Origin of the sequence: Pseudomonas sp. NPDC086251, assembly GCF_044746405.1 — a bacterium.
GTDB lineage: Bacteria > Pseudomonadota > Gammaproteobacteria > Pseudomonadales > Pseudomonadaceae > Aquipseudomonas.
Genome location: NZ_JBIVBY010000002.1, coordinates 245,019 through 291,027, shown reverse-complemented (window position 1 = coordinate 291,027; position 46,009 = coordinate 245,019). Strand labels below are relative to the sequence as shown.

The following is a 46,009-nucleotide window of genomic DNA, read 5'->3' as shown; positions in this document are numbered from 1 at the left end:
GGCTGTCCAGTTCGTTGCAGGCGATCTTGCGCAGAATCCGCCGCATGATCTTGCCCGAACGGGTTTTCGGCAAGGCCGGCGCCCACTGCATCAAGGGCGCTAACACCGCTCTGGACGCTCTGTACCACTTCAACAACCCAGGCGACATGGTCCGTCCATACGTTTCGGCTGGTTTCTCCGATCAAAGCATCGGCCAGAACGGCTCGAGCGGTCGTAACCGTTCCACCTTCGCCAACGTTGGCGGCGGTGCCAAGCTGTACTTCACCGAGAACTTCTACGCCCGTGCTGGCGTTGAAGCTCAATACAACATCGACCAGGGCGACACCGAGTGGGCTCCAAGCGTCGGTATCGGTGTGAACTTCGGTGGCGGCTCCAAGCCTGCTGCTGCTCCAGCACCAGCGCCAGCTGAAGTCTGCTCCGACAGCGACAACGATGGCGTTTGCGACAACGTTGACAAGTGCCCGGACACCCCAGCCAACGTAACTGTTGACGCTGATGGCTGCCCAGCAGTTGCTGAAGTTGTTCGTGTTGAGCTGGACGTGAAGTTCGACTTCGACAAGTCGGTAGTCAAGCCTAACAGCTACGGCGACATCAAGAACCTGGCTGACTTCATGAAGCAGTACCCATCCACCAGCACTACTGTTGAAGGTCACACTGACTCCGTCGGTCCTGACGCTTACAACCAGAAACTGTCCGAGCGTCGTGCAAACGCCGTTAAGCAAGTTCTGACCAACCAGTACGGTGTTGAATCGTCCCGCGTTCAGTCTGTTGGCTACGGCGAATCCCGCCCAGTTGCTGACAACAAAACTGAAGCTGGTCGCGCTGTAAACCGTCGCGTAGAAGCGCAGGTTGAAGCTCAAGCTAAGTAATTAGCTTACAGCTCTGAAAAGCCCGGCTTAGGCCGGGCTTTTCTTTGTCTGCGATTTAGTGAAGAAGGGCTGAATCAATTGAATTCAGGCTGACTGATCGGCCGTCATCGCGGGCAAGCCGCGCTCCCACAGGGATGATGTTGCACGGGCTGCCACGGCACCGATCACCAGGATCGCCGGGCTCTTCAACTCAAAGGCGCAGGCATCTTCCTCCATGGCCGTCAGGTCACTGCGGCATTCCCGTTGGTGCGGCAGGGACGCGTTTTCAATCATCGCCACCGGCGTATCCGCCGCCATCCCGCCCGCCAGCAGTTGCTCGCGGATCTCGCTCAGCTTCGCCACCCCCATGTAGATCACCAGCGTCGTGCCGCCCTGGGCCAAGGCCTGCCAGTTCAGGCTGCTGCCATCCTGAGTGTGGGCGGTGACCAGCGTCACACCGCGTGCAACGCCTCTCAACGTCAACGGAATATCGCACTGCGTCGCGCCAGCAAGCCCGGCGGTGATGCCATTGACCAGCTCAACGTCGACCCCGCGTTCGCGCAACCACTGCGCTTCTTCACCGCCGCGACCAAAAATGCACGGGTCGCCACCCTTGAGGCGGACCACGCATTTGCCGTGGCGTGCATAACGCAGCATCAGGCGATGGATGAAGGCTTGCGGCGTGGAGCGACAGCCACCGCGTTTGCCGACGGCAATAATCCGCGCGTCGGGGCAATGTTCCAGCACGGCGTCATTGACCAGATCATCGATCAACACCACATCCGCTTCCCTCAATGCCCGAACGGCCTTGAGCGTCAGCAACTCCGGATCACCAGGACCCGCACCCACCAGCCAGACTTTTGCGCTCATAGTGATTTCCTTCAATCGAAGAACATTCAGCCGTGAAATGCCAGAAACAACAGCACCAGATTGACCACCAACGACACCAGCGCCAATGTCCGCCAGACTTTCAGCGGCTCACGCTCCAGCAGTGGCCGAGGCCGCACGCTCAAACTGCGCCGTTCGCCCTGTTCCAATAGCAACAACCACTCTTCCGCCGTTTCAAAGCGCTGGCCCGGATCAGCCGCAACGGCGCGCTCCAGGCTTTGGGCGATCCACTCCGGCAAGTCGGGCCGGTAGCGACTGGCGCTGACCTGCACGCCAAAGCGTGGACGCTGGAACGCTTCGATTTCGCCGTAGGGAAAATGCCCGGTGAGCAGGAAATACAAGGTCACGCCCACCGCATACAGGTCCTGTTGCGGCGTCGGCAGGTCGCCGCGAAAGGCTTCCGGCGCGATATAACTGGGTGTTCCGGGCAGGGCCGAGGGCTGGTCTTCGGACAGGCCAGGGCAGTAGGCGAGACCGAAATCCAGCAGGCGTAACTCGCCATCGTCCCCCAGCAGCACATTCTCCGGTTTGATATCGCGATGGAGAATCTGCCGACGATGCAGCATGCCGACCGCCCGCAACAGGCGTTCGGCCAGGTCCAGCCATTGGGCCAGCGGCAGCGATCCGACCTGCTCATGCAGTTGCGCCAGGGTTGATCCGGCGTATTCCCGCATCACGTAGTACAAATGCTGACGCTGACTGGCGGCATGCACTTCAGGAAAATGCCGCCCGGCCACGCGCTTGAGAAACCATTCTTCCGACAGCAACGCCTGCCCAGCCAGGTGATCGTCGCGCAACGCGGCGGGCAGGGTTTTCAGCAGCCAGGGCTGTTGCTGCGCATCGCGTACCCGATAAAGCACTGACTGCTGACTCTGGCCGAGAACCCCTTCGACCTGCCAACCCTCGAAGGCCTGGCCCGGTTTCAAAGCCGGAGGCAGCGGCCATTGCTGCAAGTGAATCAAGGCATCGCCGATGCTCGTTTCACCGAGGGCATCGACCCGCACCAGCAAGGCGCTGGCGTTGTCCTGACTGCCGGCCAGGTGCGCGGCAGTGACCAGCGTCTGCGCAGCGCTGTGCAGATCCGGCTGATCACGCAGGATCGCCGCAATCGCCGTATCACCCAACACCGCCCAGATACCGTCGCTGAGCAGTACGAAACTCTCGTTGAGCCGAAGCTCGCCATCCAGAAAATCCAGCACCAGATGCTGATCCAGCCCTAAAGCGCGTTTGAGCACGTGCTGCATGCCCGGCTGGTCCCAGACGTGATCTTCGCTAACCCGCTGCAACGTCTCGGCGTGCCAGCGATAGACCCGGCAATCGCCGACATGCGCCAGAGTAAAACGCCTGCCGCGCATGACCAAGGCGCTGACGGTGGTCAGCAGCGGTTGCCCGCCGCCATTGGCCTGTAACCAGCGATTCTGCGCCAGCAGCAGGCGATCCAGTGCCTGCGCGACACCCCAGGTCTCCGGCGTGGCGTAGTAATCCAGCGCCAGGGCCTGCAAGGTCGAGCGAGCCGCCAGCCCGCCGTCGGCGCATTGGCTGACACCGTCGGCAATGGCAAACAGGTAGCCCTTGCTCGCTGCCAGCGCCGGGGCCGGGGTGACCAGGCGCAGAGCGTCCTGGTTTTCCTCGCGAGGGCCGATGGCGCTGGCTTCGGCGAAGCTCAGTTGCAGGCTCATGGCTGCCTCAGACCCGCGCAGCGGTCACGGCTGCCGAGCCCCAAGTGGTTCTCCAGCGACGTTTCACACCGTGCAGACCGAACCAAGCGAGGACGCCGAGGCTGGCGAACAACCACAACGCCAGCTGATAACTGCCAGTGCTTTGCTTGATCGCACCCATGCCGGCCGCGAGGGCGAAGCCACCGATGCCGCCGGCCATGCCGATCAGGCCGGTCATCACGCCGATTTCCCGACGAAAACGCTGCGGGACCAACTGGAACACTGCGCCGTTACCCGCGCCCAAACCGAGCATGGTGCAGACGAAAAGGGCCAATGCCGCGTAGGAACTCGGCAGATTGAAACCCACTGCGGCGATGCAGATCGCCGCCACCGTGTACATCCCCAGCAGGGTGCGAATGCCACCAAAACGGTCGGCCAGCGCGCCACCCAGCGGACGCATCAGGCTGCCGCCGAACACGCAGGCAGCGGTGTAATAGCCGGCAGTCACCGGGCTCAGGCCATATTGGTCATTGAAGTAGCCTGGCAGGGCGCTGGCGAGGCCGATGAAGCCGCCGAAGGTCACGCTGTAGAAAAACATGAACCACCAGCTGTCGCGGTCACCCAGCGCCTTGAAGTAGTCGGACACGGACTTGGCTTTCGGCCGTTCCGGGGCGTTTTTAGCCAACCAGGCGAACACGATCAGGGTCAGGATCAGCGGGATCAGGGCGAAGCCGAACACGTTGCTCCAGCCGAAAGCAGCCGCCAGGACCGGTGCGATCAGCGCCGCGAGCACGGTGCCCGAGTTGCCGGCCCCGGCGATGCCCATCGCTTTGCCTTGGTGCTGCGGCGGATACCACTGCGACGCCAGGGGCAGGGCGACGGCGAACGACGCGCCCGCCATGCCCAGGAACAGGCCCAGCAGCAGCGCTTGTTCATAGCTGTGGATGCCGAGCTTCCAGGCGCCGAACAGCGCACAGATGACGATCACCTGGCCAATCAGCCCGGCGGTTTTCGGCGACAGGCGGTCAGCCAACAGGCCCATCACGAAACGCAGCACGGCGCCGGCCAGAATCGGCGTGGCCACCACCAGGCCGCGCTGCTGGGTGGTCAGGTGCAGGTCGGCGGCAATCTGTACCGCCAGTGGGCCGAGCAGGTACCAGACCATGAAGCTCAGGTCGAAATAGAGGAAGGCCGCGAACAGTGTCGGGGTATGGCCGGATTTCCAGAAGCTTGAATTCATCGCGCACCTCAACTGATAGGAGTCTCGAACGGGAGTCATGCAGGTGGGGCGCCGAAGGGCCGCACCACCGGCCCCAGGCAATGGGGCCAAAACAAAAAAACGCCGCCACCTGATTCGCCAAGGGCAAATGAGGTGAGCGACGTCTTTGTCGTAGGTGGGGCAACCGCCGTTGGTTACCTGTACCGATTACATAGCCAAATCTGTGCCAACAGCCGAAACCGAGTCGCTGCCATTCGCGAGCAAGCCCGCTCCCACAAGGGAATTGAGTCGTACACAGATCAAATGTGGGAGCGGGCTTGCTCGCTAAGGCGATAGAACATTCACCGCAGAAATTCAGCCCAGCAACTCACTCATGGCAATAATCTGCTCCGCCACCTGAATCAGCTTCTGCTGGCGGCTCATGGCTTGGCGGCGCATGAGGGTGTAGGCCTCTTCCTCGTTGCAGTCCTTCATTTTCATCAGCAACCCTTTAGCCAGCTCGATGCGCTTGCGCTCGGCCAGTTGCTGGTCGCGGGCGTGCAATTGAGCGCGCAGGGCCTGGTCGCTTTCAAAACGCGCCATGGCCACGTCGAGAATCGGCTGCAAGCGTTGTGCGTGAATGCCTTCGACGATGTAGGCACTGACGCCGGACTTGATCGCCTGGCGCATCACATCGGGGTCATGCTCATCGGTAAACATCACGATGGGCCGCGGTTGATCGCGCGACACCAGCACCACTTGCTCCATCACATCACGGCTCGGTGACTCGGTATCGATCAGGATCACGTCCGGGCGCACCGTTTCGACGCGTGCGGGCAGGTCGATGGTCAGTCCGGATTCATCAATGACCTCGAACCCGGCTTCGGTCAGGGCGGCTTTCAGGCGTCCGACTTTTTTCGCCGTGTCGTTGATCAGCAGGATACGCAACATATTCGGTCTCCTGTCAGCGGCGGGCGAGAAGGGGCGAGCTGTCGCTCATGGCATGCAGCTTGAAACTGCGGGCGTAGCCGGCCGGGTCGGAACCGTCCCAGCGTTTGCCGTCGATCAGCTGGCTGCTGCGCATTTCCTTGCCCAAGGCAGCCACACCGACGGCGCTGGCGGCCTCTCGGTATAAGTCTAGTTGCTGCACCTGACGGGCTACCGCGAGGTAGTCCGGGTCGTCGCGCAGCAAACCCCAGCGGCGGAACTGGGTCATGAACCACATGCCATCGGACAAGTAAGGCAAGTTGACCTCGCCCTCACCATGGAAGCGCAACGCGTGCGGGTCTTGCCAGCGATTGCCCAGACCGTCGGCATAGTCGCCGAGCAAGCGCGGTTCAATGCAATCGAGTGGTGCATCGAGGTAGTGCGGCGCGCTCAGCAGTTGCGCGGTGCTGCGGCGATTCTCCGGGCTTTGTTCGATGAAACGGCTGGCCTGCAGAATCGCCATCACCAGCGCCCGGGCGGTGTTGGGGTATTGCTCGACGAAGGCGCGGGTGCAGCCGAGGACTTTTTCCGGGTGATCGGGCCAGATGGTCTGGGTCGTCGCCAGGGTGAACCCGAGGTTCTGTTTCACCGCGCTGGCGGACCACGGCTCACCGACGCAGAAGCCGTCGATGCGCCCCGCCTGCAGGTGCGCGACCATTTGCGGCGGCGGCACCACCACGCTGTCGACATCCTGTAATGGATGAATACCCTGACTCGCGAGCCAGTAATACAGCCACATGGCGTGGGTGCCGGTCGGAAATGTCTGGGCGAAGGTGAGTTTTGGGCGAGTTTGGTGCACGTGCCGATCCAGTGCCTCAGGACTGGTCACGCCCAGGGCCTGCAAGCCATGGGAAAGGTTGATGCTCTGACCGTTCTGGTTCAGGCCCATGAGCACGGCCATGTCGGTGGGCGCGACGCCACCGATGCCCAAATGCACGGCGTAGATCAAACCGTAGAGGCTGTGGGCGGCGTCGAGCTCGCCGCTGACCAGTTTGTCCCGCAGATTCGCCCACGACGACTGGCGCTTCAGGTTCAGCGTCAGGCCGTAGGGCTGGGCGAAACCTTGCGTCGCCGCGACCACCACCGAGGCGCAGTCGCTCAGGGCCATGAAGCCGAGGTTGATTTCGGTCTTTTCCGGGGCATCGCTGCCGTTGACCCAGGCCAATGGGCCGGCTGATGGTTCATTCATCGCGTCTTCACCTTGCAAAAAAAGGCGTCGTCCCAGGTCCCTGCGCGAGCAAAGCCGGGTGACGACGCCATTGTCCTTCCACTCATCCCGCCGTTGGCACGAGTGCTGATGCCGTTTGCCGGTGCAAGGCATATGCCAGCCCGGGTTTCATCAGCTTTCCATCAAGATTGAAAGGGCCACGCCTTTCATCCTGACGACCGTTACCACACGAGTCGCCACAGGAGGTAAGCGTGCAGATCGATCGACTTTTCGCGACACCCGTGCCTGACGTACGCCGGGACGAGCAGGTGATGTTCGTGCGGGCCGCCGAGCAGGCGCTATGCCTGACATTTGCCAGTGGCGCGTTGTGCTGCTGTCTGCCAGCAGGCTGGCAAGGGCTGTTGGCGGTGCGCGGCGAGTTTGAAATGACCGGCGGCGCCGGTGCGCAGATTCTGCCGATGCCCGAAGCGTCCCTGGTGAAACTGCAAGTGTTTATCGACCTGGGCGGCGCATTGATCGGCCAAGGCCCACGCCCGACGTCCTGGGCGGCACTGGGTGTGTGTTACGAGACCCTCGATTCCGACAAGAAGCTGGAGCGTTGGTACATCGAACAGGCCTTGCGTGGCGGCGTGTCGTACCGGGCCTTTGCCAGTGTATTGCGGCACAACGAGAACTATTGGCTGGTGCGGTTTCTGCTGGAGCAGGGCGCGAGCAGCGAAAAGCTGACCTGGCTGGCGCAACGCTATGGCGTGTCGGTGTCGCACTTTCGGCGATTGTGCCGACAGGCGCTGGGCGGTGCGACCAAGCCAGCATTGCGCGACTGGCGCACGGCCCAGGCACTGCTGAGCATGAGCCTGGAAGATCGTTCCTTGACCGATGTGGCGCTGGCGTTCGGCTACGCCTCTTCATCGCACTTCTCCAAAGAAATTCGCGAGCGGGTGGGTTTCGCACCCAGCAGGCTGGCGGATATCACGCACCTTTCAGGCAAGTAAGTCGATGATTTTTCGTTTCCTCCCTCTGCGCTTGGCACCCACGCTGCTCAGCGGTTTGCTGGTGCTCACGCCGCTCCCGACGCTGGCCCTGGCTGACAGTTATGTGGCGCGTGAACAGAGCCTGCGCACGTTTTTCGCTGAGTTGTCCGGGCCACTGGGTAAACCGGTGATTGTCAGCAAAGCGGCCGCCGCGAAGAAAATCTCGGGCGAGTTCGACTTGAGTTCGGCACAACGCACCTTCGAGCGAATTGCCGGACAAATGGGCCTGATCTGGTACAGCGATGGCCAGGCGATTTATTTGTACGATGCCGTAGAACTGAAAAGCTCGGTGGTGTCGCTACAGACCCTCACGGTGGCCAAGCTCCAGGCTTTCCTGCAGCGCTCCGGCTTGCACGACAGCCGCTATCCGTTGCGCCATGACGGCCTGCGCACGTTCCATGTTTCCGGGCCGCCGATGTATGTCGACCTGATTCTGCAAGCCGCGCAACTGATGGATAACCAGCGTTCGGAGCTATTGCTGGGCAAGCAGCAGATCGGCGTGATCCAGGTGCAAAACACCTTTGTCGGCGACCGAAAATACGAATTGCGTGACGACAAAGTGACCATTCCCGGCCTGGCCACGGTCATTGAGCAGTTGCTCAGGGGCGAGAAGGACGGGCTGGAGCCGACAGTCGCCAGGCCCTTTGCACCGAACCGTCCCGGCGTGATGCCGGAGTTTCCTCTGGAAGGCCTGGCCACCTCGCCGTCTGCTCAGGATCCGGCCGCGCCGCGAATCCTGGTGCGGGAAATGGCCGCCGGCAACATCCGCGTCGTCGCTTATCCCGACACCAACAGCTTGTTGGTCAAGGGGCTGCCGGAGCAGGTGCGCTTCATCGAGAACCTGGTGGCCGTCCTCGACCAGCCCAAGCGGCATGTCGAGTTGTCGCTGTGGATCATCGACCTGCACAAAGACGAACTCAATCAGCTGGGTATCAATTGGCAAGGTTCGGTCAAGGTCGGCGGGCAGTTCGCCGCCTCGCTGAATGCGGGTTCGGCGACCACCCTTGATGGCGTCTCGTTTGTCACTCAGGTCATGGCGCTGGAGCGCACCAACCGGGCGAACGTGGTCGCCAGGCCGGTGATCCTGACGCAGGAAAATGTGCCAGCAATCTTTGACAACAACCGAACGTTTTACGCCCCGCTGGTGGGCGAGCGCAGTGTCGATCTGCAACACGTGACCTACGGCACCCTGGTGAGCGTGCTGCCGCGTTTCGCCAGGGCCGACGAGATCGAAATGTCGCTCAACATCGAAGACGGCAACGAAGTCGAAAAAACCGGCGAAGGCGAGCACCCGAGCGCGTTGCCGACGGTCGGGCGGACGCGCATCAGCACCGTGGCGCGGGTGCCGCAGGGCAAGAGTCTGCTGGTCGGCGGCTTTACCCGCGATGACCACAGCGAGCAGATCGGCCGGATACCGGTACTGGGTTCGATTCCCTGGATTGGCCGACTGTTCAGCTACCGACAGAACCGTTCGGCGAACACCGTGCGCGTATTTTTGATCCAGCCCAAAGAGATCATCAGCGCGCTGGAACCTGCTGACATTGACCCGGGATCGCGCTTGATGACCCCCGAGCAGCATGAACGGGTGCGTCGTGCCTACTTACGTGCGGAACAACGCTGATGCTGCCGATTGGCGCCATGGGTGGGCGCGCCGCCCAGGCACGGCTGAATACGGAAAAGGCCGCCGCGCAACCGCAGCCGCAACCCGATGCGCAGATTGACCTCGACGAAAGCGGCACGGCCGCTACCGCGCAGCGGTTTGTGCAGATCAGTGACGAAATGTCGGCGGCATTGGCGCAATTTCGTGGTCGGCGACATTTTGAATTCAAGTCCGAGTCCCTGACCGATAACTTCGAAAAAGTCCTCGAAGACGACACCGTGCCCAAGGCCCGGCAAGTGCTGAGTCTGGCGCGGCTGGGGGACAAGCCGATCGCCTGGTTGCTGCAGATGGCGCGTAGCCTGTTTGCGGATGACAGTGACCTGGCATTGGTCCTGCGCGAACTGTTGCGTCGTAAAAAACTCGACGCCGGCACCCGTCAACGGCTTGAAACGCTGTTGCAAACAGTGGTCGCCCAAGGCTCGCCGAAACGCATGAAAGCCGGGATCAACGCCGCGCTGAAAGCCAGGTTGTTCGGCAAGACCATGGCCGTGCGGGCCGGCATATTGCGCGAAACCTACCGGGACTTTCTCGAATCCGATGACGGCCCCGTCAGTTGCTACGAGGACTGGGTGGCGTTGTTCGGTCCCACACAACGCATGACTGTGCTGGCCTTTATCGAAGCCGCGTTGCTGACCGATATCGATGCCCAGGACCCCAGTTGCTCACGGGCCGAATTTGGCCAGTTGCTGATCAAGTTGACCGACCTGAAACGGCTGCGTTCGGCGGATGGTTTGTTTATCGCCGGCATGCTCGGCGATGAACTGGTCTGCCGCCACAACCCCGAAGAAATCGATTGGCTGGTGTTTCTCTTCGGCCTGTTGCGCTACCCCGATGAGCTCGACCAATTGTTGCTCGGCGTGTTGGGCGAAAGCGTCCTGCTGAGCGCGCACCGCGAGCGCTCGGCGCTGCTGCACGTGGTGCGTCGGCTCAGCCTGCAATTGCCGTTCGAGCTGTTTCCCGATGATGCGGCGCCCTTGCGGCTGGCGCAGCAGTTCATCCATCTGGCGGACATCGCCTTCGCCCAGGAATGCATCGAGCGGCGACGTCCCGCCGCTGACGCCTGAGTTTCCAAGGACCCTGATTTCCCATGCTCAATCAATTTCTGCGCAACGTCAGTGCGCGCCCCGAGCTGCTAATCCTGTCGCTGATGGTGATGATCATCGCCATGCTGATCATTCCACTGCCAACCGCGCTGGTGGATTTTCTGATCGGCTTGAACATCGTTATTTCGCTGTTGATCTTCATGGGCTCGTTCTACATCGAACGTATCCTCAGCTATTCGACGTTCCCGGCCTTGTTGCTGTTGACCACGCTGTTTCGCCTCGCGTTGTCGATCAGCACCAGCCGGCTGATCCTCAGCCAGGCCGATGCCGGAGACATCATCGCGTCGTTCGGCGAGTTCGTGATCGGCGAAAGCCTGGTGGTGGGCTTCGTGATTTTTTCGATCGTCACGATTGTCCAGTTCATCGTGATCACCAAGGGCTCGGAGCGGGTTGCCGAGGTCGCGGCGCGCTTTTCCCTGGACGGCATGCCGGGCAAGCAGATGAGTATCGATGGTGACCTGAAAGCAGGTGCAATCGATGCCGAAGAGGCGCGTGAAAAGCGCAGCACCCTGGAACGCGAAAGCCAGTTGTATGGTTCTTTCGACGGCGCGATGAAGTTCATCAAGGGCGATGCGATTGCCGGCATCATCATCATTTTTGTCAACTTCATCGGTGGCATGGCCATCGGTGTCGGGCAGATGGGCATGGACATGTCCACGGCGTTGTCGACCTACACGTTGCTGACCATCGGTGATGGTCTGGTGGCACAGATTCCGGCGCTGCTGATCGCCATCGGTGCCGGTTTCATCGTTACCCGGGTCAACGGCGATGACAGCAACCTGGGCCGCAACATGCTTGCCCAGATGTTGGGCAACCCGTTCGTGTTGGGCGTGACCGCACTGCTGGCGGTCGGGGTTGGCCTGTTGCCGGGCTTTCCTCTGATGACCTTCCTGTCGATTGCCGCCGCCTTGGGCCTGGTGGTTTATTTTCGGCATCGCAAGGCCTCCAGAGCCGTCGGCCAGGCCGCTGAACCCCGCTCGGCGGCGTCAATGCCAGGCGAGGCGCCATCCGAGTTGGGCTTGCTGGAAGACGTGGACAACGTCGCCACACAAACCATCCCCTTGATGCTGCTAGTGCCCACCGCGCGCCTGGACGAATTGACGAGTGCCCGTTTGGCGGCCCGTTTTCGCAGCCAGTTTTTCGTTGATTACGGACTGCGCATACCCGAGCCGGAATTGCGTTCCAGCGATGCCTTGCCGGCCCATCAAGTGGCCGTGCTGATCAACGAAGTGCGCGCCGATCAGTTCGACATCCATTTCGATCACTGGCGTCTGCTCGACTATTCGCCAGAGCTGGAGCCCCTGGGTTTTGCACTGGTGCGCGGCACCGACAGCAATCGGCTGGGCGGTGTCTGGATCACGGCCGCCGACAAGGAACGGGTGCAGCAATTGGGTTACCAACTGCGCCCGGCCTATGACGAATGTTATCGCTGTCTGGTGACGTTGCTGGCGCGCAACATCACCGAGTTTTTCGGGGTGCAGGAAACCAAGCAACTGCTCGATGAGATGGAAAGTCACTACCCCGATTTGCTCAAAGAGGTCTACCGCCACGTCACCGTGCAGAAGATCGCCGAGGTGCTGCAACGGCTGATTGGCGAGCGGATTTCGGTGCGCAACATGAAGCTGATCCTGGAGTCGCTGGCGCATTGGGCGTCGCGTGAAAAGGACGTGATCGCCCTGGTCGAGCACGTGCGCGGCGCGATGGCCCGCTACATCAGCAACAAGTTTGCCCATGGCAATGACTTGCGCGTGCTGCTGCTGTCGCCGGAATTCGAAGACGTGGTGCGCAAGGGCATTCGGCAAACCTCCGGCGGCAGTTTCGTCAATCTGGAACCGGCTGAATCGGAAGAGCTGATCGACCGCCTCAGTGTCGGTCTGGAGAGCCTGCACATTCCGCACAAGGACATGGTGGTGCTGTGTTCGATCGATGTGCGGCGCTACATCAAAAAACTGATCGAGGGGCGTTTCCGCGAACTGGACGTGATGTCGTTCGGCGAAATCTCCGAAACCATCTCGGTCAATGTCATCAAGACGCTATAAGGAATCGCTGCACATGAGACAGGTGGATATTGCCGGGCTGCTGCGTGAAGCGCTGGTGCACAGCGGCTGCACAGGCAAGCAGTTGGGCCACTTCGACAGCCACAGCACCATTGAAATGCAGATGAAGGAGATGCCCAACATCAATGTGGGCACCGTCGACGCCGACGTGTGGATCTGGGCGCCGATAATGGAAATCGGGCCTGGGCAGTTGAACCATTGCGCTGTCGATCTGTTGCAGTTTTTGCTGCAGGGCTGTCCGTGGTCCCGCAGTGGGCAGTTGCACCTGTGCGAGGTTCAGGGGCAGCTCGAATTGCGGTTGTTGAGCAACGAACAAGCCTTGTGCGATGCCGAGCATTTTGCCCAGGCGCTGGACCACTTTGTGGCGGCGATTGAACAACTGTGCGGCATTCTGCGCCAATGAACGGGCGGCTGGAACGATGTGCCGCCCATCCTTTGCGATTGAGCGGCCCACTGCTCGAAGCGAATCTGTTCGACGTGGTGATCGGTGAGGTGTGCGAGGTCCGTCAGCACTGGCGCTCACCGCAGCTGGCGGCCAGGGCGCAAGTGATCGGGTTCAAGCCCGGGGTTGTGCTGCTCAGTTTGCTCGGGGAGGCCCGAGGGCTTTCCCGTGAGTCGATGATCGTGCCCACGGGCTCGGTGTTGCGACTGACCTGCAGTGACGCGTTGCTCGGCAGTGTGGTTGATCCGCACGGCAAAATCGTCGAACGACTGGTGCCTTCGACGGCCGTTCATGAGCAGGATTATCCGGTCGACGCCGACCCGCCGCCGTACCATCAGCGCCGGCCGGTGGCCGAGCCGTTGATGACCGGCGTGCGTGCCATCGATGGCTTGTTGACCTGTGGCATCGGTCAGCGCATCGGTATTTTTGCCGCTGCCGGCTCCGGCAAGACGTCGTTGATCAACATGCTGATCCAGCACACCGAGGCGGACGTATTCGTCATTGGCCTGATTGGCGAGCGGGGCCGTGAAGTGACTGAATTCATCGAGCATCTGCGGCAATCGGACAAGCGCTCGCGGTGCGTGGTGGTGTTCGCCACGTCGGATTTTTCATCGGTGGATCGCTGCAACTCCGCGTTGCAGGCCACGGCCATCGCCGAGTATTTCCGCGACCAGGGCAAGCGCGTGGTGCTGTTGCTCGACTCGCTGACCCGTTACGCGCGGGCGCGTCGCGACCTGGCCCTGGCCGCCGGTGAAGCGCCGGCCCGTCGCGGCTATCCGGCTTCGGTTTTTGATGCCTTGCCACGCTTGCTCGAACGACCGGGGGTGACCGCCACCGGCAGCATTACCGCCTGGTACACGGTGCTGCTGGAAAGCGACGATGAACCGGACCCGATCGCCGAGGAGATTCGCTCGATTCTCGACGGGCATATCTATCTCAGTCGCACCCTGGCCGCCAAAGGCCATTTCCCGGCGATCGATGTGCTGCGCAGCGCCAGCCGCGTGGCCGCGCAAGTGACCGAACCCAGCGCACAACAGTTGGCGTCTCAGACCCGCGAACTGATGGCCTGTCTTGAGCGCTTGCAGGTGTTCCTCGACCTGGGGGAATACACCCCGGGTTCCAACGCGGTCAACGATCACGCCATGCAGCGCCGCGATGCCCTGAGCGATTGGCTGCGCCAGCCCACGAGCGAATGCAGCGCGCCTGCCGAAACGCTGCGGAGGCTCGATGAACTCATTACCTGAAATGCGTCGCTTGCTGGGGTTCAGCGAGTTTCGCCAGCAACGTCACGAGCAAACGCTGCGGCGTACGCAGCAGCAGTTGCAACCGCTGATGGCCCAGCAGTCGAGCCTCGATGAACACGAGGCCTCGTTGCAAACCCTGCTGGCCAGTCATCGTGCGCAAGCGTGCCTGTTGGATCGCGGGCAACTCCTGACATTGCTGCGTCGGCAGGCCGTCATCCGCCGACAAATTCAAATGGTGCGCCTGGAGCGTGAGCGCGTAGCGCAGCAATGCGCTGAGCTGCATCAAACGCTTCACGAGCAGCGTGAGCAGTTGCGCTTCTTGCAGCGCAAGCATGGCAAGTACCAGCAGTCTTTTGAGCAGCTGTCGCGCACACACCGACTCGAAGCGGTGCGCCGAGAGGAACGGGAGATAGAAGACATGATGGGAGTGCGACGATGATTGAAGTTTCTGTGATTCCACGGCTGCCGGTTCAGCCGGTGGAGCCTGACTTTGATGTACCGATGGATGAGCTTGAAGAAAGCCTTGTACCGGTTGAAGAGGATCAGTTGCCGCAAGGTGTGCTCGATCTGCTTGCAATGCTGATGCTGCCTCATCGGCCAATGGCAGCGGCGGGGAGCAGGGAGCCGCAACTGTCGGCCGCCCCTGCAAAGGGTGAAGGCACCGACAGGCATTTGCCACGCCTGGATGCTCAGACGGTTGCGCTGAATCAGCGACCGGCTCTGTTGTTCAGTGCATTGCTGCAACGCCCGATCGTGCAGCCTATGGCAATTGCCGCCCCGGCGGTGATGCGAATCGCAAGTTCCGAGGTGTCGCTGCCGGTCATCGATCAGTCCTCGCGCTTGCCGGAAATAGCGTCGACCGAGCGACCGTCGATCCCGGTTGAGCCGATGTCGACCGATCAGCCATCGCCGTCCATCGAAGAGGCCATTCCTGTCAGCGATCTTGAGCTGCGCACCGGGCAATCCAGCGTTCAGGTCGCGCGTAATGCGCCACCGGTAGCGCTGCCTGTAGCGGCTCAAACCACAGCCCCGTTATCCACGCTTCTGCCGGAAGTGACGATGGAAGACGTCGCGGGTTCGTCCCGTGATTTCCTGCAGATCCCGTTCAACAAAGGCACCGTCAGCGGACAAGTGACGATTACCCGAACGCCCGGTGAGTCGGCGCAGAACCTGGTGCTCAGTCCAAGCTCCGTGCAGATCTTCGAGCAACTCGAGAGGCCTTTTGAGCTGGCGCGAGAACCTGGCTGGCAGCTCACCGACAGCGGTGATGAGCAACAGCAGCACGGGTCGCGTCAGGCGCCGGACGATGACGAGTCAGAGCAGCAGGAACACCTGGCATGACAGCGCTGAATGTGCGCCGCGTAAACACGCTGACGCAGGCCCGCACGCAGGTGGTTCAACGTTGGCGGCGGGCCGGTCATTGCGCGGGTCTGGGGCAGCCGGAGGGGCCGCAGGGCTATCTGCGTTTCTCGGCCAGCGGCGAGCGGGGGGACTGGCGGGGGCTGGTCCTGGCCCGTGACTGGCTGCATCGCTCGCTGCCGCAGTTGCAATCATTGCTGGCGGTTGAGTGCCCCCAGGCGAGTATCGCCGGGTTATTCCGAACGGTGCCGCGACCTTTGGACCTGACGGTGGACGAGCTGCATTACCGGGAACTGGCGGACGTCGAGTTGATCGATTCGGCGGTCATCAAGGCGCAGGCAATACCGTGGCTCGACACCGCACAAGGGCGGTTATGGGTGACGGATTTACCCCCGCAGCGCCTTTCGCAACAGGCGTCGGAATGGCAGTCATGGCTGGCCGATCTGCCGCAGCGTCTGCAACTCATTCTGGGCGTCAGCTACCTGAGGCACTCCCGTTGTGAACGGCTTGGGCGCGGCGACGTGTTGTTGATCAGTGAGTCGACTCGCCAGTGTTGGCTGGCCGATCGAAGCATTGGCGTGTTCACTTTTATCGAAGAGGGTTTACGTATGGAGTTGGCACCTGCCGATTCACCCGCGCAGGCTGAGACCGAACAGCCGGTCAGTGCCGACTTGAACCATTTGCCGGTTCGTCTGGAGTTCGTTCTGGCGACGCATGACATCACGCTCGGCGAATTGGCGGCCTTCGTTTCCGGTCAGGCCATACCGCTGGCCACGGATGCGGCACAGCGCATCGAAGTCCGCGCCAACGGCAAGACGGTGGCTCGCGGGGAGCTGGTCCAGCTGGATGAACAACTGGGCGTCGAGTTGCTTGAGGTCTGTCGGAACACGCTATCGGAACCCCGCGATGAATGACGTCTCGCTGATCGCGCTGCTGGCATTCGCGTCATTGCTGCCGTTTCTGGTGGCGGCCGGCACCTGCTACATCAAGTTTTCCATCGTGTTCATCATCGTGCGCAATGCGCTGGGGTTGCAGCAGGTTCCGTCGAACATGGCCCTCAATGCGATTGCGCTGATGCTGGCGATTTTCGTGATGACGCCGGTGATGAAACAGGGCTACGACTATTACAAAGTCGAGCAGGTGGCCTTCACCGACATCGAGTCGGTGGTGAATTTCGCCGAGAACGGCCTGGGCGGGTACAAGGCGTATCTGCGCAAGTACACCGACCCGGAATTGGCCCTGTTTTTCGAACGTGCGCAAGCGATCCAGAACGAAACCGACGCAGGCCCGTCCGCCGATGAAGAACTCGAGCCGTCACTGTTTTCGCTGTTACCCGCCTACGCGCTGAGTGAAATCAAGAGTGCGTTCAAGATCGGGTTCTATCTGTATCTGCCGTTCGTGATTGTCGACCTGGTGATCTCCAGCATCCTGCTGGCGCTGGGCATGATGATGATGAGCCCGGTGATCATTTCGGTGCCGATCAAACTGGTATTGTTTGTGGCGCTGGACGGTTGGGCGCTGCTGTCCACCGGGCTGGTCAAGCAATACCTGATCTTGCTGACATGAGGGCCGGTCAATGAATGATCTGGTGTATGCCGGGAACAAAACCCTGTACCTGATTCTGCTGATGGTGGCGTGGCCGATCATTGTCGCGACGGTGGTCGGCCTGGTGGTCGGGTTGGTTCAGACCGTGACCCAGTTGCAGGAGCAGACCCTGCCGTTCGGCTTCAAACTGTTGGCGGTCGCGGCCTGCCTGTTCCTGCTCTCCGGTTGGTACGGCGAAACCTTGCTTGATTTCAGCCGTGAAGTCATGCGCCTGGCGTTGAGTTAGATCGATGTCGGTGACGCTGTTTTTCGATCTGTACGCCTTGCTCGCCGCCGCGGCGGTGGGCGTCGCGCGCCTCGCGCCGATTTTTTTCATGCTGCCGTTCTTGAACAGCGGGGTGCTGACAGGTGCACCGCGTCAGGCCGTGATCGTGCTCGTGGCGCTGGGGTTCTGGGCGTATGTCGGGGTGCCGTTGCCGCGCCTCGACGGGTTGGCGTTTTTTGGGCTGTTGCTGCGTGAGGCCGGCATTGGCGTATTGCTAGGGTGCCTGCTGTGCTGGCCGTTCTGGGTACTGCATGCCATGGGCAATCTGATCGACAACCAGCGCGGTGCGATGCTCAGCAGCACGGTCGACCCGGCCAACGGTGTCGATACCTCGGAGCTGGCGAACTTTCTTCAGTTGTTTGCCGCAGCGGTCTACCTCGAAGGCGGCGGCATGCTGCTGATGCTGGAAACCGTCGGCCAGAGTTACCTGATCTGCGCGCCAGCGAACAGCTGCGAGCTGCACGTGCAACCGATATTCAGTCTGCTCGATGCCCTGGTGAGCAAAACCCTGGTGATCAGCGCGCCGGTGGTGGCCACGTTGTTGGTCAGCGAAGCGCTGCTGGGATTGCTCTCGCGGTACGCGCCGCAGATGAACGCGTTTTCGGTGTCGTTGACGATCAAGAGCCTGGTGGCGCTGGTGGTACTGATGCTGTATTTCGGCGTGCACCTGCCGGATGAAGTCCTGCGCATGGGCTCCAAGTCCCAGACGCTGGAGCACTACCTGAATGTCGACGGGGAGGGTGACGATGTCGTCCAGCGCCTCGAAGACTGAGAAGCCCACGGCCAAGCGTCTGCGCGATGCCTCACGCAAAGGGCAGACGTTCAAGGCCAAGGACCTGGTGATCACCTGCCTGACCCTGTGCGGCATCGCTTACATGGTCTTCAACAGCTCGCTGCTGGACCTCATGGAAGTCTACCGGCGCATCATCGCCAGTGACTTCGATGCCGACTTGCAAAAGTACTCGGCGATGCTGGTGCTGGTGGGACTCAAAGCGTTGTTGCCGCTGCTGTTGGTGTGTGTCTTGACCAGCGCGTTGCCGGCGATGCTGCAAAGCGGTTTCGCCATCGCCAGTGAAGCCTTGAAACTGAATCTCGGTGCGTTGAATCCGATCAACGGGTTCAAAAAACTGTTCAGCATGCGCACGGTCAAGGACACGGTCAAAGCGCTGCTTTACCTCGGCAGTTTCGCCATGGCGCTGTGGATCGTCTGGGTCACGCAAAAGCATTTGCTGTTTGGCCAGCTGTTCGTTCAGGCGCCGGATCTGTTCGCGATCTGGGGGCATTTGCTGTTGGTGCTGGTGGTGACTTTTCTGGGCTGCATCCTGCTGATCGTGGTGCTGGATGCGCTCTGCGAATACTGGCTGTTCATGAAAGACCAGATGATGGACAAGGACGCGGTCAAGCGCGAACACAAGGAGCAGGACGGCAACCCGGAAATCAAGGGCCGTCGTCGTGACTTGCACCGGGAACTGCTGTCGGAGCAGGTCAAGTCCGATGTGCGCAGCTCGCGGATGATCATCGCCAACCCGACCCACATTGCCATTGGTGTGTATTTCCGCCCGGAAATCACCGTGCTGCCGTTCATCTCGTTGATGGAAACCAACCAGCGCGCACTGGCGGTTCGAGCGTATGCCAAGGAGGTGGGTGTGCCGGTGATCAACGACATCGCACTGGCCCGGCGGATCTTCAAGACCCACCAGCGCTACAGCTTCCTCCAGGTGCAGGAGATCGAAGAAGTCCTGCGCCTGCTGATCTGGCTCGAACAAGTCGAACAAGCCTGCCCCCCCTATTCCTATTCCCTCCCAACGCTGGCATGAGCGCAATTTGGCAGCGTGCTCAGCAGCGCTTTGGCTCAATGCATTCGTCAGCAGTGCTGACGTTTTTTCAGGAGTGTGGCCGATGAGTCGCGACAAAAAACAAGATGAACAGGTAGCCCTTGACGTCGTGGATGCAGTGCTCGGCGGAGCGGCGTTGAAGGATGTGCAGGGCATCAGCGACGAGCAGATGAACAGCCTGTACGCCTTCGCTTACCAGTTCTATGAGCAGGGTCGACTGGACGATGCCGAGAAGTTCTTTCACTTCCTGTGCATCTACGATTTTTACAACAGCGATTACTGGATGGGACTGGCTGCGGTGCACCAGCTCAAGCAGCACCACCAGAAGGCAATCGACTTGTACGCCATCGCTTTCGCCCAGGGCAAGAACGACTATCGACCGATGTTTTACACCGGTCAATGTCAGTTGGCCCTGGGCAGGATCGGCAAGGCCAGGTTGTGTTTTGAATACGTGCTCGAGCGCGCTTCGCAAGACGATCTGCGCCTGCAAGCCCAGGTCTATCTCGACACATTGGGCCACATGGAAAAGCACTCTTCAGAGGATGAACAATGAGCGAAATCAGAAACGTATCAACCCCGGTGTTTCAGGGCAACCTGAGCCGTACCGAGGCGTTTGAAATCTATGGCAAGGCCGCGAGCCAGGCCGCTCGAACGGCAGAGTTTCAGAAGGCGGGCCAAGAGGCCCTCGCCGGTCTGATGTCGGTGAACTATGAATCCGGGGAACACAGCAAATCCGCCGGGAGCACGGGAAGGCCGCAGCTGCAGGCGCCAGTGGTGCGCAAGGACGGCAAAGAATTGGAAGGTGATCTGTTCACGCTGTTGATGGCGATGATCAGCGAGTTGCTGGGTACGGTCGAAGTCAACAAGCTGAAAAGTCGTCTGGCCATGCTGTTGAGCATGGCCGGCGCGAAACAACAGGGGCATGAAAAACTCGCGGCTGAATACGCGGCGGCCGTCGAGGCACTGGAAACGGCCGAGGGCGCGGTAGGCAGCAGCCAGGAACACCTCGATCAGTTGCAAGCGTGGGTCCGGCAGGTCCAGGGGCTACTGAGTGAAAGCGAAGCGCGCCTGGCAGAGTTGGACCCGGAGTCACCTGAATATGCGCGCGAACTGGCGCGGCGTGATCAGCTCAAAGTCGACCTGACAGGCCACACCCAGACGCTGCAAAAGGCCACCGATGCTCACCTGAAACTGATCGAGATCGCCAACACCTGCGCCAAAACCCTGGCCGTTGTCGCCGCGAAAGTCCAGGAGGCCGGCCTCGGCGGTTCCTCCATCAAGGACTCGAATGAGAAGGCCCTGAGCAGCAGCGCACAGGCACTGCTGAACCGGCTGAAGGTTATCGAGCTGTTGGGCGAGGCGGCGCAGAACAAGGAGGAACTCAGTCAGGAGTTGTTCCAGGAGCTGCAAGCCAAACTTCAGGCACACATGGAACTTGAGTCGGAAAAGTACCTGGAAGAGGTCCGTAAAGCCGAAGCGCTGCAGAAGACCATGGGCTGTATCGGCGCCATCGTCGGTGCGTTGTTGACCGTGGCGACCATCGTCGCTGGCGTGCTGACCGCTAACCCGGTGCTGATCGCGGTGGGCGTGATTGGCGCGGCAGTGATGATTGCCGATGCGGTGACCAAGGAGGTTACGGGGACCTCGTTCATGGCCGAGGCCATGAAACCGCTGACCACGGTGATGCAGGCCGCCATCAAGTTGTTCACCGAGATCTACGCCAAGGTGTTGACTACAATTTTGCGCGATTCGGAACTCGCAGAAGACATCGCGCGAATCGCCGGCATGATCGCGGGAATTGCCTCCACGCTTGCAGCTGTTGCGTTGGTCGCCATCGTCGGGGTTCAGGTGATCGGGCCAATCGTCGGTGCCATTGCCTCGAAACTGGCGTCGGTGGTGGCTCAAGCGGCGCCGGCTGCGGTGCAAGTGGCCAAGCAGATGGCTTCATCGGTCGGCAACTCGCTGACGCAACTGCTGACCCAGCTGCGCGGTTTCATTTCCAACGATGCCGTGTCCCTGGCCCGCTACGCCGCCAACCTCGAAATCGCCCAGGCGGTTACCGAGTTCAGCAACGTGGCCGTGCAGGGCGGGCTGCAGATCAAAAGCGGCGAGCATCAGGCCCAGGCTGCCGAGCACTTGGCCGACGTGCGGGTGCGCATGGCAATCAGCGAAGAGATCACTGGCTACCTGAGTCGCCTGGTCGAGGACTACGGCACGGCACTGCGGGACAGAACCCGGCAGATCGAACAGGTTTTTGCCGATATGCAGCGCAGTCATTCGGTGAGCCTGCAAATGGTTCGGCATGTTTGAATCCAAAGATAAAAGGAATTTTTGATGAGCTTTATTCTCCCATCGGTCGGGAAACCACCCGCGGCATTACCCCACGATCCGGTCAACGATGCCGGCCTGAGCGAAGTGATTGCCCAGGACCTGTTTTCAAAAGAACTCAAAGGCAAGCGCCTTTCGGATACGGCATTAGTCGACCAGATTGTGCACAAGCAAATACTCCAGAACGGTGACTCGCCAGCGTCTATTGCCATGGAGCTTGATGATGCGATTAACGCCAGACAGCTGGGTGAATCGGATTGGCAAGACTTCGTCGCGGCGTCGGTGCACGTCAACGATGAAGTGCGCAACGACCTGATCTTTGACCCGGGCGCGTGGGAAAAGCACGCCAACGTATTGGTCGCCGCGATCATCGCGCTGAACATCTCCCGCGTCGCCAATGCTCAACTGCGCGGGCATTTCAGTGTCATGGCCGCTGACGCTGCCAAGGCCCAGGGCGCCGCCATTGTCGAGTCGGGCAAGGCTGCACTGAACAGCGCCATCACTGCGGCCGTGGTGTCCGGTGCCATCGCCGGTTTTGCCATGGTCAAGACCTTTCAAGGTCAAGGGTTGAAGCACGCGGACATCAACCTGCACAAGCGCAACGCCCTCGATGCCAATAACATTGCCGGCGACCTCGGTCAGCATGGCAAGCGCGATGACTGGAACCCGGAAACGACCTACAAAATCAAGACGCTCGATGATTACGGCCGTGTAATTACAGTTGATTTCAAACCCAAGGGGGCAACCCTGACGCCTAAGGAGCAGGCCTGGTTCGACGGGGAAATCCGCAAGGCGCAGACGATGGAGAAGACCTCCGACTGGCTAAGCCTGGCGAACGCCAGAGGCATCGACAAGAAACTCGAAATCGGCCGTGCGCTTAACGCCATGTCGATGAGCATGAGTCAGGTGGTCTCCAACATGGTGCGCATGACCGAGCATGCGGCGCGGGAGAAAGAGGTCCTGCAGCAAAGTGCGCAGAACACCCAGAAGAGTTTGAGTGACGAAGTCGGCCAGAAAGACTCGGCCGAAGCCGCGCTGCTGCAAAAGCTGATGGACATGGTGATGCAGCTTTTCCAATCCCGTGCTGATGTGATTCGCGCGATAACGGCTTGAGTGGGGGAAACAACTTGGAAATTATCAAATTCACCGCGATGCCAGCTCAATCATTGGCAACGATCAAGGTTGTCACTGATGTTCCGTCGGCTGTTGAAACACCGCCCGAGGTACACACCGCTTTTTCAATGGCGCAGATACTCGATCGCTCGATGCAAACCCTGAATCGCGATCTCGCGAACCTGCTCAAGGTTCAGTTCAATGTGGCTGAGGCGACGGACCGACTGATAGCGGGCGGCTCGGCACAGGTATTCGCGGCGGAGTTAGCTGAGAAAACCGAAGCCAGAGCTACTAGGCATCTGATGTATGTTCACCGGATGAAGCAGTGTGCAGAGGTATTTCAGCATTGTGCGGATACGCTGCCAGTGGAACGGCAGCGCGAATTGGAGAAAGAAAAAAATCAGATTCTAGAGCGGTTGGTGCTGACGGATGTGCCACTAGAGATTGAGGAGGAATTCCATGCCGAGCTCAAGTCCTCGAATGATTTCTTCGACAAGTTGCTCGAACTGATCGACCTGATCAAGAACGGCTACCTGGATGGTTATGAACATATCCTCAAGGCGTACTCGGACTTTTTCGCCGATTTCAACAAAGACATAACAGCAATGTTGAAAGAGTGGATTGAAGGTGTCGACGACGGCAAAAATGTCGAGGTTGATGGCGGTGCGATCAGGTCTGCGTTGTTCAATTTGATCGCAAGATACTCGTATCCTAATCCGGCATCCATACTGTTTCCGAAACCGGGCGAGGGGGGAGCCAGCAAGGAAGAAGCCGAAAAGTGGCGAATCGCGCTGGGCTTGCCTGAAAGTTGCCTCAAAGAAAATCCCGACGGCACTTACTGCGTGGTCATCGACACCGGGCCGCTGACGATAATGGCCGAGAGCTTACCGGAAGGCGGAAAGGTGAAATGGGACACCGCGCGATTCCAGGCGTGGCAAACCGGTTTCAACGCCCAGGAGGAGCGCATGAAAAACATGCTGCAATCCCTCACGCAGAAGTACTCAAACGCCAATTCGTATCACGATAACTTCAACAAGACACTGTCTTCGCATCTTAATCAATATGCCGACATGCTTAAGGCTATGTTGAATTTTTGATGTTGATCGTGGGCGCAACACCAGTGGCTTGAACTGAAGTTGCGCCTGCGTTGTAGTGCGCTTGGGAGTTTAAGATGCAAAGTATGCAAGCCGCTGATCTTGAGGTTGAAGCTCAGGTTATTAAGGCTTTATCAGAATATTTCCCGGTAGGTCGACGGAAAATAGAAAGAGGGTCGCGTTTGGTCGAGGATTTATATGTTGACTCCATGAGTATAGTGGAAATTGTAATATTACTAAATGAAGAGTTTGATGTGGAGTTGCCTGCGGCCGAAGTGGCAGGATGGGAAACAGTAGATGATATCGTTTGTTCGGTTGAAATTAGTCAGTGTGCAGGTGACGATGTTGGCGAACGAACAGATTTATAGGCGCAAGGTTAAGATATGTGGCTTGAACAAGTGAATGTAAAGCTTTGCCGGGGGAGGCATTATGCGCGTTGCACCTGAGATTTTTAATGTTGCAGTTGGCGGAGCGTTGTTTGAAGGTGATAAAACTAACGTCAAGTCATTATTGGCTTCTAAAGTTGAAAGTGTCTCGAGTTCTTGTGTGAGTTCAAATATTCATAGAAGCTGGGAAGCGGAACATTTAGTTTCTGAAAGCGAGTTGAATAGGCTGGAGTCTGGAAAGGTTGGAAGAACCGATCTCAGGGTATACCCTAAAAGTCACGAATGTTATGACTTGGCGAAGCTTTCTGTCGCTCCAGATGTTAAGCCAAAACCGTCAGAGAAAGCCGCTAAAAAATATAATAATTTAACGGTGGGCTTGGTTGACAAGGTCAATGTTGAGTCACGATTGGAGTTGTACAGGACGTCTGCATCTCTTGGTGGAGTTCCGGGCTTTATAGATGCTTTTTTCAAAGGTGAGCCTGGTGGCAGAACTGAAGGGTATTTATGTCGCCCCGAACAATTTTGTACGACGTCGTTTGATCCGAAATTAGGCGGTTTTATTATTTCCCCTAATCAAAGCAATATACCTGAAAGGGGGAAAAGCTATACCGATAATGCTTCAACACTACTTGAACGCACTCGGGGGGGAGCCGGATTTGGATTGGTGGCGTACTGGGTACCACCCTGTACATATGAGAGGTATCCGACATTCCAAAGCTTATTTCCGAATACAGCGATACCTGAAAATGCCCCCGCAATAGAAAGCCCAGTCTTTGTGCCGAGTAATAGACAGGATCGATACGCCAGTCAAGAATCTAACGAGTTATACAAGAAAAGGTCAGGTGTTGATTTTCTCTCAGTGCCATTGAATCTTCGTAGTGAACATGCGCCATTGCTTAAAGAACTTAAAGAAAAGGCATTGGGCCATTTGCAGCAAGTTTATGGGTGTGACGGGTCAAAAGATAATGTAGAAATATATACGCATGGCCCATTCTATCTGAAAAATAGTTGTGGGTTTCATGTCCATATTAGAGTCAATGTTCCACAGCACGCTCTGGAAACGGATCTTCGTATTTTTCATGTCGATGATGTCATAAAACAGTTGGAAGGGACTGATGGAGGGGTTACTGATTTTTCTTCGATAGTGTCCGGTGGATATGTCGAGTTTGCAGTCGACGAGTTAAAGAAGAACAATGTATTTTTTAGAGAGGTTCCGAATGTATGGGCCACTCCTGCCTCCGAACAAGACAGTCGAAAGAGGTTTGCTGCAGCATCAGGGAATTTTGATAGAGATGACGGGCGAGTTAAAACTTCACCGAAGTCAGCAAAAAAATATGATGCAGAAGAAATTGCGCTGATTAGTTTGCAAGGTTTAAAAGAACGTGTGGAGAGATATGGTGACGGTAACGTTTTACCCGATTTTGTTCATGAGTTTCTGACTTCGCCTGAGAATAAAAAGGCGCAGGCTTTCATGCAGCACCCTGAACAGTTCGCGGCTACCACGTTTTCCGAGGAGACCGGCGGTATTTTTATAATGCCCAACTCCAAGCATGTCCCCGGGAAGTCAGAAGTGTTTTCTGATCCGAGCTCTATCAAGGAGGCGACGCGCAGCAGTGGTGGGTTTGCTTTGGTGGGTTACTGGGTTCCTCCGAAGGTATACGAAGGCGCTTTAGTGTTTGATAAGTTGTTTAATGTAAATGGGAGTGCTGATAGTGACGGCGTTGTTGATAGGGAAACAATTAATGAGTACAAAGCCAGGACTGAGCTAACCTATATTACTAATGCTGTAGATGTTGGAAAAGAACATTTGTCCATGCTTGAGGAGTTCAAGGCCGTCGCGATAAGTCATCTTCGCGATACTTACAATGTCGTTGAGGGTTTAGAAAAGGTGGATTTTTATCTACATAGTCCAGTCTATGGTAGTAAAACAGCGGGGTTGCATATTCATGTCAGGGTTAATCAGCTGCTCCCAGCTGGAGAGTCTGATACTAATGCTTTAAGGCTTGATGCGTTGACCTCAATTCTGAAGGACGAACATGTGCTAAATGCAGATGTGCCGATGAAGATTCTCGATGCGATTCCAAAAACCAATTCGGGTAAATACACGTTGTACAGCCCTGTTTGGGGTAAAAAGCAGTTTGATGGTATAGATGTTGATTTTGTGGCAAATCCGTGGAGGCGTCCTCAATAGTCGTGCAGGTATGACTGTATAATATTTGTGATCGTTCTTTGGTTGTGGCTCTTAATACAGTACAAAAACGCTGCCTTAGATTCGCGAAAATACGTCACCTATTTAAATCTTGTTTTTGGGGGGCGTATACCCCACTCGTGATAGGTAATGGTTAAGCAATAAATATTCAGTTCCTGCAATACCTGATAAAGATCGGGCGCGGCAGGAACTGATTTTTTATGGGGATTAGTTGGACCGTGCAATACGGTCTTCGGCCCTTGCTTTCAATTGTTTTGAGAGTTCAGCGTCTTTGATTTCAATGGTGAGTCGACTATCAATGAGGTCACCCTGGTTATCCACAATCAGCGCATTAAGTGAGTCGCTGTCAATGCCTTTCAAACAGTTATCCAAAAAAGCTTGAGTGTCGATTGAGAATTCCTCGTGCGGAATATTATTGATGCTTTCCATTTGGTAGATGGCGATTGCCGGAAGTAATGAGGTTTCTACGTAATTGGGTTCGTGATAGTCATGTACGTGGTTTTCTTCTTTTGGCGTGAGTGGCAGATCTTGCGAGCGCTGATTTCTCAAAAGCGTATTGAGGTCTGAGCTAAGACTCAAAACCTGGAGGTAAGTTATTTGGCTTTGTAAAATGTTTTCGAACTCTGTGGTGTCCTCTATTTTGCTTTGAGGGATTTCTTTTATTTCTTCATTTTTTTCGAAGGCATAGGATTTTTCTGTCACGGATTTGCCGGTATGAGCGAGTGTCAGAGTTGTTCCCATGACCGATGCATGTGTTTCGACGCTGTGAGCGAGTTTGACAGGGAAGTGATTTGTCGCACCTTCGGCATACAACGCTTTCGTCGTGGGGGTCATGGTTGCTCTGGAGATAAAGGATGTCTGGCGGGAGTCTTTGCCGGACTGTGCTTTAGAAGCACCTAGTTCATATTTTGAATATTCATGCTCCTTCGCATGGGGTTGGTCGATACTGCCTTCCTCATAGTTAACATTGATATATCCACCGGCAAGTACTTGGGAGGCCAGGGTCCATCGATGAAAATGTGGGCTGTCCTCTCCCCCTAACCCACTTCCTTTGACACTAAAAGTATGCAGTCGGAGATTCCACCCTTGATCCCCATCGGACATAAGGTACAGTTTTGTAAAAAGAGGAGATTTTGCGGAGCTCTGTCGACACTGCTCTAACAAATGACTGTCTGACTTTATATGCTTTAATATTGAAACAAGATCTTCTTTTGATATGCTGTCGATATCGCCGGTGAGTCCGGCTTTATTTTGATAGCCAATCTCCCTGTCCTGATCAAATGCAACATATCGAGTGCTTATTTGATTGTGAATGTTGGTATAGACTTCTTCGTCGCTCTTTTTTTCAGCCTCACTGGCGCGGAGTAAAGGGGGGGTAATGCTTTGTTGTGGAAAGGTGGATGCTTGGGGCTGAATGGATTGAGTAATATGCATTATGGGTTCGGATGGTTGTAAATGGAGCTTTTATAATATTGTCGAGGGTTTTCGAGTTCTTGTAAAAATCGCTTTTTTTGATTGCATTTATTAGTGCCATATTTTTGAGTTTAAGAACGGTAAAAAATGTAGTGGCTCCTTGGGGGCGAAGGTTTACGCCTAAATGTATTTTCTAAAGTTGGTGCATTTGGATTTGTCCTACAGCTTTAGACGTGATTTCGTCGGTCTACAAATCTCTTTGTCCTACGGATTAGTCCCGCCCAACTTCCTATAGTCCCCCTGCTTGTCATCTTTAAACCTGCCCATCACAGGTTTAACCGCGTTTCAGTACCTTTCTATAGAGACGTCTCAATATATGGACAGTGCAACTGATCAACCGCCGGTCAGGTCATTCGTTTTTGACCACTGGCTATTGCAAGGCGATGGAACGCTGATGCGAGACGGACAAGGAATTCACGTCCCCCCCAAAGAGTTACACGTGCTGCGCCTGCTGCTTGGTTCTGCCGGTACAGTGATCAGCAAGGACCATCTGCTGGACTGTGTCTGGCCGAATACCGATGCTGCCGAGGAGTCGTTGACCCGGTGTATTTACGCCTTGCGCAAGCTGCTCAAGGAAAACAAGAACTTCATTGCCACGGTATACGGTCAGGGCTACCGCTTTACCTGCCCGGCGGTTGCGCTTGACTTGCCTTGCCCGGAAACCGCGAGGGTGCCGTCGCTGGCTGTCCTGCCGTTTCGCGGTGTCGATGAGACGGATGCGCTGGATTTGCAGGATGCAATGATCCGGCAGTTGACCGCGGCGTTTGGCGAGGCTGTGCATATGATTCCGTCCAGTCTGATGGCGGCCTACGACCAGCCGATCGATGCCCGACACTTGGTCGAGCAATTGGCTCCGGACTATTACCTGAGCGGGCGGTGTATCCGTACCGGGGAACAGTGGTCGATCGAGTTGGTTCGGGGTCGTGATCACAGCCTGCTTCATGGGCAGATGCTTGGCGTTGCAAGTCTTGAGGCATCGCTCGGGGAGCTGGTTTACCTGGTGGCGCAGCGCCTTCCGGGTTTGCGTCCCGCTGGCGACTCTTGTTCTTCATACCCCGCCGTGGTGGCTTACCTCAATGGGGTGTGCAGCGTGCAGCGGCACACCCCCGATAGTTTGCGCGATGCATTCGTGCAATTTCGCCAGTGCCTGCAATTGTCTGCGGGGTATGCGCCGCCCTGGTGTGGCCTGGCGGATGCCTGGCTCGGGCAGGCGATGATCGGCCTGTGTTATCAGGGCCGCGCGATTGAAGAAGCACATTCGGCGATTTCCAAGGCCTTGTTGCTGGACCCTTGCAGCACCGCTGCGCTGACTCGCCTGGCCTTGCTCACCAGTCTGCGCGGCTGTGAGGACGCGGCGAAGGTGCTTTTTCGACGATGCTTGCTGGCGTCCGATCATGCTGACGTTCATTACTTCCATGCCTGGCACCACTGGTTCTGGCGGCGCAACGAGCAGGCGGCGCAAAGCATCGATAAGTGCCTGCGTCATGACCCGGGTTGTGTACGGGCGCAGGTCCTACGGGTGCGTATTGCGCTGTCGGGAAGTTCCGAAGACGCGGTGCTGATGGCCCGTCAAACCTTGCAGCAAGGAGCGTCGGGCAACCCGTTGCTGGTGATCTTGCACGCGGTGGTGTTGGCGTACTTCGATCAGCATGCCGCGGCCTGGTCTGCACTCGAACAGGCTGGGCTGGGCGAAAGTGCAATCGGCGAGCACGGTCTGGCGGCCTGGAATGTGCTCTTCGGTGTCAATCCGCTGATCGCCCGCAACCAGTATGCAATCTGGTTGCGGCTGGCACGGGCTCGATCCGTCGAGGCGGCGCCGTCGTCGCAGTGGTCTGGCCTGATGGGCGGGCCAGTGGTTGCGCCGCTGTGGCGATCATTGCAGCGTGCAACCGATGCCCGGCCTGCCACACCGACATGGAATCGGCCGATGCAGGAACTGCCGGCGCTTGAAAGCGGGCGGCTTCTGGCATGAAGCAGCGCAGAATCAAGTGGCTGTTAGTGCTGGCGTGTCTTGGCGCGGGACCGGCGCACGCCTATTGCTGGAGTCGGGCGGGGCAGCAACATGCCATTGAACCCGAACTCCTTCAGGCCATTGCCGAGGTGGAGTCAGGGCAGCGCTCGGGCGCCATGAACTACAACAAGGACGGCACTCGCGATATCGGGCTGATGCAGATCAACAGCAGTCATTTGTCCCGGTTAGGGGCGCAGGGCATCACCGAGCAGCGCCTGCTGGATGAGCCTTGCTTGTCGGTTCAAGTCGGTGCTTCGGTGCTGGCCGGGTTTGTTGCCCTCTATGGCTACAACTGGACCGCCGTCGGAGCCTACAACGCCGGGAATGCACCTGACCGGCAAGCGGCGCGCCTGCGTTACGCGCACAAGGTCTGGCAGCGTTACCAAGTGTTGAACCCCAATGCGCTCGCGCGACCGGAGGACGCGCTGCAAAAAATTTCGGTGCGTTAGGTAACGCCCTGGTGGCGTGTGTTTGCGGGACAGGATTGCAGATTCTGATCCCGCTCTGGCGAGATCGGCAGAATTCGATCAGGAACACTCAGGGCGATGTTTTTAGCATGGACGCTCATTTAATGCCTTGAGCGTGATCGGTGACTGTCATGTCCGCCCCCCTTCTACAGCCCTTCGTCTTGCGGATTTTCAACGGTCCGCTGCAAGGTTGCGAGTTCCCTCTGCGCGAGCCCAGAACGCTGTTCGTTGTGGCGCCCGTGGCTCTATTGGCAGGGGAGCTTGCAGTCAGCGTACCTGCGGATGCCATCTTCGTCCCGCTGGAGCACGGAGGGTGCAATTTCGAAGTGCTGGTGGAAGAGGGCGAGCAGGACGGGGTGACGATGCGACGGCTTGACGATCACGCGCAGACACACCATTGCGCACTTCAGCACCTTGAGCAGATCGGCGGCTTGCAGATTGCCGTGCGCCGTGACGATCAGCCTTGGGCGCCTGAACTTCTGGCGCCGCCACCGCTTCCTCTGACTAAAACAGCCGCTCACCCATGGGCCCGGCCGACCGTCGCCAAATGGGCTTGTGCAGGGCTGGCGTTTTTTCTGCTGGCTGTCGCGGTGGGCCTCTGGTCGGTGCCCGAGCCGACACCCGAAACCGATATTCGCGCCCTGATCACCGGTGCCAGCGCCGAAGCCGAGGTGGTGCAAGGGCGGGACGAAAGGGTCTACGTGTTTGTTTCTTCCGAGCGTGACGCGGGCTGGAGTCGCCAGGTGCTGATGCGTCACAACACGCAGTCCGGCAAGGTGTTGGTCAAGGACCAGGAACGCCGCCGACTGGAGCAAGTGCTGGTCGACCATGACCCGCTACTGGCCTGGCATTCCCTTGATCTCAAGAATCCAGCGGTGCCGCGTCTTCTGCTGAGCGCTCAACGCAACCTGCTCACGCCTCAGATGCAATCCAAACTGTTCGACGTCCTGCTCAAGGCTGCGCCCTATGCCCGAGACGTCACGGTGCACGTACAGGACGACAGCCTGCTGGCGGATCTTGCGCAAGAGGGGTTGCAACGTTTGTCACTGGGGTTCAGCCGCGACGAGCACGGCGACAGTGTGACGTTTGCCGTTCAAGGCAACTTGCAGGATTCCGAGTTGGCGGCGGTTCGCCAATACGTCGACGGGTTTTACCGGCAGTGGGGTGATCGCTACGTGAACTTCGCTGTCGAGCTCAAGGACGACGCGCTCAAGGGCAAGTCGTTTCAATCCGGCCCGCAGGGCTACATCAAGATGACTTCGTCGTCTTGGCATTTTCCCCCAAGTAACAGGGTAGGTAACTGATGTCTGGTATTGGTATTCCCATTGACTTCGCTGATGATTTTCTAGGACGCCAAGCAGCGGGGTTCGAACTCGGCGCGCAAAATCTGAAGATAGCGCTGGATAAGGCCCTTGATGAACTCAAAGATGATGCGTCGGATCCGTCCAAGCTGGCGGCCTATCAAACCGCATTCTCATCCTACACAGTGTTCCGTAACGCCCAGACCAACACGATCAAGGGCTTCAAGGACATCGACATGGCGATCATCCAGGCCGCTCGCTGACTTTTTCTGGCCGGCCATTGTTGCCTGACGATGGCCATTTCATGGGGGCACTGTATGTCGGTTCAACCTATTTCCAATTTGATAGTCGAGGGTCCGGCCTTCATTGAATTGCGCGGCCCGCAGGAAGGCCCGATCGTTTCCTTGGAGTCTCGATTGATTCAAGCGTTTGCCGGTTCGGCGGTGAGCAGCGAGCAGGACGTTTCGGCGATCAATCAGTTGATGCAGCGTCCTGATATCACCAGCCCTGAAGTACTGACTCAGTTGCAGGAGCAAGTGGGGCAGTACAACGTGGACATCAACTTGCTCAACGTCCTGGTGCGTAAAGCGGTGGGCACGGCCGAAACCCTGCTGCGTGCGTCATGAAGGCGGGCGCGCTGCTGTTGCTCCTGTGTATGGCGCTACTGGGTTGTCGGCAACCGAGTTTGCTGGAAGGTCTTGACCAGCAGCAGGCTAATGAAGTGCTGTCGGTCCTGCAGCGCAATAACATCGCTGCGGTGAAAGTCGATGCCGGCAAAACCGGCTATGCGGTGAGAATCAATCAAGTCGATTTTTCCGCGGCGGTCGACTTGCTCAACCTTTATTCATTGCCGTCCAGGCCACGCTTGCAAGTGGCGGAGATGTTCCCCAGCGATTCGCTGGTGGCTTCGCCCCGCGCCGAAAAAGCGCGGCTTTATTCGGCTCTGGAACAACGCATCGAACAGTCGCTGAGTGTGCTCGAAGGCTTGGTGTCGGCGCGGGTGCATGTCAGTTATGACCTCGATGCCGGCGAAGGCGGGCGCAAAGCGGCACCCATCCACCTCTCGGCGGTGGCGATTCATGAACGCGACATCGAGCCGCAATTGCTGATCACCGACATCAAGCGTTTTCTCAAGAACAGTTTCGCGGCGGTCGAGTACGAGAACATCTCGGTGGTGCTGTCCAAACGTTCACCGACCCAGCATGTCGCACCCTCGGTGCCTGCTGCGCACAGTGATTCACGCTGGTTGTGGCTGTTGGTCGCGGTGAGTGTATTGCTGCTGGCGGGTGGCGCCGCCTGGGCGTATCGACAGTTGAATGCAGGGCCGCGTGATGTCGCACGCTGAGTGTTTGCAAGGGATACTCGCCGAGCCCCTGAGTTATCTGCACCCCCGGCGGCTGCAACTACCGGCTGGATTTGACGGGCCTGACGCACGAAACCAGCTCAACCGGATACTGCTTGAAGGTCTCGAACTGCAAGGTCCGTGGCCTGCCACGCCGCTGACAGCCGTGGCGCAGCACTGGGTTCGTATTTGGCGACAGTTGCCCTATATCGCCTCCCTGATGGGGGCTCATCGCCTGATGCCCAATCTGGCGCAAGGCGCGGCCCTGCAATGTCTGCCCTCCTCGTTGCGCCGCTTCGCCGGTTGCCGCCTGGGTGTTCGAAACGGCCTGCCGACCGAGTGCTCGCCGGTTTCAATGGAGCAGGTCGAAGCGGCCGGCCTCAATGCGTTATGGAGCTGGCACCCTCAGGTGCCGCCAATGTTGCTGGAACGCCTGACCTTGCAATTTTCCGAGCCGGTTGTGCGCTTGCACAGGCAATGGCCGGTTACTGAACCCGATACAGCTCTTTTCTTTTTGGCGGTGCAGCATGCTCGACTCCATCCGAACCCTGACTGATCTCCCCGAGTCGAGCGATGCGCATTTGTCTCGTGAAGACATTGCCGCCGCGCGTCGGCGCAGTGCCCTGCAACGCCAGGCGCAGCGCCGGGCCCGAGATTGTGTCGAGCAGGCCCGACGTGACGCCGAAGCGATTCATGCCCGGGCTTTTCAGGACGGCTATGCCGCGGGCATCTTGCGTGCGACCGAGCATCTGGCCAGCGGTTTGCTTGAGTCTCAGGCGCTGGGGTCGCAACTGCGCACCGAGCTTGCGCAGGCGGCTCGCGAGTTGCTCGCGCAGGCCCTGGGTTGTCCTGAATGGCTGGACGAAATGCTGGAGCGCTGGCTGGTCGAGCAACCGCGTGACACGAGCGCTGTGTTGCAGGTGCTGCTACCGCAGCATTGTCGATCGCGAAGCAATGAATTGCGCGAGCGATGGTGCCGGCTCTGGTCCGGCGAACTGCTGCTCGACTATCACCCGCAGGAGCGCTACGTGGTGCGCCTGGCGGATCAACTGCTCGAATTCGATATCGAATCGACCCGGCAACGACTGGAACCGCGACTGCTGGCCTGCGTCGCGAACCTGCCTCAGTCGGTTCGCTCGCTGGACCAGGCCTCGATGCAGGCACTCACTGATCTGTGTTCGTCCTTTACCGGGCGCTCAGCCGGTTCCACGCAAACTGCCCCGACCGAGGTTTCTCATGAAGATTGAAACCGTGATGAGTGCGCGCTCGCTCGAGCGCAGCGGCAACCCGCCGGTCGAAACGCTGGAGTCACGCCTGCTTGCTGCCAGCCAAAGCCCGCCTGACAGCAAGCGCCCGGACCCTGAGTTCGATCTTTTGTATCAACAGCTGTTGGCCATGGAAGGGCAGGGCGAGAAAGCCATTTATGAGTTTCTGCGCACGTTACGGGGGGCGGACGGCGAGTCTCGCGCGTATCCCAATGCCAAGGCACTGTTGGCGGTCACGCTGAAAGTGCTGGTGCAATTGAAGGACGACAAATTGGAAAAAACCCTGATCTTCAAGGAAATCAGCGGCGCCAATGGCCTCGCGTTCAGTCTGGACCTTAGCGTTAAAAGCTTTATGCGCGACGTGTTCCAGCCTTGGAGGACGACGCGTGGGAGAAGAGTGAGTGGTGAGGTGAACTCAAAAAGCCTGGCAAATGGTCAGTAACAAAAAGAAGAGAAAACAACGATGGATTTGCGTACCGCAGGATCGACTGGAAAAAGCATCACGTCTTCGGAAAGTCTCTCTTTTGCCTCAAGTGACAGAAGTCCCCCAGGTGCGTCAGTGACGCTCAACGCATCGAAACTTGAAATTTCGAGGAACTTTCAAGTGGAAATGCTGGGTACGCCCAGGCAAATCGAAGCGGCCATGAGGCTTATGGAGCGCCCGGTAGAGATTGAGCTGCAAGGTTGCCGTGGGGAGTTAGGTGAGACGGGCCGAAGCATGGTGGCGCAAGTTGAGCGCTACATTGATGACGGATTTTTACCCGAATACCCTCCCGGCGAGTGTATGTTTGCTCAACTCACTGAGCGTCATACGGCTGATACCGAACAAACCCGTGAAAGCCGAATGCATTCGGTACTTGAGGCGGGTTTAGAAGCACTTGAGGCCGCCAAAGGGCCTGGTCTCAATCTCCTTAACATTGCCGGGCGCACGGGGTTGATCGTTGCGCTGACCATTGTCCTGCGTCAGGTCGTTGGCTTTCACGTTGCGCAAGCGCTGCGCGAAGGCGATTCACCTGAGGCATCTCGGGCATGGGCTGTCGTTGCGCAAACGATGATTGGCCCGGCGCTGATCCTGGTGGGGGCCATTCGAAACGAATGTGCAGGGACAGCAAGTCCGGGCGCGCGGCTGGGGCGCATCTGCATGGCCAGCATCACGATGGGGGCACTGATTGCAGCGTATCTCACCGGGGCTTCAAAAAACCTGCTGCCGACAGTCACCGGCGTGACGATTTATACCCTCGCCAGGGGGTTGGCCAACGCCTTTTTTCCCTTGAAGGACAACGCGGGTGGAGTCACCGCTGTGGCCACCGGCGTAAGAACTGCGGCCTATGGAGCCGCCCAGTTTTTATTGGACGAGTTGGCAACCCTTGCTCCTTTGAGCGGCCCGGCTCGGGCAGCGGCAGAGCTTGGATACAGCGTGGGGGCTGACGCCATTCAGGGCGCGCTGAATGCATTCGGAATTGTCGTGGACGACACTATCTCCATTCTTTGCAAAAGCTGGAATTTGTTGACTCCATCAGTGGGCCTGGACTCGGTTTTCTCTGACCCGGAATCTTTGCAGCAAATAGTCTTGGAGGTACGTGCCGGTGTTCAGCTGCCCACCCGGACACAGTTGGCTGACGCACTCCTGGATATTGGGGCGTTGCGTCTCTCGGCGGGTCATGCCATCAGCCTGGTCGTCGGCACGGTGGCACTTTTATTGAGTGAAGCTGAGGTCGGTGAAGGTGAGCGGGGCCATATCCTGTCTGGCTGCCTCGCCATTATGCTGATGATGGTTTACTTACCCCTTATCTTTGGCAGCGTTCAGCGTTCCGGTAACAGTTACTCGCCACAAGAGACTGTCGTTCCTTAAGCCGGGGCAGGCGAGTGCACCAATCGGTTTCTCGCCTGCGACCCCGATGCCCGGCTATAATCGCCGCCACTTTTCGTAGCCCAGAGTCAAACCCGCCCATGTACACCCTGGCCCGTCAGCTGTTGTTCAAACTTTCCCCGGAAACCTCCCACGATCTGTCCCTGGACCTGATCGGCGCGGGCGGACGTTTGGGCCTCAACGGCTTGCTGTGCAAGGCGCCGGCGAAGATGCCGGTGAACGTCATGGGCCTGGACTTTCCGAACCCGGTCGGTCTGGCCGCCGGCCTGGACAAGAATGGCGCAGCCATCGATGGTTTTGCCCAGTTGGGTTTCGGTTTTGTCGAAATCGGCACCATCACGCCGCGTCCGCAGCCGGGCAATCCGAAACCACGTATCTTCCGTCTGCCGGAAGCCGAGGCGATCATCAATCGCATGGGCTTCAACAACCTCGGCGTCGATCACCTGTTGGCCCGCGTCGCGGCGGCCAAGTACAAAGGCGTGCTCGGCATCAATATCGGCAAGAACTTCGATACCCCGGTCGAGCGTGCGGTAGATGATTACCTGATTTGCCTGGACAAGGTCTACGCCCACGCCAGCTACGTGACCGTCAACGTCAGCTCCCCAAACACCCCGGGCCTGCGCAGCCTGCAATTCGGCGATTCGCTGAAGCAGTTGCTCGCCGACCTCGCCACCCGTCGCGCCGAACTGGCGCTGCGCCACGGCAAACACGTACCGCTGGCGATCAAGATCGCGCCGGACATGACCGACGAAGAAACCGCTCAGGTGGCGCAAGCACTGATCGAAACCGGGATGGACGCGGTGATCGCCACCAACACCACCCTGAGCCGCGTCGGCGTCGAAGGCATGGAACACGGTGACGAGGCGGGCGGTCTGTCCGGCGCACCGGTCCGCGACAAGAGCACCCACACGGTCAAGGTGCTGGCGGCGGAACTGGCCGGTCGTTTGCCGATCATCGCCGTGGGCGGTATTACTGAAGGCAAGCACGCGGCAGAGAAAATCGCAGCAGGCGCGAGCCTGGTGCAGCTCTACTCGGGCTTCATCTACAAAGGCCCGGCGTTGATTCGTGAATCCGTCGACGCCATCGCCGCCCTGCGCTAACCCTGTAGGAGCTGTCGAGTGAAACGAGGCTGCGATCTTTTGATCTTGCTTTAAAAAACAGAATCAAAAGATCGCAGCCTCGTTTCACTCGACAGCTCCTACAGCTCCTACAGGGGATTTGTGTTTAGCGAACCGGCAGGCATAAAAAAGGGCTCCTCGAAGGAGCCCCTGGGCCGAAGCCCGCCGTCCGGATGGGACGTGCGTGGTTAATGCAAAAAGTAATCAGATTGTCGTGTCGGAGTGTTTGGCCCTGTTAATTAGCCGACGGCGTGAAGTTCGTTGAGTCTGTGGATTCCCGCAGTGCCGGTCATACCGTCCCAGTTGTCGCCGCGTCCTTCTCGCCAGCCGTTAATCCAGGCTTGGCGTACCGACGGTAGAGTAAATGGGCAAAGCTCACGGGATTTGCCACCAACGCCATATTGATATCCGCGCAAAAATGCTCTTTCCAACGGATCACGCTTAAGTCTTCTCATAGGGTGTTGCCCTCACTTGTTGACTGTATTCATCGCGTCGACCTCAATCGAGGTCTGGCAGAAAAACTCTGCCGTTGGCGGCTCGCTGCCGGCGTCGCGAGCCAAGGTGTTGACGCCGTTGCGACGTCAACCTGTGTTGAGTTCTAACCAATGCGTCACATCGAGGGAATGATCATTTTGTCATAAGGACGTAACCATTAAGGTGCTATGGCCATAAGTAACCAGATGTCTGGTCCGTGTTTATTGTTCAAACCCCCGGTATGATCGGCCCCGCGCTGCATGATGGGGTTAATCCTTTAGTGAGAATGCCTCCTGTTAGTCCGGGGATTATTCGACGAAGGGTCAACTTATGACATTTTGTTGCATCAACTTTTTTATCTGCCCTGGCATCTAAGCTCTTCTAACCTGAGCAGCAAGGGTGGGACGGCACACCTTCGTGCCACGCGGGCGCTCTTTTAGAAAAGCGCCTGATTGAAAACCGGGCCGGCAATGCGTTGCCGGTTCACTTAGCTAAAGGCTCTGAAATTCCAATGTCCGACCAATTCGAAATCTTCCTCACTTGCCCAAAAGGCCTTGAAGGCCTGCTCATCGAGGAAGCCGTCGGGCTTGGCCTTGAAGAAGCGCGTGAGCACACCTCTGCCGTGCGCGGCATGGCGACCATGGAAACCGCTTATCGCCTGTGCCTGTGGTCACGTCTGGCGAACCGGGTGCTGCTGGTGCTCAAGCGTTTCCCGATGAAGGACGCCGAAGACCTCTACCACGGCGTGCTCGATATCGAGTGGCAAGACCACATGCTCAACGACGGCACCCTGGCCGTTGAGTTCAGCGGCCACGGCTCGGGCATCGACAACACGCACTTCGGCGCCCTGAAAGTCAAAGACGCCATCGTCGACAAACTGCGCACCCCGCAAGGCGATCGTCCGTCCATCGACAAGCTCAACCCGGACCTGCGCATTCACCTGCGCCTGGACCGAGGCGAAGCGATTCTGTCCCTCGACCTTTCCGGCCACAGCTTGCACCAGCGCGGCTATCGCTTGCAGCAGGGCGCGGCGCCGCTGAAGGAAAACCTCGCGGCGGCGATCCTGATTCGTTCCGGCTGGCCACGCATTGCGGCCGATGGCGGCGCGCTGGCTGACCCGATGTGCGGCGTCGGTACGTTCCTGGTCGAAGCGGCGATGATCGCTGCCGACATGGCGCCGAACCTGCGTCGCGAGCAGTGGGGCTTCACCGCCTGGCTCGGTCACGTACCGGCGCTGTGGAAGAAACTCCACGAAGAAGCCACCGAGCGTTGCGCGGCCGGCCTGGCCAAGCCACCGCTGTGGATTCGCGGTTATGAAGCTGACCCGCGGCTGATTCAGCCGGGCCGCAACAACGTCGAACGCGCCGGCCTGAGTGAGTGGATCAAGATCTACCAGGGCGAAGTCGCGACCTTCGAGCCGCGTCCAGACCAGAACCAGAAAGGCCTGGTCATCTGTAACCCGCCGTACGGCGAGCGTCTGGGTGACGAGGCGAGCCTGCTCTATCTCTACCAGAACCTTGGCGAACGTCTGCGTCAGGCCTGCCTGAACTGGGAAGCCGCGGTCTTCACCGGTGCCCCGGACCTGGGCAAGCGCATGGGCATTCGCAGCCACAAACAGTATTCGTTCTGGAACGGCGCCTTGCCGTGCAAATTGCTGCTGATCAAGGTCACGCCGGACCAGTTCGTCACCGGTGAGCGTCGCACCCCGGAACAACGCCAGGTCGAGCGTGAGCAGGCCCAAGTCGAAGTGACCGACAACGACGTCGCGCCAGGCAAGTACGAGAAGTACAACAAGAACGGCAACCCGATCAAACCGGCTCCGGTGGTGATCGAGCAACCGCGCTTGAGCGAAGGCGGGCAGATGTTCGCCAACCGCCTGCAAAAAAATCTGAAGGCGTTGGGCAAGTGGGTCAAGCGTGAAGGCATCGATTGCTACCGCGTCTACGATGCCGACATGCCGGAATATTCCATGGCCATCGACCTGTATCAGGATTGGGTCCACGTCCAGGAATACGCCGCGCCGAAGTCCATCGATCCGGAAAAAGCCTCGGCACGCATGTTCGATGCGTTGGCGGCGATTCCGCAGGCCTTGAACATCGACAAGAACCGCGTCGTCGTCAAGCGTCGCGAGCGTCAGAGCGGCACCAAGCAGTACGAGCGTCAAGCAGCGCAGGGCAAGTTCGTCGAGGTCAATGAAGGCGGCGTCAAGCTGCTGGTCAACCTCACCGACTACCTCGACACCGGGCTGTTCCTCGACCACCGGCCGATGCGCATGCGCATCCAGAAAGAGGCCGAGGGCAAGCGCTTCCTCAACCTGTATTGCTACACCGCGACCGCCAGTGTTCACGCGGCCAAGGGCGGCGCGCGCAGCACCACCAGCGTCGACCTGTCGAAAACCTATCTGGACTGGGCGCGTCGCAACCTGTCGCTGAACGGTTTCTCCGACAAAAACCGTCTGGAGCAGGGCGATGTGATGGTCTGGCTGGATGCCTGCCGTGACGAGTTCGACCTGATCTTCATCGATCCGCCGACCTTCTCCAACTCCAAGCGCATGGAAGGGATCTTCGACGTGCAGCGTGACCAAGTGCAATTGATCGACCTGGCCATGGCGCGCCTGGCGCCGGGCGGGGTGTTGTACTTCTCCAACAACTTCCGCAAGTTCGTGCTGGAGGAAAACCTCACCCAGCGTTACGCGGTCGAAGAAATCACCGCACAAACCATCGACCCGGACTTTGCCCGTAACGGCAAGATCCACCGTGCCTGGAAAATCATGGCACGTTGACGGTTAGATCCCCTGTAGGAGCGAGCTCGCTCGCGATGGACGTTAACGATAACGAGGGCTGCCTGGATGACCGCGGCGGCCTTGCGTCCATCGCGAGCAAGCTCGCTCCTACAAAGAATCAGGTTCGTTGACGGTTAATTTGATTGGATCCACAGAGCCTTGATTTTAAAAGGCTCTTGGCTCCGTTCTGAGCTGGTCAAATTAGTGGCTAATAGCTATAACTCAACTCATGGCCAATGGGCTTTCCCGCACCTGGCGTTTTGAGTTGCGTCTATGTCGTTGCACGCCGTGCGCCCAAAGATCCTGGGATTTATCAGTGAAGATGTTTCGGCCTGGTGGGTCGCGCTACTGGTATTGCTCGTCGGTGGGATTCTCACCAGCTTGCTGGCCTGGTCGACGCTGAATCTGTTTCACCAGCAATTGCGGCAACGTTTCCAGCTGCTGGCCAGTGAACGTTACAGCCGTATCGAAGAACGTTTCGAAGATCAGGAGCAGCGCCTCGATGGACTGCGCCGGTTCTTTGCCAATTCCGATTCGGTCTCCCGAGCGGAGTTCGACGGTTACACCCAACCTTTACTGCACCGGACTCAGGCGTACTCCTTCGCTGAACGGGTCACGGGTGCCGAACGAGCGGCGATCGAGCGCCGGATGCGTGAGGAAGGTCTGAGCGATTTCACCTTTCGTGAACTCAATGCCGACGGCCAGCTGCAACTGGCGGCAGAGCGGGATGAGTACGTGGTGGTGCTCTTTAGCCAGACCCAAAGCAAACTCGGTTCGCCGCTGGGCTACGACTTGCTGGCCCAACCGCTGCGCCGAGCCACCCTCGAACGCGCCGACCGCCACGGCAGCATGGCGGTGTCGCAACCGATGCATCTGGTCAGCATCGAACCGGCCTATGCGCGGGGCGTGCTGCTGGTCGCACCGGTGATGCTGCGCAACAGCCCAGGCGCAGCAGCGGTCAAACCGTTCGGCTATGTGATGGCGGTGATCAGCATGCGCCAGTTGCTGGCGGACGGCTTGCCGGAAGCGGGGCGTGACTACCTGTCGGTGCGCATCCTCGACTTATCCACAGACGATCAGCACGAAGTCCTTTACGAATCCGCCAACACCCCGGCTACCAGTGACTTGGCCGCGACCCGGCTGCTGCGCCTGGCCGATCACGATTACCAAGTCGACATCCAGCCCAGCGAAGCCTTTCTGCAAGCCAACCATTCGTCGGTGACCAGTCTGGTGGTGCTCGGCGGTTTACTCAGTCTGTTGCTCAGTGCCTTGCTCTATGTGCTGGTCAGTCAGCGCCAGCGGGCGTTGAGGATGGTGGAGCAGCGCACCCAGGAACTGCGTGCACGTGAACAGGAATTGCGCGGCACCCATGGCCAGTTGCGCGGCGTGCTGAATGCCGCGACCCAAGTGGCGATCATCGCCACCGATTTGCGCGGAGTCATCAGCACCTTTAATGCCGGAGCCGAACAGATGCTCGGTTACGCCAGCGCTGAAGTGGTCGGCCACATGACCCTGGAAAACCTGCACCTGCCCCGAGAACTAGTGGCCCGTTCGGCAGAGTTGAGCGCGCGCTATGGCAAGCCGATTCCGACCTGCCAGGCGATGTTGGTCGAAGGTGGCGAGGAGGGCGGCCATGAAGCGCGGGAGTGGACGCTGGTGCGCAGCGATGGCAGCCATCTGGCGGTGAACATGCTGGCCACCCCGGTGCTCGACGAGCAAGGCCTGTGGGTCGGTCACTTGGCAATCTGTATCGACATCACCGAGCGCAAGCGGGTGCACGAGGCGCTGGCGGCACGCGATCTGTTGTTGAAGAAACTCAGCGCTCATGTGCCGGGCGGCATCTACCAGTTCAAGATGGAGTTCGACGGCCGTTTCAGTGTGATCTACGCCAGCGACGGTATCCGCGAGATCTACGAGCTCGAACCGGACGTGCTGTTACTGAATGCCGAAGCGATCTTCACGCGGATTCATCCACAGGACACCACCCGCGTGCGCGCCTCGATCCGCGCCTCGGCGGACACCCTCAGCCCGTGGCGCGAAGAATACCGTGTACAGCTGCCGGTGCGCGGCCTGCGCTGGGTCCGTGGCGAGGCGACACCGGAAGAACTGCCCGGTGGCGGCGTGCTCTGGCATGGCTACATCTCGGACATCTCCGACCTGAAACGGGTGGAAGAGGAGCTGCGCGCACTGTCGATCACCGACTCCCTGACCGGCATTCATAACCGGCGGTATTTCCAGGAGCGCCTGACCACCGAAATGGCCCGGGTCGAGCGCGGTGGCGGCGAGTTGTCGGTGATCATGCTCGACATCGATCACTTCAAACGCATCAACGACCAGCACGGCCACGCGGTGGGTGATCGGGTGCTGCAGGCGGTGTGCGAGCGCATCGGCCATCGGCTGCGGCGCACCGACGTGTTCTGTCGCCTGGGCGGTGAGGAGTTCATGGTGCTCTGCCCGGACATCAACGCCGAGCATGCCCATGTCCTGGCGTTGCAGTTGTGGCAAGCGTTGCGCAGTTCGCCGATCGAGGGCGTCGGGACGGTGACCGCGAGCTTCGGGATTGCCAGTTGGCGCGTTGGAGAGGGTGCAGACGCGCTGTTGCTGCGAGCGGACTCGGGGGTTTATGCGGCGAAGCAGGCGGGACGGGATCGGGTTGAAGGGGAGATGAACTAAAAGTTGGCTGCACGCGATCAAAAATGTGGGAGCGGCGGTGCGACGATTCGACTTGCTCGCGAAGACGGTGGCACATCCAGCATCGATGTAACTGATAGACCGCTTTCGCGAGCAAGCCCGCTCCCACAGTAGTTCCAGGTCGTTCGCAGATTTTGTGTCCACTAGCGATCTAGGTGGGAGCGAGCCTGCTCACGATGGCGGAGTGTCAGACGAAGCTGATGTTGGATGTACCGGCCTCATCGCGAGCAGGCTCGCTTCCACCTTTAATCCAATGCTCTTCAGATCGGCTTACAACACCGAAGCCGTTTCCGGCAGTTTCGGCTGGCGATACAGGTCCAGCAGCACCTGATCCAGCACCGAAGAGGCGCCAAACGGAGCCTTGTCGTTGAGGATCGCCACCACCGCCCAGGTATTGCCGTTGATGTCGCGGCTGAAACCGGCAATCGCTCGCACGGTGTTCAGGGTGCCGGTCTTGACGTGGGCTTCACCGCGCATCGCCGTGGTCTTCAGGCGTTTGCGCATGGTGCCGTCGGTGCCGGCAATCGGCATCGAGCTGATGAACTCGGCCGAGTACGGGCTTCTCCAGGCCGCTTGCAGCATGCCGGCCATTTCACGCGCGCTCACACGTTCGGCACGGGACAGGCCGGAGCCGTTTTCCATCACCAGGTGCGGCGCGGTGATGCCTTTCTTCGCCAGCCACTGACGGACCACGCGCTGGGCGGCCTTGGCGTCGTCGGCGTCGGCGTCGGTGCGGAACCGCTGGCCGAGGCTCAGGAACAGTTGCTGGGCCATGGTGTTGTTACTGTATTTGTTGATGTCGCGGATGATTTCCGCCAGGTCCGGCGAGAACGCCCGCGCCAGCACCTTGGCATCTTTCGGCGTTGGCCCCAGAAGGTCGCGGCCCTGAATACTGCCGCCCAGTTCCTTCCAGATCGCCCGCACGGCGCCAGCGGTGTAGGTCGCGTGGTCGAGCAGCGACAGGTAAGTCTGCGAGCTGCAGCCGTCGCCCAACTGGCCGCCGACGGTCACGGTCACGCTGCCATCGGCTTGCGTCACCGGGTTGTAGCGCACGCCACCGGTGCATTGTTTGGAGTTGATGGCTTTGACCTGGTTTTCAATGCGGATGGTGGCGATCGGCGGTTCGACCGAAATCAGCACCCGCCCGTTGTCGTTGCGCGCGACAAAGCGCAGGGCCTTGAGGTTGACCATCAGCGAGTCGGGTTTGACCAGGAACGGTTTGTTTTCGTCATTGCCATCGTCGTTGAACTCGGGCAATTGCGGTTGTACGAAGAAACCGCGGTCCAGCACCAGGTCGCCGGTGATTTGCGTGACGCCGTTGGCGCGCAGGTCGCGCATCAACAGCCAGAGTTTTTCCATGTTCAGCTTCGGATCGCCGCCACCCTTGAGGTAGAGGTTGCCGTTGAGGATGCCGCCGCTCAGGGTGCCGTCGGTGTAGAACTCGGTTTTCCACTGGTGGTTCGGGCCGAGCATTTCCAGCGCGGCATAGGTGGTCACCAGCTTCATGGTCGAAGCCGGGTTAACCGAGACGTCGGCGTTGAAAATGGTCGGGGTGCCAGGGCCGGTCAACGGGATCATCACCAGCGACAGGGCGTTGTCTTGCAACTTGCTGGCTTTCAGGGCTTTTTCAACGTTGGGCGACAGCGCGGTGTTGATCGGGGCGGCAGAAACAGAGAAGGCCAGCGGGAGCAGGAAACCGGCCAGTAACAATGGACGCAAAGATTTGATCATGTGAAATAAAACCCTACAGCCGAGGGGAAAAAAGACGAGGGCATGAAGATAAATTCCCTCAGTGGTCATGAAAGTGTCGGCATTATGCCCCAAGGTGTAGCGGCGTGTGCCGTGCCCTGGCCTTCTAATCCGCTATTTTTTTACCGACGGTAGGCTGGCCGCCACTGCGGGACGGGCAATTGGCGCCTTAAACTGCTAAAGTGCCGCCCGTTATTACTTATGAGGATTGTTCCAATGGCGACTAACCGTTCCCAGCGTCTGCGCAAAAAACTGTGCGTCGATGAATTTCAAGAGCTGGGTTTCGAACTGAACCTGGATTTCAAAGAAGATTTGGCTGATGAAGCCATTGATGCTTTCCTCGATGCGTTCCTCAAAGAAGCCATGGAAGCCAACGGTCTGGGCTATGTTGGCGGCGACGACTTCGGTCTGGTTTGCCTGCAGAAGCGTGGCTCGGTGTCCGAAGAGCAGCGCGCTGCTGTTGAAGCCTGGCTCAAAGGCCGCAGCGAACTGACCGAAGCAACCGTCAGCCCGCTGATCGACGTCTGGTACCCGGAAAAGCCGATCAATCCGGTAGCTTGATGTTGTAAAAAAACGGCGACCTAAGGGTCGCCGTTTTTTTTTGGATCAAAAGATCGCAGCCTCGTTGCACTCGACAGCTCCTACACAGCTCCTACACAGCTCCTACATCGAAATGCGATCCCCTGTAGGAGCTGTCGAGTGCAACGAGGCTGCGATCTTTTGACCCTAAGCTTTACGCCAATTCAAAATCACCAACGTCAACACCCCCGCCACAATCCCCCAAAACGCCGACCCAATGGAAAACAGCGTCAGCCCTGACGCCGTGACCATAAAGGTGATCAACGCTGCTTCTCGTTCCTTCACTTCATTCATGGCAATGCTCAAGCCGTTGATGATCGAACCGAACAACGCCAACGCCGCAATCGACAGCACCAACTCTTTCGGCAGCGCCGCAAACAACGCCGCCAGCGTCGCGCCGAACACCCCG

Annotated in this window: 42 protein-coding genes and 2 pseudogenes (1 of these 44 running past the window's edge); 34 read left to right on the top strand and 10 right to left on the bottom strand. The window is 58.6% G+C overall.

Going from position 1 to position 46,009, the window contains the following annotated elements:
- Positions 1 to 91 (bottom strand): annotated as a pseudogene (locus tag ACIPL2_RS05755) (hypothetical protein); the annotation flags it as partial.
- On the opposite strand from ACIPL2_RS05755, the pseudogene ACIPL2_RS05750 reads away from it, so the two are divergent.
- Positions 90 to 869: pseudogene (locus tag ACIPL2_RS05750) on the top strand (OmpA family protein); the annotation flags it as partial. The pseudogenes ACIPL2_RS05755 and ACIPL2_RS05750 overlap by 2 nt on opposite strands.
- An 84-nt stretch (positions 870 to 953) precedes the next feature.
- Here the strand turns inward: ACIPL2_RS05750 and cobA are convergent.
- The 5 genes from cobA to ACIPL2_RS05725 form a co-directional block, all read right to left on the bottom strand.
- Positions 954 to 1,718, bottom strand: a complete 765-nt coding sequence (cobA, locus tag ACIPL2_RS05745) for a uroporphyrinogen-III C-methyltransferase (RefSeq protein ID WP_401353817.1) — start codon at positions 1,716 to 1,718, stop codon at positions 954 to 956.
- A 26-nt stretch (positions 1,719 to 1,744) separates the two neighbouring features.
- Positions 1,745 to 3,415 (bottom strand): protein kinase, encoded by a 1,671-nt coding sequence (locus ACIPL2_RS05740; protein ID WP_401353815.1) that lies wholly within the window; start codon positions 3,413 to 3,415, stop codon positions 1,745 to 1,747.
- Positions 3,416 to 3,422: 7 nt separating this feature from the next.
- Positions 3,423 to 4,634 (bottom strand): nitrate/nitrite transporter, encoded by a 1,212-nt coding sequence (locus ACIPL2_RS05735; RefSeq protein ID WP_401353813.1) that lies wholly within the window; start codon positions 4,632 to 4,634, stop codon positions 3,423 to 3,425.
- Positions 4,635 to 4,967: 333 nt separating this feature from the next.
- Entirely contained in the window at positions 4,968 to 5,543 is a 576-nt protein-coding gene (locus ACIPL2_RS05730) for an ANTAR domain-containing response regulator (RefSeq protein ID WP_008027390.1), read from the bottom strand.
- 13 nt (positions 5,544 to 5,556) lie between these two features.
- Complete coding sequence (locus ACIPL2_RS05725) at positions 5,557 to 6,768, bottom strand: CmpA/NrtA family ABC transporter substrate-binding protein (RefSeq protein ID WP_401353811.1); 1,212 nt, start codon at positions 6,766 to 6,768, stop codon at positions 5,557 to 5,559.
- 230 nt (positions 6,769 to 6,998) lie between these two features.
- Between ACIPL2_RS05725 and ACIPL2_RS05720 the strand changes: the two genes are divergently transcribed.
- The 19 genes from ACIPL2_RS05720 (at position 6,999) to ACIPL2_RS05630 (ending at position 26,460) form a co-directional block, all read left to right on the top strand.
- Positions 6,999 to 7,739 carry a helix-turn-helix domain-containing protein gene (locus ACIPL2_RS05720; RefSeq protein WP_401353809.1) on the top strand — a complete coding sequence of 247 codons (741 nt, stop codon included), beginning with the start codon at positions 6,999 to 7,001 and terminating at the stop codon, positions 7,737 to 7,739.
- Positions 7,740 to 7,743: 4 nt separating this feature from the next.
- Positions 7,744 to 9,399 (top strand): type III secretion system outer membrane ring subunit SctC, encoded by a 1,656-nt coding sequence (gene sctC / locus ACIPL2_RS05715; RefSeq protein WP_401353807.1) that lies wholly within the window; start codon positions 7,744 to 7,746, stop codon positions 9,397 to 9,399.
- Complete coding sequence (gene sctW, locus ACIPL2_RS05710) at positions 9,399 to 10,502, top strand: type III secretion system gatekeeper subunit SctW (protein WP_401353805.1); 1,104 nt, start codon at positions 9,399 to 9,401, stop codon at positions 10,500 to 10,502. Before sctC ends, sctW begins: the two co-directional genes overlap by 1 nt.
- Positions 10,503 to 10,525: 23 nt before the next feature.
- On the top strand, positions 10,526 to 12,580 hold the full coding sequence (locus ACIPL2_RS05705; RefSeq protein ID WP_401353803.1) for an EscV/YscV/HrcV family type III secretion system export apparatus protein: 2,055 nt from the start codon (positions 10,526 to 10,528) through the stop codon (positions 12,578 to 12,580).
- 13 nt (positions 12,581 to 12,593) lie between these two features.
- Positions 12,594 to 13,001 carry an Invasion protein B family gene (locus ACIPL2_RS05700; protein ID WP_401353801.1) on the top strand — a complete coding sequence of 136 codons (408 nt, stop codon included), beginning with the start codon at positions 12,594 to 12,596 and terminating at the stop codon, positions 12,999 to 13,001.
- Positions 12,998 to 14,284 (top strand): type III secretion system ATPase SctN, encoded by a 1,287-nt coding sequence (gene sctN, locus ACIPL2_RS05695; RefSeq protein WP_401353799.1) that lies wholly within the window; start codon positions 12,998 to 13,000, stop codon positions 14,282 to 14,284. The genes ACIPL2_RS05700 and sctN overlap by 4 nt, the downstream gene beginning before the upstream one ends.
- Positions 14,268 to 14,723 (top strand): type III secretion protein, encoded by a 456-nt coding sequence (locus tag ACIPL2_RS05690; RefSeq protein ID WP_401353797.1) that lies wholly within the window; start codon positions 14,268 to 14,270, stop codon positions 14,721 to 14,723. Before sctN ends, ACIPL2_RS05690 begins: the two co-directional genes overlap by 17 nt.
- A complete protein-coding gene (locus tag ACIPL2_RS05685) occupies positions 14,720 to 15,625 on the top strand; it encodes a hypothetical protein (protein ID WP_401353795.1) in 906 nt (301 codons plus the stop codon). The genes ACIPL2_RS05690 and ACIPL2_RS05685 overlap by 4 nt, the downstream gene beginning before the upstream one ends.
- The gene (locus ACIPL2_RS05680) at positions 15,622 to 16,557 is read left to right on the top strand and encodes a FliM/FliN family flagellar motor switch protein (RefSeq protein ID WP_401353793.1); all 936 of its coding nucleotides are present in this window, start codon (positions 15,622 to 15,624) and stop codon (positions 16,555 to 16,557) included. The genes ACIPL2_RS05685 and ACIPL2_RS05680 overlap by 4 nt, the downstream gene beginning before the upstream one ends.
- Positions 16,550 to 17,209: an EscR/YscR/HrcR family type III secretion system export apparatus protein gene (locus tag ACIPL2_RS05675; RefSeq protein ID WP_401353791.1), complete on the top strand. Its 660-nt coding sequence runs from the start codon at positions 16,550 to 16,552 to the stop codon at positions 17,207 to 17,209. The genes ACIPL2_RS05680 and ACIPL2_RS05675 overlap by 8 nt, the downstream gene beginning before the upstream one ends.
- Before the next feature lie 10 nt (positions 17,210 to 17,219).
- A complete protein-coding gene (locus tag ACIPL2_RS05670) occupies positions 17,220 to 17,474 on the top strand; it encodes an EscS/YscS/HrcS family type III secretion system export apparatus protein (protein WP_401353790.1) in 255 nt (84 codons plus the stop codon).
- 4 nt (positions 17,475 to 17,478) lie between these two features.
- Positions 17,479 to 18,285 (top strand): type III secretion system export apparatus subunit SctT, encoded by an 807-nt coding sequence (sctT, locus tag ACIPL2_RS05665; RefSeq protein WP_401353788.1) that lies wholly within the window; start codon positions 17,479 to 17,481, stop codon positions 18,283 to 18,285.
- Positions 18,260 to 19,330, top strand: a complete 1,071-nt coding sequence (locus tag ACIPL2_RS05660; protein WP_401353786.1) for an EscU/YscU/HrcU family type III secretion system export apparatus switch protein — start codon at positions 18,260 to 18,262, stop codon at positions 19,328 to 19,330. Before sctT ends, ACIPL2_RS05660 begins: the two co-directional genes overlap by 26 nt.
- Positions 19,331 to 19,412: 82 nt before the next feature.
- Entirely contained in the window at positions 19,413 to 19,901 is a 489-nt protein-coding gene (sicA, locus tag ACIPL2_RS05655; RefSeq protein ID WP_401353784.1) for a type III secretion system translocator chaperone SicA, read from the top strand.
- Complete coding sequence (sctE, locus tag ACIPL2_RS05650) at positions 19,898 to 21,658, top strand: type III secretion system translocon subunit SctE (protein ID WP_401353782.1); 1,761 nt, start codon at positions 19,898 to 19,900, stop codon at positions 21,656 to 21,658. The genes sicA and sctE overlap by 4 nt, the downstream gene beginning before the upstream one ends.
- A 24-nt stretch (positions 21,659 to 21,682) precedes the next feature.
- Positions 21,683 to 22,789, top strand: coding sequence for a cell invasion protein (locus ACIPL2_RS05645; protein ID WP_401353780.1), 1,107 nt, complete (start codon positions 21,683 to 21,685; stop codon positions 22,787 to 22,789).
- 14 nt (positions 22,790 to 22,803) lie between these two features.
- Positions 22,804 to 23,886 carry an IpaD/SipD/SspD family type III secretion system needle tip protein gene (locus ACIPL2_RS05640; protein ID WP_401353779.1) on the top strand — a complete coding sequence of 361 codons (1,083 nt, stop codon included), beginning with the start codon at positions 22,804 to 22,806 and terminating at the stop codon, positions 23,884 to 23,886.
- Positions 23,887 to 23,960: 74 nt separating this feature from the next.
- Complete coding sequence (locus ACIPL2_RS05635) at positions 23,961 to 24,251, top strand: acyl carrier protein (protein WP_401353777.1); 291 nt, start codon at positions 23,961 to 23,963, stop codon at positions 24,249 to 24,251.
- Positions 24,252 to 24,312: 61 nt separating this feature from the next.
- Positions 24,313 to 26,460 carry a hypothetical protein gene (locus tag ACIPL2_RS05630; RefSeq protein ID WP_401353775.1) on the top strand — a complete coding sequence of 716 codons (2,148 nt, stop codon included), beginning with the start codon at positions 24,313 to 24,315 and terminating at the stop codon, positions 26,458 to 26,460.
- Positions 26,461 to 26,685: 225 nt separating this feature from the next.
- Here ACIPL2_RS05630 and ACIPL2_RS05625 read toward each other — a convergent pair whose 3' ends face one another.
- The gene (locus ACIPL2_RS05625) at positions 26,686 to 27,912 is read right to left on the bottom strand and encodes a hypothetical protein (protein ID WP_401353773.1); all 1,227 of its coding nucleotides are present in this window, start codon (positions 27,910 to 27,912) and stop codon (positions 26,686 to 26,688) included.
- Between the two features lie 355 nt (positions 27,913 to 28,267).
- Here ACIPL2_RS05625 and ACIPL2_RS05620 point away from each other — a divergent pair, with 355 nt between their 5' ends.
- The 11 genes from ACIPL2_RS05620 to ACIPL2_RS05570 all read left to right on the top strand — a co-directional run bounded on the left by ACIPL2_RS05620 (position 28,268) and on the right by ACIPL2_RS05570 (position 37,307).
- Positions 28,268 to 29,923: a winged helix-turn-helix domain-containing protein gene (locus tag ACIPL2_RS05620; RefSeq protein WP_401353771.1), complete on the top strand. Its 1,656-nt coding sequence runs from the start codon at positions 28,268 to 28,270 to the stop codon at positions 29,921 to 29,923.
- Positions 29,920 to 30,411: a transglycosylase SLT domain-containing protein gene (locus ACIPL2_RS05615; RefSeq protein WP_401353769.1), complete on the top strand. Its 492-nt coding sequence runs from the start codon at positions 29,920 to 29,922 to the stop codon at positions 30,409 to 30,411. The genes ACIPL2_RS05620 and ACIPL2_RS05615 overlap by 4 nt, the downstream gene beginning before the upstream one ends.
- Positions 30,412 to 30,551: 140 nt before the next feature.
- Entirely contained in the window at positions 30,552 to 31,733 is a 1,182-nt protein-coding gene (locus ACIPL2_RS05610; RefSeq protein WP_401353767.1) for a PrgH/EprH family type III secretion apparatus protein, read from the top strand.
- The gene (gene sctF, locus ACIPL2_RS05605; protein ID WP_401353765.1) at positions 31,733 to 31,993 is read left to right on the top strand and encodes a type III secretion system needle filament subunit SctF; all 261 of its coding nucleotides are present in this window, start codon (positions 31,733 to 31,735) and stop codon (positions 31,991 to 31,993) included. Before ACIPL2_RS05610 ends, sctF begins: the two co-directional genes overlap by 1 nt.
- Positions 31,994 to 32,047: 54 nt before the next feature.
- Positions 32,048 to 32,356: a type III secretion system inner rod subunit SctI gene (sctI, locus tag ACIPL2_RS05600; protein WP_401353763.1), complete on the top strand. Its 309-nt coding sequence runs from the start codon at positions 32,048 to 32,050 to the stop codon at positions 32,354 to 32,356.
- Positions 32,353 to 33,075 carry an EscJ/YscJ/HrcJ family type III secretion inner membrane ring protein gene (locus ACIPL2_RS05595; protein WP_401353761.1) on the top strand — a complete coding sequence of 241 codons (723 nt, stop codon included), beginning with the start codon at positions 32,353 to 32,355 and terminating at the stop codon, positions 33,073 to 33,075. Before sctI ends, ACIPL2_RS05595 begins: the two co-directional genes overlap by 4 nt.
- Positions 33,047 to 33,628, top strand: coding sequence for a secretion system protein (locus ACIPL2_RS05590; RefSeq protein ID WP_401353759.1), 582 nt, complete (start codon positions 33,047 to 33,049; stop codon positions 33,626 to 33,628). The genes ACIPL2_RS05595 and ACIPL2_RS05590 overlap by 29 nt, the downstream gene beginning before the upstream one ends.
- On the top strand, positions 33,600 to 34,319 hold the full coding sequence (locus ACIPL2_RS05585) for an oxygen-regulated invasion protein OrgB (protein ID WP_401353757.1): 720 nt from the start codon (positions 33,600 to 33,602) through the stop codon (positions 34,317 to 34,319). Before ACIPL2_RS05590 ends, ACIPL2_RS05585 begins: the two co-directional genes overlap by 29 nt.
- Positions 34,309 to 34,779 carry a hypothetical protein gene (locus tag ACIPL2_RS05580; RefSeq protein ID WP_401353756.1) on the top strand — a complete coding sequence of 157 codons (471 nt, stop codon included), beginning with the start codon at positions 34,309 to 34,311 and terminating at the stop codon, positions 34,777 to 34,779. Before ACIPL2_RS05585 ends, ACIPL2_RS05580 begins: the two co-directional genes overlap by 11 nt.
- A gap of 117 nt (positions 34,780 to 34,896) precedes the next feature.
- Positions 34,897 to 36,189: a hypothetical protein gene (locus ACIPL2_RS05575; RefSeq protein ID WP_401353754.1), complete on the top strand. Its 1,293-nt coding sequence runs from the start codon at positions 34,897 to 34,899 to the stop codon at positions 36,187 to 36,189.
- A 98-nt stretch (positions 36,190 to 36,287) separates the two neighbouring features.
- Positions 36,288 to 37,307, top strand: coding sequence for a quinone-dependent dihydroorotate dehydrogenase (locus ACIPL2_RS05570; RefSeq protein ID WP_401353752.1), 1,020 nt, complete (start codon positions 36,288 to 36,290; stop codon positions 37,305 to 37,307).
- 257 nt (positions 37,308 to 37,564) lie between these two features.
- Here ACIPL2_RS05570 and rmf read toward each other — a convergent pair whose 3' ends face one another.
- Positions 37,565 to 37,780 carry a ribosome modulation factor gene (gene rmf / locus ACIPL2_RS05565; RefSeq protein ID WP_003223300.1) on the bottom strand — a complete coding sequence of 72 codons (216 nt, stop codon included), beginning with the start codon at positions 37,778 to 37,780 and terminating at the stop codon, positions 37,565 to 37,567.
- A 530-nt stretch (positions 37,781 to 38,310) separates the two neighbouring features.
- Here rmf and rlmKL point away from each other — a divergent pair.
- The gene (gene rlmKL, locus ACIPL2_RS05560) at positions 38,311 to 40,581 is read left to right on the top strand and encodes a bifunctional 23S rRNA (guanine(2069)-N(7))-methyltransferase RlmK/23S rRNA (guanine(2445)-N(2))-methyltransferase RlmL (RefSeq protein ID WP_401353750.1); all 2,271 of its coding nucleotides are present in this window, start codon (positions 38,311 to 38,313) and stop codon (positions 40,579 to 40,581) included.
- A 273-nt stretch (positions 40,582 to 40,854) separates the two neighbouring features.
- Positions 40,855 to 43,254 (top strand): diguanylate cyclase, encoded by a 2,400-nt coding sequence (locus ACIPL2_RS05555; protein ID WP_401353748.1) that lies wholly within the window; start codon positions 40,855 to 40,857, stop codon positions 43,252 to 43,254.
- A 288-nt stretch (positions 43,255 to 43,542) separates the two neighbouring features.
- On the opposite strand, the gene dacB is transcribed toward ACIPL2_RS05555, so the two are convergent.
- Positions 43,543 to 45,003 (bottom strand): D-alanyl-D-alanine carboxypeptidase/D-alanyl-D-alanine-endopeptidase, encoded by a 1,461-nt coding sequence (gene dacB, locus ACIPL2_RS05550; RefSeq protein WP_401353746.1) that lies wholly within the window; start codon positions 45,001 to 45,003, stop codon positions 43,543 to 43,545.
- Between the two features lie 234 nt (positions 45,004 to 45,237).
- Here dacB and ACIPL2_RS05545 point away from each other — a divergent pair, with 234 nt between their 5' ends.
- Positions 45,238 to 45,582 (top strand): YggL family protein, encoded by a 345-nt coding sequence (locus ACIPL2_RS05545; RefSeq protein ID WP_007896965.1) that lies wholly within the window; start codon positions 45,238 to 45,240, stop codon positions 45,580 to 45,582.
- 165 nt (positions 45,583 to 45,747) lie between these two features.
- Here the strand turns inward: ACIPL2_RS05545 and ACIPL2_RS05540 are convergent, their stop codons facing one another.
- A protein-coding gene (locus ACIPL2_RS05540) for a benzoate/H(+) symporter BenE family transporter (protein ID WP_401353745.1) crosses the window boundary here: on the bottom strand, positions 45,748 to 46,009 show its end. 929 nt of this gene lie beyond the right edge of the window; 262 of the gene's 1,191 nt are visible here — the last part of the coding sequence; its start codon lies beyond the right edge, outside the window — the gene reads right to left on this strand; its stop codon occupies positions 45,748 to 45,750.

Bases quoted from the DNA above. Each gene is read 5' to 3' on its own strand.
- ACIPL2_RS05690 (WP_401353797.1), top strand. From the start codon at position 14,268: ATGAACTCATTACCTGAAATGCGTCGCTTGCTGGGGTTCAGCGAGTTT.
- ACIPL2_RS05595 (WP_401353761.1), top strand. From the start codon at position 32,353: ATGAAGGCGGGCGCGCTGCTGTTGCTCCTGTGTATGGCGCTACTGGGT.
- ACIPL2_RS05680 (WP_401353793.1), top strand. From the start codon at position 15,622: ATGACAGCGCTGAATGTGCGCCGCGTAAACACGCTGACGCAGGCCCGC.
- ACIPL2_RS05705 (WP_401353803.1), top strand. From the start codon at position 10,526: ATGCTCAATCAATTTCTGCGCAACGTCAGTGCGCGCCCCGAGCTGCTA.
- ACIPL2_RS05545 (WP_007896965.1), top strand. From the start codon at position 45,238: ATGGCGACTAACCGTTCCCAGCGTCTGCGCAAAAAACTGTGCGTCGAT.
- sctW (WP_401353805.1), top strand. From the start codon at position 9,399: ATGCTGCCGATTGGCGCCATGGGTGGGCGCGCCGCCCAGGCACGGCTG.
- rmf (WP_003223300.1), bottom strand. From the start codon at position 37,780: ATGAGAAGACTTAAGCGTGATCCGTTGGAAAGAGCATTTTTGCGCGGA.
- ACIPL2_RS05620 (WP_401353771.1), top strand. From the start codon at position 28,268: ATGGACAGTGCAACTGATCAACCGCCGGTCAGGTCATTCGTTTTTGAC.
- sctI (WP_401353763.1), top strand. From the start codon at position 32,048: ATGTCGGTTCAACCTATTTCCAATTTGATAGTCGAGGGTCCGGCCTTC.
- ACIPL2_RS05730 (WP_008027390.1), bottom strand. From the start codon at position 5,543: ATGTTGCGTATCCTGCTGATCAACGACACGGCGAAAAAAGTCGGACGC.
- ACIPL2_RS05670 (WP_401353790.1), top strand. From the start codon at position 17,220: ATGAATGATCTGGTGTATGCCGGGAACAAAACCCTGTACCTGATTCTG.
- ACIPL2_RS05585 (WP_401353757.1), top strand. From the start codon at position 33,600: ATGCTCGACTCCATCCGAACCCTGACTGATCTCCCCGAGTCGAGCGAT.
- ACIPL2_RS05675 (WP_401353791.1), top strand. From the start codon at position 16,550: ATGAATGACGTCTCGCTGATCGCGCTGCTGGCATTCGCGTCATTGCTG.
- ACIPL2_RS05740 (WP_401353815.1), bottom strand. From the start codon at position 3,415: ATGAGCCTGCAACTGAGCTTCGCCGAAGCCAGCGCCATCGGCCCTCGC.
- ACIPL2_RS05570 (WP_401353752.1), top strand. From the start codon at position 36,288: ATGTACACCCTGGCCCGTCAGCTGTTGTTCAAACTTTCCCCGGAAACC.
- ACIPL2_RS05615 (WP_401353769.1), top strand. From the start codon at position 29,920: ATGAAGCAGCGCAGAATCAAGTGGCTGTTAGTGCTGGCGTGTCTTGGC.
- ACIPL2_RS05735 (WP_401353813.1), bottom strand. From the start codon at position 4,634: ATGAATTCAAGCTTCTGGAAATCCGGCCATACCCCGACACTGTTCGCG.
- rlmKL (WP_401353750.1), top strand. From the start codon at position 38,311: ATGTCCGACCAATTCGAAATCTTCCTCACTTGCCCAAAAGGCCTTGAA.
- ACIPL2_RS05590 (WP_401353759.1), top strand. From the start codon at position 33,047: ATGCAGGGCCGCGTGATGTCGCACGCTGAGTGTTTGCAAGGGATACTC.
- ACIPL2_RS05625 (WP_401353773.1), bottom strand. From the start codon at position 27,912: ATGCATATTACTCAATCCATTCAGCCCCAAGCATCCACCTTTCCACAA.
- dacB (WP_401353746.1), bottom strand. From the start codon at position 45,003: ATGATCAAATCTTTGCGTCCATTGTTACTGGCCGGTTTCCTGCTCCCG.
- ACIPL2_RS05685 (WP_401353795.1), top strand. From the start codon at position 14,720: ATGATTGAAGTTTCTGTGATTCCACGGCTGCCGGTTCAGCCGGTGGAG.
- ACIPL2_RS05725 (WP_401353811.1), bottom strand. From the start codon at position 6,768: ATGAATGAACCATCAGCCGGCCCATTGGCCTGGGTCAACGGCAGCGAT.
- ACIPL2_RS05660 (WP_401353786.1), top strand. From the start codon at position 18,260: ATGTCGTCCAGCGCCTCGAAGACTGAGAAGCCCACGGCCAAGCGTCTG.
- sctN (WP_401353799.1), top strand. From the start codon at position 12,998: ATGAACGGGCGGCTGGAACGATGTGCCGCCCATCCTTTGCGATTGAGC.
- ACIPL2_RS05630 (WP_401353775.1), top strand. From the start codon at position 24,313: ATGCGCGTTGCACCTGAGATTTTTAATGTTGCAGTTGGCGGAGCGTTG.
- ACIPL2_RS05555 (WP_401353748.1), top strand. From the start codon at position 40,855: ATGTCGTTGCACGCCGTGCGCCCAAAGATCCTGGGATTTATCAGTGAA.
- ACIPL2_RS05700 (WP_401353801.1), top strand. From the start codon at position 12,594: ATGAGACAGGTGGATATTGCCGGGCTGCTGCGTGAAGCGCTGGTGCAC.
- sctF (WP_401353765.1), top strand. From the start codon at position 31,733: ATGTCTGGTATTGGTATTCCCATTGACTTCGCTGATGATTTTCTAGGA.
- ACIPL2_RS05580 (WP_401353756.1), top strand. From the start codon at position 34,309: ATGAAGATTGAAACCGTGATGAGTGCGCGCTCGCTCGAGCGCAGCGGC.
- cobA (WP_401353817.1), bottom strand. From the start codon at position 1,718: ATGAGCGCAAAAGTCTGGCTGGTGGGTGCGGGTCCTGGTGATCCGGAG.
- sctC (WP_401353807.1), top strand. From the start codon at position 7,744: ATGATTTTTCGTTTCCTCCCTCTGCGCTTGGCACCCACGCTGCTCAGC.
- sctE (WP_401353782.1), top strand. From the start codon at position 19,898: ATGAGCGAAATCAGAAACGTATCAACCCCGGTGTTTCAGGGCAACCTG.
- sctT (WP_401353788.1), top strand. From the start codon at position 17,479: ATGTCGGTGACGCTGTTTTTCGATCTGTACGCCTTGCTCGCCGCCGCG.
- ACIPL2_RS05635 (WP_401353777.1), top strand. From the start codon at position 23,961: ATGCAAAGTATGCAAGCCGCTGATCTTGAGGTTGAAGCTCAGGTTATT.
- ACIPL2_RS05645 (WP_401353780.1), top strand. From the start codon at position 21,683: ATGAGCTTTATTCTCCCATCGGTCGGGAAACCACCCGCGGCATTACCC.
- sicA (WP_401353784.1), top strand. From the start codon at position 19,413: ATGAGTCGCGACAAAAAACAAGATGAACAGGTAGCCCTTGACGTCGTG.